Raw genomic sequence first — 56,065 nt, forward strand, 5'->3', positions numbered from 1 at the left:
GGCAGCCGTTGCCGAAGCTGAAGCCGCAACCGCTGCGCTCGGCGTAGGCGTCGGGCAGGGCCTCGCGGTGGCCGGTGGGGATGACGAAGCGGTCCTCGTAGTTGGCGATGGCCAGGTAGCGGTACATCTCTTCCACCTGGCGCTGGCTCAGGCCGACCTGCTGCAGCACTTCGCTGTTGAGGGTGCCGTCCACGTGCTTGGCGCGCATGTACACGCGCATGGCCATCAGCCGCTTGAGGGCCAGCACCACCGGCGCCTCTTCGCCGGCGGTGAGCATGTTGGCCAGGTAGCGCACCGGGATGCGCAGCGATTCGATCTTCGGCAGCACGCCGTCGAATTCCACGTGGCCGGCCTCGGCGGCGGACTGGATGGGCGACAGCGGTGGCACGTACCAGACCATCGGCAGCGTGCGGTACTCCGGGTGCAGCGGCAGCGCCAGCTGCCAGTCGATGGCCAGCTTGTACACGGGCGAGGCCTGGGCCGCGGCGATGACGCTGTCGGGCACGCCGTCCTTGCGCGCCTGCTCGATCACTTGCGGGTCGTGGGGGTCGAGGAAGATTTCGCACTGGCGGTGGTAGAGGTCGCGGTCATCGGCGGAGGCGGCCACTTCCTCGATGCGGTCGGCGTCGTAGAGCAGCACGCCGAGGTAACGGATGCGCCCCACGCAGGTCTCGGAGCAGACCGTCGGCTGGCCGGTCTCGATGCGCGGGTAGCAGAAGATGCATTTCTCGGATTTGCCGCTCTTCCAGTTGTAGTAGATCTTCTTGTACGGGCAGCCGCTGATGCACATGCGCCAGCCGCGGCACTTGTCCTGGTCGATCAGGACGATGCCGTCTTCCTCGCGCTTGTAGATGGCGCCGCTGGGGCACGAGGCCACGCACGCGGGGTTCAGGCAGTGCTCGCACAGGCGCGGCAGGTACATCATGAAGGTGTTTTCGAACTGCCCGTAGATGTCGGCCTGGACCTGCTCGAAGTTGATGTCCTTGCGCCGCTTGGCGAACTCGGTGCCCAGCAGTTCCTCCCAGTTCGGCCCCCACTCCACCTTGTCCATGCGCAGCCCGCTGATCAGCGAGCGCGGCCGCGCCACCGGCTGGTGCTCGCCCTGGGCGGCGCTGTGCAGGTGCTGGTAGTCGAAGGTGAAGGGTTCGTAGTAGTCGTCGATCTGCGGCAGGTCGGGGTTGGCGAAGATGTTCGCCAGCACCCGCCACTTGCCGCCGATGCGCGGGTTGATGGAGCCGTCGGCGTTGCGCACCCAGCCGCCGTTCCATTTCTTCTGGTTCTCCCATTCCTTGGGGTAGCCGATGCCGGGCTTGGTCTCGACGTTGTTGTACCAGGCGTATTCGATGCCTTCGCGGCTGGTCCAGACGTTCTTGCAGGTGACCGAGCAGGTGTGGCAGCCGATGCACTTGTCGAGGTTGAGGACCATGCCGACCTGGGAACGGATCTTCATTTCACCGCCTCCTGCTGGTAGTCGTTGCCTTCGCCGTCGAGCCAGTCGATGCGCTTCATCTTGCGCACGATGACGAACTCGTCGCGGTTGGAGCCGACGGTGCCGTAGTAGTTGAAGCCGTAGGACAGCTGCGCGTAGCCGCCGATCATGTGGGTCGGCTTGGGACAGACCCGCGTCACCGAGTTGTGGATGCCGCCGCGCGTACCCGTCACTTCGGAGCCGGGGATATTCAGGATGCGTTCCTGGGCGTGGTACATCATCGCCATGCCCGGGCGCACCCGCTGGCTGACCACCGCCCGCGCGGCGATGGCGCCGTTGGCGTTGTAGAGCTCGATCCAGTCGTTGTCGACCACGCCGATGGCGCGCGCGTCGTCCTCGCTGATCCAGACGATGGGCCCGCCGCGCGACAGCGTCTGCATCAGCAGGTTGTCGCTGTAGGTGGAGTGGATGCCCCACTTCTGGTGCGGCGTCAGCCAGTTCAGGGCGATTTCCGGGTTGCCGTTGCTGCGCGGCTCGGCGACGCTGGCCGCGGCCTTGGTGTCGATGGGCGGCCGGTAGACCATCAGGCTCTCGCCGAAGGCGCGCATCCAGGGGTGGTCCTGGTAGAACTGCTGGCGGCCGCTGAGGGTGCGCCAGGGGATCAGCTCGTGGACGTTGGTGTAGCAGGCGTTGTAGCTCACGTGCTCGTCCTCCAGGCCCGACCAGGTGGGGCTGGAGATGATCTTGCGCGGCTGCGCCACCAGGTCGCGGAAGCGGATTTTCTCTTCCTGCTTGGGCCGCGCCAGGTGGGTGTGGTCGCGCCCGGTGATCTTCGACAGCGCGGCCCAGGCCTTGACCGCCACCTGGCCGTTGGTTTCCGGGGCCAGGGTGAGGATCATCTCCGCCGCGTCCACCGCCGAGGCCAGCCGTGGCCGCCCTTCGGCGGAACCGTCGAGCTTGCGGTAGTTGAGCTTGCCGAGCAGGTCGACCTCTTCCTGGGTCTGCCAGGCGATGCCCTTGCCGCCGTTGCCCAGGGTGTCCAGCAACGGGCCCACGGAGCTGAAGCGCTCGTAGGTTTCCGGATAGTTGCGCTTGACCTCGATCAGCGAGGGCATGGTCTTGCCGGGTATGGGCTCGCACTCGCCCTTCTTCCAGTCGCGCACTTCGGGCTGGGCCAGTTCGCCGGGGCTGTCGTGCTGCAGCGGCAGGGTCACCAGGTCCGTCTCCTCGCCCAGGTGGCCGACGCACAGGCGCGAGAAGGCGCGGGCGATGCCGTCGTAGATCTGCCAGTCGCTGCGCGCTTCCCAAGCCGGGTCGGTGGCGGCGGTGAGTGGGTGGATGAAGGGGTGCATGTCCGAGGTGTTGAGGTCGTCCTTCTCGTACCAGGTGGCGGTCGGCAGCACCACGTCGGAGTACAGGCAGGTGGTGGACATGCGGAAGTCGAGGGTCACCAGCAGGTCGAGCTTGCCCTCGATGGGCTCGTCCTTCCACAGCACCTCTTCGGGCTTCTGCTTGCCGGCCTCGCCCAGGTCCTTGCCGAGCACGCCGTTCTTCGTGCCCAGCAGGTACTTGAGCATGTATTCGTGGCCCTTGCCCGAGCTGCCGAGCAGGTTGGAGCGCCAGACGAACAGGTTGCGCGGGTGGTTCTGCGGGTTGTCCGGGTCTTCGCTGGCGAAGCGCAGCTGGCCGCTCTTGAGCTGCTCCACCACGTAGTCGGCGGTGCTCTTGCCGGCGGCCTGGGCCGCGGCGGCCAGGCGCAGCGGGTTGGTGCCCAGCTGCGGCGCCGAGGGCAGCCAGCCCATGCGCTCGGCGCGCACATTGAAGTCCACCAGGCTGCCGCCGAAGTCCTGCGGCCGGGCCAGGGGCGAGAGCAGTTCCTTCACCTCCAGCTTCTCGTAGCGCCACTGGCTGGAGTGGTTGTAGAAGAACGAGGTGCCGTTCATGTGCCGCGGCGGGCGGTGCCAGTCCAAGGCGAAGGCCAGGGGCGTCCAGCCGGTCTGCGGGCGCAGCTTCTCCTGGCCGACGTAGTGCGACCAGCCGCCGCCGCTCTGGCCGATGCAGCCGCAGAGGATCAGCATGTTGATCAGCCCGCGGTAGTTCATGTCCATGTGGTACCAGTGGTTCATCCCGGCGCCGACGATGATCATGGAGCGGCCGTGGGTCTTGTCGGCGTTCTCGGCGAACTCGCGGGCGATGCGGATCATCTGCGCCGCCGGCACCCCGGTGATGGCCTGCTGCCAAGCCGGGGTGTAGGGCTTGAGCTGGCCGTAGTCGCTGGCGCCGTCGTCCTCGCCGGCGCCGCCCACGGTGGGCTGCAGGCCGCGGTCGATGCCGTAGTTGGCGGCCATCAGGTCGAACACGCTGGCCACCAGCGCCTCGCGGCCGTCGGCCAGTTGCAGGCGCTTGGCCGGCACGTGGTGGTAGAGCACGTCGCGCACCGGCACGTTGGGGAAGTGCTTGCGCTCGATGCCGCCGAAGTACGGGAAGACCACCCGCGCCACCTCGTCGTGGCGCCCCAGCAGCGACAGCGCCAGGCGCACCTCGCGGCCCTCGGCGTCCACCGGCTCCAGGTTCCAGTGGCCGGACTCGCCCCAGCGGAAGCCGATGGAGCCGCGCGGCACCACCAGGCGCTCGCCCTCCTCGTCCCAGGCCACGGTCTTCCACTCGGGGTTGTTGGCCTGCGCCAGCTGGCCGGCGAAGTCGGCGGCGCGCAGCTGCTTGCCGGGGACCAGGCCGCCTTCGGCGCGCGGCTCCAGTTCCACCAGGATCGGCAGGTCGGTGTAGCGGCGCGCGTAGTCGGTGAAATAGCTCCGCGGGTTCTCCAGGTGGAATTCCTTGAAGATCACCTGGCCCATGGCGATGGCCAGGGCCGAGTCGGTGCCCTGCTTGGCGCTCATCCACTCGTCGCAGAGCTTGGAGATTTCCGCGTAGTCCGGGGTGATGGCCACGGTCTTGGTGCCCTTGTAGCGCACCTCGGTGAAGAAGTGCGCGTCGGGGGTGCGCGTCTGCGGCACGTTGCTGCCCCAGGCGATGAGGTAGCCGGAGTTGTACCAGTCGGCGGACTCGGGCACGTCGGTCTGCTCGCCCCACACTTGCGGGGATGCGGGAGGAAGGTCGCAGTACCAGTCGTAGAAGCTCAGGCACACCCCGCCGATCAGCGACAGGTAGCGGGTGCCCGAGGCGTAGCTGACCATGGACATGGCCGGGATCGGCGAGAAGCCGGCGACGCGGTCCGGGCCGTAGGTCTTGATGGTGTAGACGTTGGCCGCGGCGACCAGCGTCTGCAGTTCGTCCCAGTCGCTGCGCACGAAGCCGCCGCGGCCGCGGATGGATTTGTACTGCTTCGCCTTCTGCGGGTCCTCGACGATGCTGGCCCAGGCCTGCACCGGGTCCTTGTGCACGGCCAGCGCTTCACGCCACAGCTGGATCAGCGCCTTGCGCACCAGCGGGTATTTCAGCCGGTTGGCGCTGTACAGGTACCAGGAGTAGCTGGCCCCGCGCGGGCAGCCGCGCGGCTCGTGGTTGGGCAGGTCCGGGCGGGTGCGCGGGTAGTCGGTCTGCTGGGTTTCCCAGGTCACCAGACCGTTCTTCACGTAGATCTTCCAGCTGCACGAGCCGGTGCAGTTCACCCCGTGGGTGGAGCGGGCGATCTTGTCGAACTGCCAGCGCTGGCGGTAGCCGTCCTCCCAGGCGCGGCTCTCGTCGCGGGTCTCGCCGTGGCCGCCGGCGAATTCCGGCGGGCGTTTGACCAGGTAGCGCAGGCGGTCGATGAAGTAACTCATTTCTCTCCTCCTCGGCGCGGGCCGGATGGCTAGCAGCTCACCTCGGCGTTACGGCGGGTGTAGTAGAACCAGGTCACGACGATGCACAGGGCGTAGAAGACGATGAAGCCGTAGAGCGCCCACTCCGGCCCGCCGGTCAGGTCGAACGAGCTGCCGAACGACTTCGGGATGAAGAAGCCGCCGTAGGCCGCCACCGCCGAGATGAAGCCCACCGCGGCGGCGGACTCCTTCTCGCTCTGCAGCGCCTGCTGCCCGGCGGGCAGGCCGGGGAACAGGCGCGGCGTCTGGATGCGGAAGATCGCCGGGATCATCTGCGTGGTGCTGGCGTTGCCGACCCCGGAGAAGAAGAACAGCAGCAGGAACATGGCCAGGAAGCCCCAGTAGGCCCCCGGCTGGTCCTTGATGCCGATGAAGAACAGCACGCCGCCGACGCACACGGCCATGGCGACGAACACCCAGAGGCTGATGCGGGCGCCGCCGAAACGGTCGGCCAGGCCGCCGGAGAAGGCGCGGCTCAAGGCGCCGATCAGCGGGCCGAGGAAGGCGAAGCGCAGCACGTCGACCTGCGGGAACAGGTGCCCGGCCAGCAGCGGGAAGCCGGCGGAGAAGCCGATGAAGCTGCCGAAGGTGCCGGTGTAGAGCACGCTCATCAGCCAGGTGTGCTTGCGCTTGAAGATCGCCATCTGGTCGCTGAACGAGGACTTGGCGCTGGCGATGTCGTTCATCCCGAACCAGGCGGCGAGGGTCGCGGCGATGATGAACGGCACCCAGATGAAGCCGGCGTTCTGCAGCCACAGCGGGGTGCCGGCGGCGGTCGTCTGCGGCTCGCCGCCCAGGCTGCCGAACACCGCCAGGGTGATCGCCAGCGGTACCAGGAACTGCATGACGCTCACGCCCAGGTTGCCCAGCCCGGCGTTCAGGCCCATGGCCGCGCCCTTGGCCTGTTTGGGGAAGAAGAACGAGATGTTGGCCATGCTCGAGGAGAAGTTGCCGCCGCCCAGGCCGCACAGCAGGGCGAGGATCAGCATGATCAGGTAGGGCGTATTGGGGTTCTGCACGGCGAAGCCGATCCACAGCGCCGGCAGCAGCAGCGAGGCGGTGGACAGCGCGGTCCAGCGCCGGCCGCCGAAGATCGGCACCATGAAGCTGTAGAAGATGCGCAGGGTGGCGCCCGACAGTCCGGGCAGCGCCGCCAGCCAGAACAGCTGGTTGGCGCTGTAGCTGAAGCCGGCCAGCGGCAGCTTGGCCACCACCACCGACCAGACCATCCAGATGGCGAAGGCCAGCAGCAGGTTGGGAATGGAGATCCACAGGTTGCGCGTGGCGATGCGCTTGCCCTTGCTCTCCCAGAACGCGGTGTCCTCCGGGTGCCAGTCCAGCAGCACGAAGCTGCTGGGGGTGGACAACTCCGGCAGGTCGCGGCCCTCGCGCTGCTCGGCCCATTCCACGCGCTCGGCCATGCGGATCGCGTAGTGCATCCAGGCCAGGGCGCCTGCGGCGATCAGGAACAGCAGCATGAAGCAGCTCTGCCAGACGCCGATGACGTCGTTGAGCATGCCGAAGGTCAGCGGCAGCAGGAAGCCGCCAAGCCCGCCGATCATGCCCACCAGGCCGCCGACCACGCCGACGTGCTGCGGGTAGTAGCTGGGGATGTGCTTGAACACCGCCGCCTTGCCCAGCGACATGAAGAAGCCCAGCACCACGATGACCGGGATGAAGCCGGCCAGGCCCAGGTGCAGGGAGAACTCCAGCTCACCGCGCACGCCGCTGACGATGTAGCGCGTCGGCGGGTAGCTGAGCAGGAAGGTGCACAGCACCGACACGCCGAGGGTCCAGTACATCACCCGGCGCGCGCCGTAGCGGTCGGACAGCCAGCCGCCGAGGATGCGGAACAGCGACGCCGGCACCGTGTACAGCGCGGCGATCACCCCAGCGCTGGCCAGGCTGACGCCGAACACCTGCATCAGGTAGTGCGGCAGCCACAGGGCCAGGGCGACGAAGGCGCCGAAGACGAAGAAGTAGTACAGCGAGAAGCGCCAGACGCGCAGCTCCGCCAGCGGCGCCAGTTGCTCCGCCAGGGGAATGGGCTGCTGCTTGCGCGCCTGGCTCTGCGGGTCGGACTTGGCCAGCAGCATGAAGGCCACGCCCATGACCGCCAGCACCGCGGCATACACCAGCGCGGCGCCGCGCCAGCCCAGGGCCAGCAGCAGGAAGGGCGCGGCGAAGTTGGTGATGCCGGCGCCGACGTTGCCGGCGCCGAAGATGCCCAGCGCGGTGCCCTGGCGCCCCGGCTCGAACCAGGCCGAGGTGTAGGCGGTGCCGACGATGAAGCCGCCGCCGGCCAGGCCCACGCCCAGGGCCGCCAGCAGCAGGCTGTAGAAGTCCGTGGCGAAGGTCAGCAGGTAGACGCACAGCGCCGAGGCCAGCATCACCAGGCCGAACACCCAGCGCCCGCCGTAGCGGTCGGTCCACAGGCCGAGGAAGATCCGCGAGATGGAGCCGGTCAGCACCGGCGTGGCCATCAGCAGGCCGAGCTGGGTGTCGGTCAGCCCGAACTCGTCCTTGATCTGCAAGCCGAGGATGGAGAACAGCGTCCACACGGCGAAGCAGAGGGTGAACGCCAATGTCGACAAGCCGAGGGCCCGGTATTGATCCCGGACAGGAGCGGTCGTAGCCATGCGCGCGCAGTCCCTGGCGAGCGCCTCGAACGGCGCTTGCTCTACAGGCCCGGGGGCGAGTCCCGATACCGGCGGCTACCGGTCCACAGCGAATAGCATCGCACTCAGGCCAATCACGGTTGATGTTGCTGCTTTCGTTATCGTGGCACCGCTTTGGTGCAAGAACTGAGCGTAGTCAGGTTCCGCGAGAATTCCAGAACGCTCGTCCAAAGGCGCCGCCGTTGAAGAGCGCGCCAGGTTCAACCTCGGAACGGCCGGCAAGGAAGGTGTGGCGGCGTATAACCGCGAACGGTTATACGCCCTACGTCCATGGTGGGCGTGGCGTAGGGCGGATAACGCTCCGCGTTATCCGCCGTTTGGCCTTGGCCACATCCCGCTCGCTGCCGGGCACGGAGCCGCCGTTGAAGAGCGCGCCGAGTTCAGCCGCGGAGTCGGTGTAACGGGCCAAGGAGGGTGGGCGTAATCGGGTGATGGGGTGAGGTGCTTGCCGGGGGCTTTGGTGGTGAGCCTTCAGAGCGCCCTCTCCCCAGCCCTCTCCCTGAAGGGAGAGGGGGCTTGTCCGTGCCGAGAATGGATTTGGCGTCAGCCGGAAACTTCGTGCTAGCCGGCTAACTCCGGAATACCCGCGCACACCGAACGGTCCCCTCTCCCTTCAGGGCGGGGCGCGCAGCCGAGGGTTAGGGAGAGGGAACAGAGGTGGGCTTGGCAGCGGAGTCATCGGGGAGCCTGTTCGCGAGCAAGCTCGCTCCTACCAACCCTGCAAACAAAAACGCCCGCGGATCACTCCGCGGGCGTTCTTTCATTCCAGCGCCACCCTCAATCCGGCAACGCGAAGGCCATCACGTAATCCCCCTGGCGGGTCCCCAGGGAACCATGCCCACCCGCCATGACCAGCACGTACTGCTTGCCGTCCTTGCCGGTGTAGGTCATCGGCGTGGTCTGGGCGCCGGCCGGCAGGCGGCCTTCCCAGAGGACCTTGCCGTCGCGCAGGTCGTAGGCGCGCAGGTACTGGTCCAGGGTGCCGCTGAGGAAGCCCAGACCGCTGGCGGTGGTGATCGGGCCGCCGAGGCTGGGCACGCCCATGGTCAGCGGCAGCGGGACCGGCGAGCTGTCGCGCACGGTGCCGTTCTTGTGCTTCCAGATCACTTTGTGGTTCGTCAGGTCCACCGCCGCCACGTAGCCCCAGGCCGGGGCCTGGCAGGGCAGGCCGACGGGCGACAGGAAGGGCTCCATGATCACGCCGTAGGGCGCACCGGCGTTGGGTTGCACGCCTTCGGTCTCGCTCTTGCGGGCCGGGCCGCCGGCGATTGCCTCGCTGGGCACCAGCTTGGACTTGAAGGCCATGTAGTCGGGGTTGACGAACATGATCTGGCGCACCGGGTCGACCGACACGCCGCCCCAGTCGAACACCCCGAAGTTGCCCGGGAACACCAGCGAGCCCTGCAGCGACGGCGGGGTGTAGATGCCCTCGTAGCGCAGCGACCTGAAGTCCAGGCGGCAGAGCATCTGGTCGAACGGCGTCACGCCCCACATGTCCTTCTCGCGCAGGGTGGTGGGCATGAAGTTCAGCTCGGACATCGGCTGCGTCGGCGAGGTGTGGTCGCCTTCCACCGCGCCCTGCGGCACCGGGGTTTCGTTGATCGGCACGATGGCCTCGCCGTTGCGCCGGTCGAGCACGTAGATGCTGCCCTGCTTGGTCGAGGCCAGCAGCGCCGGCTTGATGCCGTCGGCGGTCTTCAGGTCGACCAGGGTCGGCTGGCCGCCCACGTCCATGTCCCACAGGTCGTGGTGGGTGAACTGGTGGGTCCAGCGCACCTTGCCGGTGGCCAGGTCCAGCGCGGTGACGCCGGCGCTGAACTTCTCCGCCTCGGGGGTGCGGTTGCCACCCCACTGGTCGGGCATCTGGTTGCCCATGGGCAGGTAGACCAGGCCGAGCTTCTCGTCGACGCTGGCCACCGACCACATGTTCGGCGAGTTGCGGGTGTAGGTCTGGTCGGCGGCGATGGGCGCGGTGGCGTCCGGATTGCCGCTGTCCCAGTTCCACACCAGGTGGCCGTCGCGCACGTCGTAGGCGCGGATCACCCCGGAAGGCTCGTCGGTGGAGACGTTGTCGGTGACGTGGCCGCCGATGATCACCAGGTCGCGGGTCACGGCCGGCGGCGAGGTGGAGTAGTAGCCGCCGGCGGTGAAGCTGCCGATGTTGGCGCGCAGGTCGATCTCGCCCTTGTTGCCGAAGCCTTCGCAGACCTTGCCGGTGTCGGCGTCGAGGGCGATCAGGCGGGTGTCGGCGGTGGGCACGAACAGGCGTTTCGGGCAACTGCCGGCGGCCGGCGCCGGGCTGGCGACGGTAGTGCCGTCGGCGGCCTTGGCGGCGTAGGCGGCCTCGTCATGGTAGGCCACGCCGCGGCAGGTCATGTGCGCCCAGCCCTTGAAGTTGGCCGCGTTCTGCGTGCTCAGCTTGGGATCGAAGCGCCAGAGTTCCTTGCCGCTGTCCGGGTCCAGGGCGATCACCTGGCTGTGCGGGGTGCACACGTAGAGCTTGCCGTTGACCTTCAGCGGGGTGTTCTCCGCGGTGGTCTCGCCCGGGTCGTTCGGGCCGGGCAGGTCGCCGGTGCGGAAGGTCCAGGCCAGCTTCAGCTGGTGGACGTTGTCCGGGTTGATCTGCGTGAGCGGCGAGTAGCGGTCGCCGAAGGCGGTGCGCCCGTAGGCCTGCCAGTCACCTTCGGGCTGCGCCGGGGCGGCGTTGGGCACGCCGGCGCTGGCGCGGTCGATGCGCCCTTCGATGCGGCCCGGGTTGGTGAACTGCGAGGCGATGGCGGTGGCGCCGGCCAGCACCACGGCCAGGCCCAGCAGCGCGGTGGCCTTGGGCGCGGGGCCTGCGCTCAGCAGCGGGCGGCGCAGCCAGGGCAGCAGCAGGACGATGCCGAGCACGAACCACAGCGCCAGGCGCGGCACCAGCTGCCACCAGTCCAGACCCACTTCGTACCAGGCCCACAGGGTGCTGCCCAGCAGGAACAGCGCGTACAGGCCGATGGCGGCGACGCGGCCGAGCAGCAGCAGCACGCCGGTGACGGCCAGCACCACGCCGGCCACCAGGTAGTAGAGCGAGCCGCCCAGGCTCAGCAGCTTGACGCCGCCGGCCAGCAGGGCCAGGCCCATCAGCAGCAACAATAGTCCGAGCAGGCTCGGCAGCAGGCGTGACCTGCCAAACGCACCGTCAGTGCTCATGCGTGTTCTCCTTCGGTCTTTCAGTGAGCGGGTACTGCTTGGGTTCAGAACTGGTATTCGAGGCCGGCGCCGGCGTACCAGGAGCGCCCCGGGGCGGCCTCGTAGTAGCGGCCGTTGCTGTCGCCGACGATGACCGAGCCGACGTACTGGCGGTCCAGCAGGTTGTCCAGGCGCACCAGTTGGTGGAACGTCCAGGGGCCGTAGCGCTGTTCGAAGCGGGTGCGCCAGTTGAACACCGCATAGCTGGGCGCCGGCTTGTCCTCGTTGCTGTCTTCAACATAGACCTTGCTGCGGTACTGCCCTTCGAAGCCCATGCTGATGTCCTGGCGCGGCTTCCACACCAGCTCGCCGTAGAGGCTGCTGCCGGGCACGCCGGGCAGGTGGTTGCCCTTCTCGATGGTGCTGCCGCTCTCGACGAAGTCCTCGTCGTAGGTGGCCTCCAGGCGGGTGTAGGCGAGGGTCGCGTCCCACTGTTCGTTGAGCTGGCTCTGCACGCCCAGTTCGAAGCCCCGGCGCAGGGTCTTGCCGGCGTTCTGGTAGCTGGTGCGGCCGCCGGTGGAGCTGGCGACGACGATTTCGTCGTCGGTGCGGATCTCGAAGACCGCTGCGTTGACCCGCGTGTTGCCGCCGACCTTGGCCTTCAGGCCCAGCTCGTACTGGGTGCTGGTGGCCGGGTCGAGGCCGAAGTTGAAGCTTTCCACCAGGCCCGGGGCATAGGCCATCTCGGCCTGGGTCGGCGTCTCGAAGCCCTTGCCGGCGCTGACGTAGCCGTGCAGCTCGGGGGTGAAGGCGTACATCACCGACAGCGATGGGGTGTTCTTCTGGTACTTCTTCGAGCCGCTGGAGTCGCCGTTGGCCAGGTAGTGGTCGTCCACTTCCATCTTCATGGTGCTGTGGCGCAGGCCGGCGTCGAAGGTCCAGTCGCCCAGCTCCCAGCGCGCCTGCACGTAGGGGTCGAGGCTGGTGGCGATGTCGTCCTCGTCGCGGCGCAGCTCGCCCTTCACCCCCAGCAGGTCGCCGCTGTAGTTCTGGTAGCCGTGGCGGTCGTCGCGGCTGCGGTCGTAGTCCACCCCGGTGGTGACGGTCAGCTCGCCAGGCACGCCTTGCACCGGCTGAATCCAGCGCAGGGTGCCGCCGTGGAATTCGCGGTCGAAGTCCACCACGCCGCCGCCGCGCTGGGTGTTGGAGACCACGCCCTTGGGGATCGACAGGTACTGGATGACGCTGCGCTGCCCGGCGTAGAGGTTGAACTGCAGGGTGGCGTCACCGAAGTAGCGCTCGTAGTTCATGCCCACCTGCTGGTGGTCGATGCTCTTGCGCGTGTCGTAGGTCTCGGCCACCGAGGCCACCGAGCGCGGGTCGTGCTTGTAGGCGTCCCAGGTCTGGCCCAGCGGGTCCTGGGTGTTGTTCTGCTCCAGGCTGCTGTAGATCAGCGCCAGGCGGCTGTCGTCGTCGGGCCTGAAGTTGAGCTTGGCGAAGGTCTGGTCGCGGCGCGCGGCGCTGTGGTCGCGGTAGCCGTCGGTGTCCATGCGCGAGGCGTCGAGGAGGAAGCCGGCCTTGTCGTTGCCGCCCTCGGCGTAGAGGTGGTTCTTGTTGAAGCCGTCGCTGCCGAAGGTGGTTTCGGCGCCCACCTTCGGCGGGCCGGAGCCGTCGCGGCTGAACATCTGGATGACCCCGCCGGCGTTGCTGCCGTAAATGGTCGAGGCCGGGCCGCGCAGCACCTCGATGCGCTCGGCCACGTCGAGGTTCAGCGTCGCCGCCTGGCCCTGGCCATCCGGCGTGCTGGCCGGGATGCCGTCGCTGAGCAGCTTCAGCCCGCGGATGCCGAAGGCCGAGCGAGCGCCATAGCCGCGTGAGGAAATCTGCAGGTCCTGGGCGTAGTTCTGGCGGTTCTGCACCACCAGGCCGGGCACCCGCGGCAGCACCTCGGAGAGGTTGACGCCGAGCTGGCCGTCGCCGATCTGCGGCTGCTGCACGGTGTCGATGGAGAACGGCAGGTCGAAGCTGGACACCGGCGCGTAGGTGCCGGTGACGACCATCGGGGCGAACACGTCGTCGGCGGGCACGGCGCTGTCCGCGGCAAGGGCGAAGGTGCCGGTGCCCAGGCCCCAGAGCAGCAGCGGCGGCTGCAGGCTGATGGCGAGGCTGAGCGGGCGAAAACGCAAGGGCATGCTGGGGTTCCTGCTCCCTGCCCCGGCGCTGGCCGGGGCCTTGGTGATGACTGGGCGGCTCAGAAGCTGGACTGGACCTTCAGGCCGGCGACCAGGGCGTTGTCCACCTCGTAGACGCCGCCGGGATGCTTGATGTACTGCAGGTTCGGCCGCACCGTCAGCCAGTTGGTCACGTGCACGCCGTAGTACAGCTCGGCGTCGTATTCGCTGTGCTGCACCGGCTGGAACAGCGGGTTGTCGTAGTCGTCGAGGCCGGCGACTTCGTTGAGCTGCTTCTGGTGCTTGGTCACATCGTCGTTGATGTGGATGCGCGCCACCGCCAGGCCGATGTCGTCCTTCGGCCGGGCATCGAACAGGCCTTTGTAGACCGCGCCCACCTGCTGGTAGTTGTCGATGCTGTTGGTCGCCTGGTCATGCACGGTGAAGTTGGCGAACAGGCTCAGGCCGCGCGCGGCGTCGCCGTTGTGCGCGGTGACCTGCTGCTGCGCCACCACCCACCAGCCGTGCTTGCTGCCGTGGGACTTGAAGGCATTGCCGGTCAGCGCCTGGGGCTGGCCGTTGACGTCCTCGTAGACGTCGTCGGCCTTGGCAGTGCTGTAGTAGTAGCCCAGGCGGTACTCGCCCGGCAGCCCGCCGACCTTCGGCGACCACACCAGCTCCACCGGCAGGATCGCGCCCTTGGTGCCGCTGCCGCTGAGCTTGAAGCCGTTGCCGGTCTCCAGGTTCGAGGGGTTCTGCTCGTAGGCGCCGACCTGCACGAAGAATTCCGGGCTCAGGTTGTACTTCACCCGCAGCGCCCACTGCGCCACCGGCCAGTTGTACCAGATGCCGCCCACCCAGTTGCCCACCTGCGAGCCGCAGAAGGCCAGGTTCTGGAAGTCGCAGGGGAAGCTGTTGAAGTCCTCGCCCTCGCCGAACTGGCCGACCTTGATGTCCAGGGCGTCGTCGAGGAAGGTCTGCTTGTACCACATCTGCGTCAGCCGCCAGGTCTGGCCGCGGCCCCAGACTTCCTGCACCGAGCTGAGTTGGCCGGCACGCGGGTCGCTGAGGCGGTCGTTGGAGAGGTTGTTGCCATTGCGCTCGGTCACCGTCAGCTGGAACTCCGCGCCGTGCCAACCGAGGATCTTCTGCAGGTCCAGGTGGGTGCCCAGCGCCCACTGGTCGGTGTAGCGCGCGGTCTTGTCGTCGTTGTAGCCGCCGTGCAGGTTGCCCGCGGCCTCGCCGACGTAGTCCAGCTTGAAGTCGTAGCCCTTCTCCAGCAGCTCGCTGCGGGTGCCGCCCCAGTCCCCCAGGCCCCACTTCGAATCGGCGGAAAAAGCCTCGTCGCCATGGGCGCCGCCGGCCAGCAGGGCGAGCAGCCCCAGCCCCGGGGCGAGATTGCGGGCGGTGATCATGGGGGCTATTCCTCCTGGCAGCCTGAAGCGAAAAAGCGCCACCCGGCCCGCTCCCCAACGGGGCGCGAGCCGCATGGCCAAACGAAAACTGTAGAACAGGGGCCGACGCAGCGCTCTGGCGCGGCCATTCCCCCTGCCCCGGAAAACCTGCGCAGCCTTGAGACAGCGCTATCTTTTGCAGGTGAAAAAAATGCCCGGTCAAAGGCGACGCGCACGTTACTGCCCGCGCGGGCTAATGGCCAGACGCAGGGCTGGCAATATTATTTTTCATATCCCGTAATAATCCAGCCCGTTCGTGAAATATTTTCCTCAATAACCGCACAATACCCAGGGTAATGACGGCCCACAGGTTCGCGCCTGCGGGGCCCTGCGGCGACATGCAGCCTCCCGCGCGCAAAAGACAGCGCTGTCCAAGCACTTCCCCAAACCACCACCGGCACGGCGCTGGCAGCCCGCGCCCGGCTCCGCTACCTTGGCCGGGCCATCGACGAAGCGAGAATCCCCATGCCCCTTCCGCACGCCGCCCGAGGCCCCCATGGCCCGCGCTGACACGGCCAGCGCGCCCACGCCGCGCATCGACGAAGAGCTGACACTGAAGAAGCTGGAAGTCTTCCTGGCCTTCATGCGCACCGGCAACCTGGCCCGCGCCGCCGCCGAGCTGGGCACCAGCAACGTCAGCGTGCACCGCGCCATCCACTCCCTGGAAAGCGCCCTGCGCTGCCCGCTGTTCAAGCACGAGGGGCGCACGCTGACGCCGCTGGAAAGCGCCTTCGTGCTGGAGGAACGCGCGCAGAAGCTGGTGCAGGACGTGAACGAGACGGTGCGCCTCACCCGCGAGGCCGCCGGCTTCTCCGCCGAGCGCTTCAAGCTCGGCGCGCTCTATTCGCTGACGGTGAAGACCGTGCCGCAACTGATCATGGGCCTGAAGCTGCGGCGCAGCGAGCTGAACATCGACCTCATCCTCGGCTCCAACGTCGACCTGTTCTACCAGCTGAAGAACATGGAGCTGGACGCCATCCTGGTGTCGCTCAACGAGAGCGTGGCCGACCCCGACTGCGAGCAGCTGCCGCTGTTCTCCGACGACATCTTCCTCGCCGTGCCGGTGGATTCGCCCTACGCCGAGCAGGCCGAGATCGACCTGGCCAGCCTGAAGGACGCGCCCTTCGTCACCCTGGCCCAGGGCTTCGCCACCCACCAGGACGGCGTGCGGGTGTTCCGCCAGGCCGGCTTCGAGCCGCACATCGCCATGCAGGTGAACGACATCTTCACCCTGCTCAGCATGGTCAGTTCCGGGGTGGGCTACGCGCTGCTGCCCAAGCGCATCGAGGCGGTGTACGAGAACCGCGTGAAGCTGATTCCGCTGCAGGCGCGCTACCGCCTGCAGCAACGCATCGGCGTGGTGTTCCTGCGCGCCAAGGAGCGCGACCCGAACCTGCTGGCGCTGCTCGCCGAATGCCGCATGTACAGCATGCGCCACGAGCAGGAAGCGGCGCGGGCGGGAGCCTGAGGCGCCCCGCCCGCTTTTCTCAGCCGGCCACTAGCTCAACCGACCAGGCCGCGCACGCAGAAGTACAGCAGCGACGGGCCGAGCAGGCAGCCCAGGCCGGTGTGGAAGGTGGCGGTCAACGCGCCGTAGGGCACCAGGCGCCGGTCGGTGGCGGCGAGCCCGGCGGTGACGCCACTGACGGTGCCGGCCAGGCCGCCGAAGACCATCGCCGAGCGCGGGTTGTCCAGGCCCAGCAGGCGCGCCGAGACCGGGGTGAAGACCATCACCAGGATGGCCTTGATCAGCCCGGTGGCGATGGACAGCGCCATCACGTCGGAGCTGGCGCCCAGCGCCGCGCCGGTGACCGGGCCGACGATGTAGGTGACCGCGCCCGCGCCTATGGTGGTCATGCTCACCGCGTCGCGGTAGCCGAACGACCAGGCCACTATCACCCCGACGATGAACGGCAGGATGGTCCCCAGCAGCAGCGACACCGCGCCGATCAGCCCGGCCTTGCGCGCCTCGGTGGCCTGCACCTCGAAGGCCGTGGCGACAATGGCGAAGTCACGCAGCATGGCCCCGCCCATCAGGCCGATGCCGGAGAACAGCGAGAGGTCGGCCAGGCCCTTCTGCCCGCCGCTGAGGGTGCCGCCGACCCAGGCCAGCACCAGGCCGATGAGGATGGCGATGGCCGAGCCGTGGACGCGGCCGAAGGTCAGGTGGCGGGAAATCAGCACCGACACCCACATGATCACGCCCACCACCGCGAAGGCGGTGACCAGGCCGTTATGGATGAGCGCGTTCTCTACGATCTGCCACATCTCAGCGCCCTCCCACCGGGGCGGCGCCCAGGTCTTCGACGCGGTCCTCGCGCGGCAGCGGCTCGCCGCGGTGGGTACGGCTGATCAGCGCGATGGTCGCGCCGCACACCAGCACCGAGCCGATCGCCGCGAGCAGCGCCACCGGGCCGCCGTGCAGGGCGGTGACCACGTTCTGCTGGGCGGCCATGGCGACTACCACGGGAATGTACATGGCGCCCCAGAAGCCCACGCCGAACTCGCATTCCTTGCTCAGCCCGCCGCGCTTGTGCATCGCCAGGCGGGCGAAGATCAGCAGCAGCATGGCGATGCCGACGCCGCCGACGTTGGATTGCACGCCGAGCAGCACGCCCAGCAAATCGCCCAGGATCACGCCCGCGAGCGTGCAGGCAGACAGTAAAGCGACACCGTAGATGATCATTGTTGTTGTCCTCGGTTGGTCGTTGGGGTTGGGGGTAGTGGGACCGGCTCAGGGGTCGCGGCGTTCCTCCTCGCGCAGCAGCGCGTCCAGGGTGTCCGCGCGGGCACCGTCGAAGGCGATGGCGGCGGCGCCGAAGCAGGGCTTGGCCAGGCCGCTGAGTATGCGCCCGGGCGGCAGCTCCAGGTGCAGGCGGGCGCCGCGCTCGTAGGCGCTGCGCAGGGTGGCGCGCCACTCCACGCGGCGCGCCATGTTCCAGGCGAGGTCGGCGGCCAGCGCCGCCGGGTCCATGACCAGGCGCGCCGTGCTGCCGCTCAGGTAGCGCAGCCGCGGGCGCTTCAGTTGCACGCCGGCGAAGGCTTCGGCCAGGCGCGCGGCGGGTTCGGCCAGCAGTTCGCAGTGCGAGGGCACGCTGACCGCCAGGCGCTTCGCCGCGCTGGCGCCCTGGGCGCGGGCCAGTTCGGCGATGGCTTGCAGGGCCTCGTCGCTGCCGGCCACCACCAGTTGCCGTTCGGCGTTGATATTGGCCAGGTAGACCGGGCGTTCGGCGCTGTGCACCTGGGCCAGCAGCGGCTCCAGCTGCGCCTGCTCCAGGCCGAGGATGGCGCTCATGCCGTAGCCGCTGGGCCAGGCCCGCTGCATCAGCTCGCCGCGCAGGGCGACCAGGCGCAGCGCATCGGCATAGGCCAGGGCACCCGCGACCACGGCGGCCGGATAGGCGCCGATGGACAGCCCGGCCACCATCGCCGGCCGATGCCCGCGTGCGCCGAGCAGGCGTGCCGCGGCGACACCGGCGATCAGCAGGCACAGCTGCACGGCGCGGGTAGAGGCCAGGGCCTCGGCGTTTTCCAGGCTGGCCATGGGCTGGCCGAGCACGTCCGCCGCCTCTTCCAGGCAGGTGCGCACTTCCGGCTCGCCGGGCAACGCCGAGAGCATGCCGGGGTACTGCGCGCCCTGGCCGGGGAAGGCGAAGAAGTTGCTCATGCGGCCACCTCGGCACGCGCCCAGGGATCGGCCAGCAGCGCCGGCGCGTGGTCGCCCTTGACCATGACGCGGGCGCCCTCCCCGGCCCATTCGGCCAGGGCCAGGCCACCGGCGGGGGTCTGCAGTTGCAGGTCGATGCGGCAGGCGGCCTGGTTCAGTTCGGCGAGCAGCGCGCGGGCCGCGTCGCGGGAAAACGGCTGCGGGGTGCGCAGCAGCAGATCGAGGTCGCTGGCGTCGTGCAGCACCGGCACACCGGTGGCCAGTTCGAAGCCGGCGCCGCCGGTGATGCCCCAGGCCAGGCCGCTGGCATCCAGTACCTCGCTTACCTGACGCAGAGCCTGCCAGGTCGGCAGCTCGCGTTGCGGCGCGACCTGGCGCAGCGCTTCGGGCGTGGCGCAACGCTGCACCGCGGCTACCGGCAGCCAGCCGGCCCAGCGCTGGTCGCGGCTGTGGCCACGCAGGCCCACCGCCAGCCAGCCCGGGCGCGTCGGCGCACGGCGCACGACAGCAGGCCAACCGGCCGTCAGCACTTCGCTCGCCCAGGCCGGCGCATCTTCCGGCAGATGCTCGGCGCCCATGCCCCAGAGCAGGTCATGGGCGCGGAAAAGGTCAGGAGCGGGCCAGTCCCGGCGCGAGCCCCGCTGTGAGCTATCGACGATGGCCATGGCCCGCTCCTGAGTTCTTACCACTGCTCGCGCAGCAGTTCGCGCACGCGGCCGGACGCCGCGCGGTTGGCTGCGCCGAGGCGGCCGCGCAGGTCGCGCGGGGCACCGGCGATATCGTCCAGGGCGCGGCGCAGGCTGGCTTGCACCTGGGCCACGTCCGCTTCGCCGGGCGTGTCTATGGACGGCACTTCCAGGCTGTCCCACAGCAGGCCGAGCGAGGCGTAGCTGTCGATGTCGTAGGCCATCGGCGGCACCGTGGCGGCCAGCCGTTCCAGTTCCTCGACGCTGCGCAGGGTGATGCGCGCGGCAGCGGCCTTGCCCATGGCGTGGACCATCACCCCCGCATCGCGCAGGGCGATCAGCCGGTTGGCCTGGTAACCATGGGCGAGGAAGGCGCCGGACATGGCCTTGCCCACCAGCAGGCCGATCACCGGGTGGCCGGCGAGGCGCGCGCGGGCGTAGGCGTCCACCGCAGCGGCCAAGGCCTGGTGGATGCCCAGGGCTTCCTCGCGGCGTCCGTAGGCCTGGCTGGGCACGTCGACTATCGCCACCAGGGCTCGCTTGAGCGGCGCATCACGGTCGGCCTCGATGGCCTCGTCCACCGCCGCAGCCAGGCGCCAGCCTTCGAGCAGGCCGACCTCGCCGTTGCAGGCGCGGGGGAAGGGATTCTGTGCATCGGCAATCACCGCCAGGTAGCGCAGCGGCTGGCCGTCCAGCTCAACGTCGGCCACCCGCAGCGAGAAGCCGTCCTGTGCCCGCGCGGGCTGTTCGCCGGCCAGCGCCTGGAACCAGGCCAGGCCACGGGAAGAAGGTGCTTGGCTCATTGCGCGTCTCCTTGGTTCAGGCCGGCGTAGAGGCGGCGCACGCCGGCGGCGTCGATCTGCTCGCTCGTATCGAGGCTTTCCAGGCGCGCCAGGAAGTCCCGCGCGCGGCGGCTGCGCGGGTGCGCCGGCAGGCCCTTGGCGAAGTAGTCGCGCACCGCGCCGTGCAGGGTCGCCACGTCGTCCGCCAGGCAGGCGTCGGCCAGGCCGCTGGCGGCACGTTGCTCGCCGCCGGTGAGGCTCCAGATGAACGGACGGTCGCGGGAGTCGTATTCCTCGATGCCGGCTTCCTGCTCGATCACCTGCGGGCCGTTGAGCCCCAGGCGCGCCTCGCGGGTGACCAGCACGTAGCTGCACAGCCCGGCGGCGATGGACATGCCGCCGAAGCAGCCGACCGGGCCTGCGACCAGCGCCACCACCGGCTGGTACTGCTGCAGGTCGACGATGGCCGCCTGGATTTCGGCGATGGCCGCCAGCCCCAGGTTGGCCTCCTGCAAACGCACGCCGCCGGTTTCCAGCAACAGCAGCGCGCGGGTGGGGATGCCCTGGCGGTTGTCCTCGGCGGCCAGTTCCAGGGCGCCGGCGATCTTCGCACCGCTGACCTCGCCCATGCTGCCGCCCTGGAAGGCGCCTTCGATGGCGGCCACCACCGCCGGCTGGCCGTCCAGGGTGCCGCGGGCGATGACCACGCCGTCGTCGGCCTGGGGCACGATGCCCTGCCCTTCCAGCCAGGGCGACTGCACGCGGGCGAAGGGGTCGATGAGTTCGCGGAAACTGCCGGCGTCCAGCAGTTCGCGGGCGCGCTGGCGGGCGGAGAGTTCGGTGAAGCTGCGCAGGGCCAGCAGTTGGGCGACGTCACTCATGGCCGGCCTCCTCCAGTGCCTGTTCCAGGCGCAGGCGCACCACCCCGGGGGTGGCGCCGAAGTCGTGGATGCAGATTTGCGCGGCCGGCGCCGGCACGGCGGCGAACAGCCGCTCGAAGAGTTGCTGCCAGCGCGGCGCGCTGCCGTTCACCGAGGTCACCACCTCGATCTTCAGGGCGCCGGCCGCGGCCGGTTGCAGCAGCACCTCCAGGTCGCCGGAACCGACGCAGCCCACCAGGGCGCGGCCGCGCACCGACGAAGTGGCGGGGTATTCGAAGGACAGGGTTTCCATGGTCAGAGGCTCCCGGCCCACCCGCCGAGCGCGGCGGGCAGGCGATCCAGAAAGAGACAGGCGGCCAGCAGGTCGGCGGCGCCACCGGGGGATGCGTTGAGCGCCAACAGCGCGCGGTCCAGCTCGCGCAGCGCACGGCGCCCAGCCAGGCTGGCGCTACCGCCGGCATCGAGCACCGCCCGCGCGCCGCCCTGCATGGCTTGCAGGCCGGCAGTGCCGGCGCGGTGCAGCACGCAGGTGTCGTCGAGCACGGCCATGATCGCCAGCAGCGCGTCGAGCCGGGCGTTCTGCTCGCCGCTGCCAGCCGCGCGGCTCTGCCTTAGTTGCGGCAAGCCGTGCAGCACCACGCGGGGGAAGCCCAGTTGCGCTTCCTCGCGGGCGCCGCCGACGCCGTAGCGCTGGCGCACCTTGGCGCCATGGCTGGGCAGTTGCGGTTGCGCGCGGTCGGCGAGCACGGCGATGCGCCCGGCGCGGGCGGCCACCGCTTCGGCCGCCAGCCGCGAAGTGTCGAGCGCGGCTGCGGCGCTCAGCAGGCCCAGGGCCCAGATGGCGCCGCGATGGGTGTTCACCCCCGCCGTGGTGCGCAGCATGTCCGCCTCGCCTTCGCGGCCGAGGCGGCCGAGGGTTTCGCGCAGCGGCAGGCCGATTTCGCCATGGGCCCGGGCGGCCTCGGCCATGGCCTGGAAGCACGGCCACAGGCTCAGCGCCGAGGCCTGCATCAGGCCCAGGTGCAGGTCGCTGTGGGCGCCGCTGCCGCGACGGTCCACCAACGCCGGCTTGGGCGACAGCTCGGCTTCGTCGATCAGCGCGTCCACCGCCAGGTCGGCCAGGCGCTCGCCCAGGCCGACGCGGGGTTCGAGTTCGTAGGCTTGGGCCATCACCAGCTCCTGAAGCGTGCCGGCGGCTCGTACAGGCCCCCGGACCAGTCGACCAGTTCGGCGATGCTCTTGGCCGCGAGCAGTTCGCGGCTGGCGTCGGCGCGGCGGATGCCCAGGTCCTCGGGCAGCGCGATCAGCCCTTCGCGGCGCATGCGCTCGGTGTCCTGCGGGTCGTGGCGCAGGCCGATGGGGCTGATGCCGGCCACCGCGGCGATCATCGCCCGGCGTTCCTCCAGCGAGCGCGCCTTGTACAGGTAGGCGATGCCTTCCTCGGTGAGCACGTGGGTGACGTCGTCGCCGTAGATCATCACCGGCGCCAGCGGCATGTTCGCCTTGCGCGCCACGTCCACCGCGTCCAGTTGCTCGACGAAGGTGGGTTTGCCGCCGTCCTGGAAGGTCTCGACCATCTGCACCACCAGCTTCTTGCCGCGTTCCAGCAGGGCTTCGGGCTCGGGGCGCATGTCCAGCCAGGCCGGGGTGGAATGGCGCCGGCCGCGCGGGTCGTGGCCCATGTTCGGGGCGCCGCCGAAGCCGGCCAGGCGGCCATGGGTGACGGTGGAGGAATGGCCGTCGCCGTCCACCTGCAGGGTGGCGCCGATGAACAGGTCCACCGCGTACTGCCCGGCCAGCTGGCAGAACATGCGGTTGGAGCGCAGCGAGCCGTCGCGGCCGGTGAAGAACACGTCCGGGCGCTGGGCGATGTAGCGCTCCATGCCCAGCTCGGTGCCGAAGCAGTGCACGCTTTCCACCCAGCCGCTCTCGATGGCAGGGATCAGCGTCGGGTGCGGGTTGAGCGTCCAGTGCCGGCAGATCCTGCCCTTCAGCCCCAGGGACTCGCCGTAGGTCGGCAGGATCAGCTCGATGGCCGCGGTGTTGAAGCCGATGCCGTGGTTCAGCGACTGCACATTGTGCCGCTCGTAGATGCCGCGGATCGCCATCATCGCCATCAGCACGTGCACCGGCTTGATGTGGCGCGGGTCGCGGGTGAACAGCGGCTCGATGTAGAACGGCCGATCGGCCTCGACCACGAAGTCGATCCAGCTGGCCGGGATGTCCACCCGCGGCAGGTCGCGCGGATCGTCGACGATGCGGTTGACCTGGGCGATGACGATGCCGTCGCTGAAGGCGGTGGGCTCCACCAGCGCCGGGGTGTCCTCGGTGCTGGGGCCGGTGTAGAGGTTGCCGTCGCGGTCGGCGATGAAGCCGGCCACCAGGGCGACGTTGGGGATCAGGTCCACCACCAGGCGCGAGTACAGCTCGATGTAGGTGTGGATGGCGCCGATCTCCAGCAGCCCGTCCTCCAGCAACTGGCCGATGCGCAGGCTCTGCGGGCCGGAGAAGGAGAAGTCGAGCTTGCGCGCGATGCCCAGCTCGAACAGGTCCAGGTGCTCGGGGCGGCCGACGCTGGGCATGATCATGTGCAGGTCGTGGACCTTGCCCGGGTCCACCCGGGCCAGGCTGCGCGAGAGGAAGTCGGCCTGCTTCTGGTTGTTGCCCTCCAGCACCACACGGTCGCCCGGGGCGATCAGCGCCTCCAGGGCGCGCACCAGGTGCTCGCGCGGCAGCACCGCGCCGTCGGCCAGGTGGCGCACCCGTTCGAGGCGTCGCGCTTTCTCGGCGCGCCGCCGCGACCACTGGGGCGGGGGGGATGTCTGGATCATCGGAACCTCCACGAACGCTGCTGTCGTGGACGCACCTTAGGGACCTGCCGCCCGCTGCATCAATCAAGCGCGGCGCACGATCGTTAACCTGAGCGTAACGTTTGACTCAGCCTGCCAGCGGTTCCGCGCCATGGAACCGCTGTGCATTGCCGCGCCGGCCCCGTCCGGATTCTGCTGGAAAGGCGACGGCGGCCCCCGCTGCCGCCCCGGTACCTGCCTACAACAACCACAACCAGGAATCCGCGCCGTGCACACCCAAGCTCACCACCGCAAACCTTCCCCGTTCCTCCTCGCCGCCCTGCTGGCCGCCCCCTTCGCGGCCCAGGCCGAGGGCTTCCCCGGCATCGGCCGCATCGCTTCGGGCTTCGGCTACTACAACATCGACAAGGGTTTCGACGACAAGGCCAAGGTCTACGGGACCCTTGACGTCTTCAGCGACTACCACGACTCCGGCCACCACTCCGGCTGGCGCCTGGAAGGCGGCGGCGCCTGGACCAACAAGCTGGGCCTGTACCTGCGCAAGGCGCTGGACGAGGACACGGTGCTGGAGGCCGACGTCGAGGAAGGTTTCAACCTCAACGGCCAGGCCCTGGACCAGCACTGGAAGCAGGTCGGCGCGCTGCGCCTGGCGCTGGTGGCGCTGCGCACGCGCCACTACGGCAAGCTGGAGTTCGGCAAGACCTACAACATGAGCACGCCGACCTACGCCGACCCCTTCCTCGCCGTGTACGGCTCGCCCTACACCTTCCTCACCCTGCCGCCGCGCGGCAAGGGCGCCTACTACCTGGACGTGCGGCCCAAGCACACCCTCGCCTACACCACGCCGAGCTACCACGGCTTCAGCCTCGGCAGCGCCATGAGCTTCGGCTTCGACGACGCCGCCAGTTCCGGGCGCACCGTGCGCGGCAAGGGCGTGAGCCTGCAGTACCGCGACAGCCGGCTGATCCTGCTCGGCTCCTACAACGACTACCTGAGCGACCCGTGGGACGACGGCGGGCGCAGCCGGCAGACGCACAACGTGTTCAAGAGCGCCTCGGCCTTCTACGACTTCGGGCCCTTCTCCTCCAACCTCACCTGGCAGCGCCAGGACGTGGACTACCACGGCACCCCGAGCATGACCGCCTGGACCCTCGGCTTCATGCTGCCGGTGGGCGAGCGCGACCTGGCGCGGCTGGTGGCCACCCGGCGCAACGTCGACAGCGGCGAGCAGGACGCCACCGGGGTGATGCTCGGCTACGACCACTTCCTGCGCCCGAACCTGGCGCTGTATGGCCGCGTGGCGCTGATCGACAACCAGCGCCAGGCCGCCGTGAGCTATGCCGGCATCCCCGTGGAGCAGGCCGGCGACGACCCGTCCAGCGTGGCCATCGGCATCTACTACCACTTCTGAGCGCGCGCGGTTCCACAGGGTGGAACCAACGCGCATTGCCCCCTCACGGCGCCCGCGCTTTGCTGGTAGCCATCCGAGCCGGCGGCCCCGCCGCCGGTAACCGCCAACAGGACCGGACTCCAGTCCGGCTACCCCGGGAGAGCCCCACATGCCCCGCCACGCTCACATCCTCGCCTGGCTGAACGACAGCGCCGACGAACTCAAGGCCCTGCGCCAGGACATCCACGCCCACCCCGAACTGGGCTTCGAAGAACGCCGCACCGCTGACCTGGTGGCCGACCTGCTCGGCCAGTGGGGCTACGAGGTGCACCGCGGCGTCGGCCACACCGGCGTGGTCGGCGTGCTGCGCAACGGCGACTCGCCGCGGCGCCTGGGCCTGCGCGCCGACATGGACGCGCTGCCCATCGAGGAAGCCACCGGCCTGCCCTACAGCAGCTGCCATCACGGGCGCATGCACGCCTGCGGCCACGACGGCCACACCACGATGCTGCTCGGCGCGGCGCGCTACCTGGCCGCCACCCGCAACTTCCAGGGCAGCCTGACGCTGATCTTCCAGCCCGCCGAGGAAGGCCAGGGCGGCGCCCTGGCCATGCTGGAGGACGACCTGCTGCAGCGCTTCCCCTGCGACGCGCTGTTCGGCATGCACAACATGCCGGGGCTGGAAGCCGGCCACCTGTGCTTCCGCAACGGGCCGATGATGGCCTCCCAGGACCTGCTGGAAGTGCGCATCGAAGGCGTCGGCGGCCACGGCTCGATGCCGCACCTGAGCGTCGACCCGCTGGTGGCGGCGGCGAGCGTGGTGATGGCATTGCAGACCGTGGTGGGGCGCAACGTCGATCCGCAGCAGGCCGCGGTGGTCACCGTGGGCGCGCTGCAGGCCGGCGAGGCGGCCAACGTCATCCCGCAGCAGGCATTGCTGCGCCTGAGCCTGCGCGCGCTCGACGCCAAGGTGCGCGAACAGGTGCTGGAGCGGGTGCAGGCGATCATCCACAGCCAGGCGCAGAGCTACGGCTGCACGGCGCAGGTCGAGCACCGCCCGGCCTACCCGGTGCTGGTCAACACGGCGGCGGAAACCGCCTTCGCCCGCGAGGTCGGCATCGAACTGGTGGGCGCCGCCGAAGTGCGCGAGGCGCCCACGGTGATGGGCAGCGAGGACTTCGGCTGGATGCTCCAGCGCTGCCCCGGCAGCTACCTGTTCATCGGCAACGGCGCCGGGGCGATGGTGCACAACCCGGCCTATGACTTCAACGACGCCATCCTGGTGCGCGGCGCCGCCTACTGGGCGGCGCTGGCCGAGCGCTGGCTGCGCTCCTGAGCGCCTTATCGAGCTGCCCTCCCCCTTTCCTGGAGCACCCCGTGATGCAGACCTCCTCCCGCGCCGTGTCGCGCAACCACCAGGTGGCGGCCGCCGTGATCGGCAACGCCCTCGAGTGGTACGACTTCATCGTCTATGGCTTCCTCTCCAGCCTGATCGCCCGGCTGTTCTTCCCCGCCGAAAGCGCCTACGCCTCGCTGCTGATGGCCCTGGCCACCTTCGGCGTGGGCTTCTTCATGCGTCCGGTGGGCGGCGTGCTGCTGGGCATGTACGCCGACCGCAAGGGCCGCAAGGCGGCCATGCAGCTGATCATCGCGCTGATGACCCTGGCCATCGCGCTGATCGCCTTCGCCCCGGACTACGCCGCCATCGGCGTCGGGGCGCCGGCGCTGATCGTCATCGCGCGCATGCTCCAGGGCTTCGCCACCGGCGGCGAATACGCCAGCGCCACGGCTTTCCTGGTGGAATCGGCGCCGGCCAACCGCCGCGGCCTGTACGGCGCCTGGCAGCTGTTCGGCCAGTGCCTGGCGGTGTTCGCCGGCGCCGGCATGGGCGCGCTGGTCACCCACAACCTGTCGCCCGAGGCGCTGGACGCCTGGGGCTGGCGCGTGCCCTTCCTGCTCGGCCTGCTGATCGGCCCGGTGGGCCTGTGGATGCGCCGGCACATGGAAGAGACCGAGGACTTCGTCCGCGCCAGCAGCCAGGAAAAACCCGTGGGCCTGCGCCAGGTGCTGCGCGAGCACCGCCGCGCGGTGCTGGTGACCATGGGCTCGACCATCAACGGCACCGTGGCCTTCTACGTGGTGCTGGTGAACATGCCGACCTTCGCCCACACCCAGCTCGGCCTGCCGCTGGACCAGGTGTTCATGGTGCAGATGCTGGCGGTGGCGCTGATGACCGTGATCATCCCCGTCGCCGGCGCCCTCTCCGACCGCTACGGCCGGCGCCCGGTGCTGTTCGCCGGCATGCTCGGCTTCACCCTGCTGGTCTACCCGCTGTTCGCCTGGGTGGCCGGCGCGCCGAGCATCGGCAACCTGCTGGTGATGCAGCTGGTGCTGTGCAGCCTGATCGGCATCAGCTACGGCCCGGCGCCCACCGCCGTGGCCGAGCAGTTCCCCACCCGCGTGCGCTCCACCGGCCTGGCCCTGGCCTACAACGTCGCGGTGATGCTGTTCGGCGGCTTCGCCCCGTTCATCGTCGCCTGGCTGACAAAGGTCGGCGGCACCCCGGTGGCGCCGGCCTGGTACGTGCTGGCGGCCTCGCTGATCGGCCTGTTCGCCCTGGCCTTCCTCCGCGAAGGCGCGCCCGAGGCCCTGGCCCGGCGCCGCGCCCGCGCTACCCTTTCCGCCACTGCCCGGAGCCTGTGAATGACCGCCATGACCGCGCCCTACGCCACCCCGCTGCAGCAGGACATCGTCGCCCTCGACGCGCTGCCGCTGTCGGAGGCGATCCGCAACCGCCAGCTCAGTTGCCGTGAGGTGATGCAGGCCTACCTGGAACAGATCGAACGCTACAACCCGCGGGTCAATGCGCTGGTCTCGCTGCGCCCTGAAGACGAACTGCTGCGCGAGGCCGACGAGCACGACCGCCTGCTCGCCCAGGGCCGCTGGCTCGGCTGGCTGCACGGCATGCCCCAGGCGCCGAAGGACCTGGCGGCCTGCGCCGGGCTGGTCACCAGCATGGGCTCGCCGCTGTTCGCCAGGCAGGTGACCGGGCACGACGCCTACGTGGTGGAGCGCGCGCGCAAGGCCGGGGCGATCTTCGTCGGGCGCAGCAACGTGCCCGAGTTCGGCCTGGGCTCGCACACCTACAACGCCGTGTTCGGCATCACCGGCAACGCCTACGAGCCGCGCCTGACGGCCGGCGGCAGCAGCGGCGGCGCCGCGGTGGCCCTGGCCCTGCGCATGCTGCCGGTGGCCGACGGCAGCGACATGATGGGCTCGCTGCGCAACCCGGCGGCGTTCAACAACGTCTACGGCCTGCGCCCGTCCCAGGGCCGCGTGCCCTTCGGCCCGTCCAATGAACTGTTCGTCCAGCAACTGGCCAGCGAGGGGCCCATGGGCCGCAGCGTGGCCGACGTCGCCGCGCTGCTGCGCACCCAGGCCGGCCATGCGCCCGGCGCGCCGCTTTCGCTGCGTGGCAGCGACGACCTCGCCGGACCGCTGGAGCGCGACTTCCGCGGCGCGCGCATTGGCTGGCTGGGCGACTTCGACGGCTACCTGCCCACCGAGCCGGGCCTGCTCGCGCTGTGCGAGGCGGGCCTGGCGGACTTCCGCGCCCTGGGCGCCGAGGTCGAGCCGTGCCGCCCGGACTACGACATGGCGCGCCTGTGGCGCTGCTGGCTGGTGCACCGCCAGTGGCTGGTGGCCGGCAGCCTGGCCCAGGCCTATGCCGAGCCGACGTTGCGCCGGCAACTCAAGCCGGAGGCGATCTGGGAAGTGGAGTCGGGCCTGGGCCTGGGAGCCGCCGACGTCTACCAGGCCTCGCTGGACCGCAGCGACTGGTACCGCGCCCTGCAGAAGCTGTTCGAGCGTTACGACTACCTGCTCCTGCCCAGTGCCCAGGTGTTCCCTTTCGATGCACAACTGGCATGGCCGGATGCCATCGCCGGCCGCCCGATGGACACCTACCACCGCTGGATGGAAGTGGTGATCGGCGCCACCCTCGCCGGGCTGCCGGCGATGAACGTGCCGGTGGGCTTCAACCCCGCCGGGCTGCCCATGGGCGTGCAGATCCTCGGCCCGGCGCAGGCGGACCTGGCCGTGCTGCAACTGGCCCACGCCCATGAACAACGGACGCGCTGGGTCGCCCGGCGGCCGCCGGCGCTGCTCGATGAACGCTGAGGCGCGGGGCCCGCTCGGGCATGGCACGCATCCTGCCTCCCCATTGCCGACGGCATTGGGCACATGGGGAACGGCGATGCAGGGGAAAGAGGAAGGCAGCACGGTGCGCTCGGTGGAGCGCGCCCTGGCGATCGTCGAACTGCTCGGCGAGCACGGCTCCCTGGGGCTGGAGGAACTGCACTACCTCACCGCCCTGCCCAAGGCCACCGTCTCGCGCCTGCTGCACACCCTGCAGGAGCAGGGCTGGCTGTACCGCGGCCTGTGCGACCGGCGCTACCGCCTGAGCTCGCGGCGGCTGTTCGGCGACGCCAGCGAGCGCCAGAGCCGGCGCCTGGTGGAGGAAGCCGCGCCGCTGCTCAAGGCGCTGAGCGAGCGCACCGGGCTGGTGGCCGACCTGTCGTTCTTCGACGGCGCCGACCTGCGGGTGATGGAAAGCTCGGTGCCCGAGCGCCTGCGCAAGCGCTACCCGAGCAACCGCATGATCGTCGGGCTCAAGGCCAGCCTGTTCCACTCGGCCATGGGCCAGGCCTGCCTGGCGGCGCTGGACGAGCAGCACGTGCGCAGCCTGGCCGAACGCCACGCGCTGCAAGGCGAGGAACTACTGCAGTTGCACGAGCGCGCGCACCACCGCGGCTTCGGCGAACGCACCGAAGGCCACTGGGAATACTCGGTGCGCCTGCCCTTCCTGATCCGCGCCATCGCCCTGCCGGTGCGCGCCGGCGAACGCCTGCTGGGCAGCGTCGCGCTGCACTGGCCGCAGGACCAGGGCAGCGTCGAGCAGGTGCGCCGCCAGTACCTGGGCAGCCTCGGCGACACCATCGAGCAGCTGCAGCGCAGCCTCGCCTGAGGCGCGCTCAGGGCGTGCCGAACATCGCCGTCCAGTAGATGCCGGCGTCGCTCTTCGGGTCCACCGCGTAGGCCGCGCCCAGCTCGCGGTACTGCGGGCTCATCAGGTTGGCGCAGTGCCCGGGGCTAGCCAGCCAGGCCTGCACCACGGCATTCGCGGTGCCCTGCCCGGCGGCGATGTTCTCGCCCACGGCACCGGCGCTGTAGCCGCCCAGCTCGGCGCGGTCGCCGGGGGTGCGGCCGTCGCGGTCCAGGTGGGAGAAATAGTTGCCGTTGGCCATGGAGCGGCTGTGCTCCTCGGCCACGCCGCCCAGCACCGCGTTCCAACCCAGCGGCGCGGCCTTGGAGAAGGCCTGCCCGCCGCACTGGCGCGCCTGCCCCCGCGCGGCATTGACCGCCTGCAACAGCTTCTGCCCCTCGGCCTGCCAGTCGCCCAGCTTGCCCTGCAGCAGCGGCCTCGCCAGCACCACGCGCCAGTCGTTGCCCTGGCGGCTGACGCCGACCTCGATGAACTGCGGGTCGAGCAGCACCTGGCAGAAACTCTCCTGCAACGCCGCCATGGCCGCCTGCTCGTCCTTCGGCCCGCTGAGGCTGAGCATGCGCGCACTGCTCATGGGGTAGCCGGTGGCCTTGAGCGCCGACTGCCAGTCGGAAACCCCCGGCGCCAGCACCAGCCGCGCATCCTGCCCCAACGGCGGCAGCGCCTCGCTGGCCCGACCGGCGCAGGCCTGCGGCTGGCTGCGGTAGAGGTTGATGGCTTCGAGCAGCGGCTCGGCCGCCACGGCATGGCCGGCGCCGGCCAGCAGCGCCAGGGACGGTAGGAGGCATCGCAGAACGGACGGCAAGACGCGCATGAAAGGCTCCCTTGGTGGACTGCCGGACATGATGCGCGATCCGGCGGGATTTCGCTGCCCCCTGCACACGCTCGGTCGCCCAGCAAAAGATGGCACTTTCACATCACGAAACAATGATGGCAAAATGACGCCAATGAATCGCCATGTGCAGGGAAGCCAGGTTGCAGCAGTCGGTCAAAGCCTTCGTCTCGCGTTATGCCCGCCCGATCGTCTTCGGCCTGGCCGTCGCCTTCATCGCCCTGTGCGATCCCTTCGGCCTGGCCAGCTCCTCCAACGCCGCCTCGGCGCGCTGGCTGAACCGCCTGTTCGCCGAGCGCTACCCGGACAGCGGGCAGCACCAGGTGGTGGTGGTGCTGGTCGACGACGCCTACCTGCAACGCCACCAGGCCTACTGGCCGCTGCCCTACAACGAACAGAGCAAGCTGTTCAAGCGCCTGCTCGCCTACCAGCCCGGCGCGGTGTTCGTCGACCTGCTGTACAGCCATGACCACTCCCGGGCGGTGCCAGGCCAGCAACCGCTGATGGAAAGCCAGTTGCTGGCCAACGTGTTCGAGCGCTACCAGCGCCAGGGCATCCCCCTGCTGCTGGCCAATACGGGGTTGCCGCGCGGCGTGGACGGCGCGGTCAACGCACTGCCGCGCTTCGCCTCGGTCAGCCGCCCGGCCCTGGTGGCCTGGAGCGGCTTCGGCGACCAGTATCCGCTGGCCGCGCCGACTCCGCTGGGCACTCTGGAGACTCCTGCCCTGGGCCTGTACCGCGAATACTGCCGACGCCACGACTGCCCGACGCTGCCGGCCGACGCCGAGGCCGCCGCGCAACTGCCGGCCATGGCCCTGCAGTGGGGCCTGAAGCTCTCGCCGCAGCAGGAGCATATCTCGACCATCGGGCATTGCAGCGCCCCGGGAGTGTTCCGGCAGATGCTCCAGGCGATGTTCTGGAAGCTCGGCAACTCGGCCCAGGCCACCTGCCCGTACAGCCTGACGCTGACCGCCAGCGACCTGGAAGCCACCGCCGACCAAGACCGCGCCCTGCTGCGCGAGTTGCTGCGCGGCAAGCTGGTGCTGGTCGGCGCCAGCATCGCCGGCACCGGCGACCTCACCCTGTCGCCGCTGCACGGCAAGATCCCCGGCGTGTACCTGCACGCCATGGCCCTGGACAACCTGATCGCCTGGGGCCCGCATTACTACCGCGACCCACCGGCACTGGCCGACTTCAGCCTGGGCTCGGTGAACCTGCTGGACCTGGCGCAGCTGGCCCTGCTCGGCCTGATCGCGCTGCTCAAGTTCCTCCAGGCGCGGCCCGCCGGACGCTGGCCGCACAGCCCCTGGCTGCGCTCGCCGATGACCGGCCTTGCGCTGATGACCTTGCTGCTGGCGGCGCTGAGCTATGCGCTGTACCGGCTGAACATGACCCCGGTGAACGTGCTCGGCATCCTCCTGCTGTCGCTTTCTCTGTTCACCGAGAAGATCCAGGAACGCCTTCAGCGCAACGCCTGAAGAGGCTTCGGAAACCGCCCTACTCAAGGAGTCCAGAGATGAGCAAAACCTCCCTATTCCTGCTTTGCGCCCTGTTCAGCCAGAGCCTGTTCGCCGCCAGCCAGGTGGTGGGCTACCTCGACGACACGGTGGAACTGCTCGACGACCAGGGCAAGGTGCAGCGCGCGGTGCCCAGCGCCAGCCTGCCGCGCCAGGCCCTGCCGGTGCTGCAGTACGACAAGGAGCTGGACCTGGTGGAGGTCGAGGTGAGCGGACAGAAGGTCTGGCTGGACAGCATGGCAGTGCGCGTCGACCCGCCGCTGCACGTGGTCGACCTGCCCTGCGAGAAACTCACCCGCAGCCAGGCCGAGGACCAGCAGAACAACTCCACCATCGGCTTCGGCGCGGGGTGCAAGAAGTGAGGACGGCCCGCATGACGCCCGCCCTGCTGGCCCTGCCGCTGCTCGCCCTGCTGGCCGGCTGCCAGACCCTCGACGGTGCCCACAAGGCGGCGCTGAACCTGGTCGGCCCCTCCACCCAGTCGCGGGTGCAGGGCCACTACCTGGACCAGGCCGAGGTTCGCGAGTACTACCGGCTCGACCCGCAACGCGCCGGCCAGCAGCGCCTGAGCTTCGACGGCCGCACCCTGCCTGCCGGCGAGATCCGCCAGCAGAACCTGGTGCAGATCCCCGAGCTGCAGGCCTACCTGCAAGGCATCGTCGAGCGCCTGGCCAAGGGCTGGCCGGGCGAAGCGCCGAAACTGCAGGTGCGCATCACCGACAGCTACGCCTTCGGCCCCTCGGCCGACCCCTTCGGCACCATCTTCGTGCCGCTGGGCATGCTCGACAACGTCGAGAGCGAGGACGAGATCGCCGCCATGCTCGGCCACGAGATGAGCCACGTGCTGCTGCGCCATCACGACCGCCTGGCCGCGTTCCAGCAGCAGAAGGAACTGATGCTCAACGTCGCCACCACCGTGGTGGTCGCCGCGGTGGCTGCGGACACCGGCGTGGACCGCAGCAGCGGCAAGCTCAGGCTGATCAGCAAGGACCCGCTGGGCACCCAGAAGACCATCGGCAATACGCTGCTCTACACCGCACTGGCCAACAGCTTCTCGGACAACGTCTGGAGCACCGCCTGGGGCCGCACCCAGGAAGACCAGGCCGACCTGCTGGGCAGCGACCTGATGATCCGCGCCGGCTACGCGCCGCGCGCCGCCAGCGTCAGCCTGCAGCGCCTGGGCGATTTCCAGGGCAAGCAGGAACCGCTGCTCGGCGGCTTCCTCAAGGCGCGCCAGGGCGCTATGCAGGAGTCGCTGCAACAGTTCGACCTGAACCGCTTCAGCCGCGAGCTCAACACCCTGCTCGACCAGGGCCTGGGCACGGCCATCGCGGCTACCGGGCAATACTTCACCCGCTCGCACATGTCGCCCACCGACCGCGACGAGGAATTGCGCAAGTACCTGCAGCGCGAGTACCACCAACAGACCCGCGCGCGGGTCGACCGGCGCAGTTGGCCGAAGGTGCGTGACTCGGAGAAGGTGCGTGCCTCGCTGCAGGGCTACAAGGACGCCTACGCCGCCACCGCGGCGCTGGAACAGAAGCAACCGGCCCAGGCCCAGGCCTTCATCGCCCGCGCCCTGGCCTCGCCGGTGGGCAACCAACCCGGGGTGCGCCGCGCCGCCTTCAACGTCCACCTGGACCGCGGTGACGGCCGCGCGGCGCTGGCCGACCTGGAGTCGATCCAGGACTGGTCGCTGGCCGGGCCGTCGATCTACGACCTGATGATCAGCTACCACCTCAAGCGCAACGATCCACAGGCGGCATTGACGATGATCGACAAGGCCGAGCGCAACCTGGGTTCGGAAGAGCTGTTCATCACCGAGAAACTGCTGGCCAACCGTCAGCTCAAGGCCGACGACCAGGTGCAGTCCGTATTGCGCAAGTGCGAGCAATACCCCAGCCGCAAGGAAAGCTGCCGCAAGCTGGTGCCCAGCTCCGTCTGACGCACCAGGCGCCGCCGGTGGCCGGAGCCGCCGGCGGCGTCATCGCCCGCAGCCCGCGCATTGCCCCGGGCTACCTGCCGATTGCATAACCTGGAGCAATTCCCGGCGCCGATTCGTGAGTTAGAAACACAAATCAATTGCCGCGGGGCTGGTTTTTCGGCTTCCGCGGCCTGGCTATCCTGCCGGCCACTCACAGCTTTCGGAGCCTTTCCATGAAAAACATCCTCCTGCTCAATGGCGGCAAGCAGTTCGCCCACTCCAACGGCCAGTACAACGCCACCCTGCACGAAGCAGCGCTGGCCCACCTCGACCACGCCGGCTTCGACGTGAAGGAAACCTTCATCGACGGCGGCTACGACATCCAGGAAGAGGTGCAGAAATTCCTCTGGGCCGACGTGGTGATCTACCAGATGCCCGGCTGGTGGATGGGCGCGCCCTGGACCGTGAAGAAGTACGTCGACGAGGTCTTCACCGCCGGCCACGGCAGCCTCTACGCCAACGACGGCCGCACCCGCTCCGACGCCTCGCAGAAGTACGGCAGCGGTGGCCTGATCCATGGCAAGCGCTACATGCTCTCGCTGACCTGGAACGCCCCGCAGCAGGCCTTCGACGACCCCAGCGACTTCTTCGAGGGCAAGGGCGTGGATGCGGTCTACTTCCCCTTCCACAAGGCCAACCAGTTCCTCGGCATGCAGGCGCTGCCGACCTTCCTCTGCGTGGATGTGATGAAGCGGCCGAACATCGAGGCGGATGTGGAGCGTTATCGCAAGCATCTGGATGAGGTGTTCGGCAGGCAGTGAGGTTCGGCGTCACCCCCGTAGGAGCGGACTCCGTCCGCGATAGCCGGAACCACCGGCACGATTCGCGGATGAGATCCGCTCCTACGCCACCCCATCCGCGCCATTCCCCTGTAGGAGCGCGCCCTGCGCGCGAAATCGCGGGCAGGGCCCGCTCCTACATGAAGGGGCCCCCGCTTTTCGTAGAAGCGAGCTTGCTCGCGAACCTTTGTCATTCCCGCGAACGCGGGAACCCAGCTGCCTTGGCTTGGGCGTTTCTGCGCCGCTCCGAGTTTGCCCGACCTTCTTGTTTCGCCCCCTCGGGCGAGTCCCTTTTGTCAAACGCCACAAAAGGAACCAAAAAGGCTTTCCCCAACATACGGGCCCGACAGAGTCGGGCTACCCTCACGAACTCCCCCGCCACGGAGGCCCGCCCCGAGGGTACGTCCCTGTAGCCCGCGGGGCTCTCGCGACATCCATGTCGCATGACCTCCTGAGCGCGGGCTTCGCTCGGCCTTCTGAAGGGGCGTTTCGGAGTGCGCGGATGTTTCTCTGGAAGTCCAAGAGCAAACGCGCTTTTGCTTTTGCTTTTCGTAGGAGCGAGCTTGCTCGCGAACCGCCCGTCACTAGGTTCCCGCGTTCGCGGGAATGACGGGGTGGAGTTAGGCGTTCCAGGATGACTCAGGATTCTCCCTTCGCTCAGGACAGCCCCCTCTCCCTTCAGGGAGAGGGTTGGGGAGAGGGCGCTCTTACCCCCAACACCGCAGCCCCCGGCAAACCCCCTTCGCGAGCAACCTCACTCCTACAAGAAGCCGCGCCTCCCTGGATGAACGCAGCATTCTTCCGTGCCTGCGCCGCCCCGACAGAAACCCTCCGCACCGTACCGGCAAATGCGCTAGTCTCTGCCTCCCTCCCCTCTGCCTTTCAGGAGCATCACCATGGCCCGCGCTTCCGCCCGTCACATCCTGGTTTCCAGCGAAGCCAAGTGCAATGAACTCAAGGCCGCCATCGAAGGTGGCGCCGACTTCGCCGCCCTGGCCCGCGAGCATTCCACCTGCCCGTCCGGCCGCAGCGGCGGCGACCTGGGTTCCTTCCGCCCGGGCCAGATGGTCCGCGAATTCGACCAGGTGGTGTTCAGCGCGCCGCTGAACCAGGTCCAGGGCCCGGTGAAGACCCAGTTCGGCTACCACCTGGTGGAAGTCACCAGCCGCGAAGACTGATCCCTCCCAGCCGGGCGCGCCTCAGGGCAACAGCGCCCGGCTGCCTTGCTGGGCCACGCCCGGCTTCCGCACTCCGCGGCGCGCGGCGATGGCGCGCAGCAGCAGATAGCAGCCAGCCGCCAGCAGCAGCGAATCCAGCGCCGGCACCCAGGTCAGGGTGAACGGCCAGAACACCTGCAATGTTGCCGCCCCTACCCCACAACCCCAGGCGCCGAAGGCTTCCGGCCGCCAGCGGCGAGGGCTGCGCACGGCGCCCCGCAGGTTCAGGTAGTAGTTGCACAGGTAGACCCCGCCCACCGGCGGCAGGGCCACGGCCAGCAGCGCCAGGTAATGCTGCAGGGAGTCGCCCAGGCCGGCCAGCCCCATTGTCGCGCCGACCAGCCCGGTGAACAGCGCCAGGCGCCGGCGCTGCACCTGCGGCGCCACGCTGGCGCACACCAGGGTCGCCGCGTAGAGGTTGTAGGCGTTGGTCGACCAGGCCGAGAGCAGGATGATCAGCATCGCCGGCAGGCCCAGGCCGAGGGCGAGCATGATCGCCACCAGTTGCCGCTCCCCGGTGACCAGGCTGGGCAGCCCGGCCAGCGTCAGCACCAGCGGGAAGCCCAGGCCGAAGGCACAGAACACCGCCGCCAGCGCGCGGCCGGGCGACAGGGCGTGGCGGCAGATGTCCGGCAGCAGGATGCAGCCGATGACCACGCCGCCTACCACCAGCGACATGCCCTGCAGCACCGAGTAATCCCCGGCGCCACCGCCCGCGGGCGGCATGCCGTGGCCTTTCAGCGCCACCCAGCAGGCCCACAGCACCAGGCCCAGCTTCAGCGGCGTGGCCAGTTGCGACAGCCGGTCCAGGGCGCGGAAGCCGACCAGGTTGGTGAGCAGCATCAGCAGGCAGCCGACCAGGCTCCAGCCCAGCGCCGGCACCCCTGCCAGGAAGGCCGGCGCGGCCGCCGCCATGGCCTGGCCGAACAGGCCGGCGACCACGCCGAACCAGCCCAGCAGCGCCAGCGACAGCACCAGGTTGACGCAGCGCCCGCCCACGGCACCGAAGGCGTCGAGGATCAGCATGTAGGTGCTCAGCCGCGAGCGCGCCCCGGCGTAGGCGGCGGGCAGCGCCAGCAGCAGGAGCACCGCGCCGCCGCCCAGGCAGGCCAGCAGCGCTTGCTGCCGGCCCAGGGCGTGGGCCAGTTCGGCACCGGTGACGAAGCACGGCAGGGCGATCAGCGCGCCCATCAGGATCAGGCCGAGGCGCCAGGCGCCCAGGCCTTCGCCGTGTGGCAGGGCGCAGGTGGCAGGGTCGCCGTCGGGCTGCGCGTCAGGTAGCTCGTTCATGCCGGCGCCCTCCCCTGGTCATCGGCCAGGAAGGAGCGCCACGGCGAGTCCAGGCCGAAGCGCGCCGGGCCCACCACCGCCAGCGCCGCCTCGCTGAGCAGGCACGGCGGCGCGGCGTAGGCCAGCAGGCGCACGCGCATGCCGTAGCGCAGGTTCTCGGCGGTCAGCGGTTCGGCGCTCTCGCTGTCCAGCAGGCACAGCAGGTCGGGCACCACCGCCAGCACGCGCTCGCCCTGGCGGGCGCGGAGGAACTCGTTCTGGATGTCGATGAGCACCGCTTCGCCGCTGCCGCTGGCCGGCTCCAGCAGCACCTGGCCCCAGTGGAAGCCGTCGCGGGTCTCGTGGCGCACATCGGCGACCTTGCCGTCGAACAGCTCGCGGGCGCGGCGCCCCGGCTCCAGGCCGTCGAGGAAGCGCACTAGCCCGGCCACCGGGTCGGCGCTGCCGGCGCGCGCCTCGCGGATATGACGGCCGATGCGCAGGGCCTGGGTGATGCTGCCCGCTACCGCGAAGCGCTTCACCTGGGCCCCGCTCAGCGGATAGAGCACGCCGTACAGGCTGCCGCCCAGGCTCGCGGCCAGGGCCCGGACCATGTGTTCCAGGCTCGGGTTGTCGACCGCGTTCAGGCGCGCCAGGTTGCCCAGGTCGTCGCTGAACAGGGCCGGCGAAGCGCTGCAGCCGTGGATGCCGAAGGTGGTCATGTCGATGTGCGGGAAGGCCCGGCCGATGCCGTCGGCATCCACCAGCGGCAGGCCGCTCAGGGCCGCGGCGGCCAGCGGCAGCATGGCATTGGCGCCGCCGACCTCGGCGCAGATCAGCGCGTCTATCGGCCGCGCGTAGAACGCCTCGGCCTGCTGCAGCAGGTGCCGCAGGGCGGCCTCGCTGAGCAGGTGTTCGACCAGCACGGTGGGCGCGCCTATCCCGGCGACGCTGACCACGAAGGCCTCGTCGGCGAGCTCGGCCAGCGGCAGCAGGCGCGGCTGCAGGCCACGCTGCAGTTGGCGACGCAGGAACAGCTCGCCGACATGGGGGTCGCCCCCGCCGCCGGTGCCCAGCAGCACGGCGCCGCGCGCCAGGTCCTGGCTGGAGATGGTATCGAAGCAAGGCATGCTCGGGTCCTCTTCGGGAGTTCAGTGGGCGGCGGCCAGGGCCAGGTCGCCGACGGCGCGGACCTGCACGCGGGTGGCGCCGGCGCGCAGGTGCGTCATGGGCAGTTCGTTCAGTTCCACGACGCCGACGCTGGCGGGCTCGGCGCCAGCCTCCACGGCGGCGTCGATGGCCTCCTGGCGGGCCTGGCGCAGCACGCTTTCACGGTTGCCCGGGTGCATCTCGAACAAGCGGTCGACACGCCCGCTGACCTGGGCGATGGCCGCGCCGATGGCATTGGCCACCTCCGCGCGGGCCGGGCGCAGCACCTGCGCGGCGCCCTGCAGGTGCATGGGCAGGAGGATGCTGCCGCCACCCACCAGCACCACCGGCAAGGGCGCGCTGCTGGTGCGCATGCGTTCCAGGGCGTGCTCCAGTGTCCCGCGGATGGCGACCATGGCCTGTTCCACCTGGGCCGGTTCGAGATCGACGAGGCGCCGCGGGTCGCCGATGCCCTGCAGGCCGTGGGCAGCCACGGCGATGTCGGTCGCGCACAGCGCGTCGCCGCCGAACACCCGGGCCCGCTGGCGCAAGTGCAGGCCCAGGGACTCGGGGCCGAGCACCGGCCCATCCTCCGCCAGACGCACCAGGGTGCCGCCGCCGAGGGCGACGGACAGGGTGTCGGGCATGCGCAGGTTGCAACGCACCCCGCCCAGCTCCAGGGGGCCGGCGGTCTGCCGCGGGAAGCCCTGGACCAGCGCGCCGATGTCGCTGGTGGTGCCGCCGATGTCCAGCACCAGGGCGTCCTCGACGCCGGTGAGAAAGGCCGCGCCGCGCAGGCTGTTGGTCGGCCCCGCGGCGCAGGTGAGGATCGGGAAGCGCGTGGCCATCGACGGGGTGATCAGGGTGCCGTCGTTCTGGCTGATGAACAGCGGCGCGTTCAGCTGCAGGCGGCGGAAGGCCCGCATCAGGTCGCCGACCACCCGCTGCGCCAGCGGCTGCAGGCTGGCGTTGACGATAGCCGCGTTCTCCCGCTCCAGCAGGCCGATGCCGCCGACATCCGAAGACAGCGTAAGGTGCACCGCGTCACCCAAGACCTTCCGCAGCACCGCCGCCGCTTCCTGCTCGATGTCCGGGCGCAGCGGGGCGAAGGTGGTGGACAGCACCAGCGCCTCGGCGCTGCGCTGGCGGATCGATGCGCCGATCCGTTCGAGCTGGCGCACATCCAGCGCGCTGTAGGTGCGGCCGTTGAACAGCGCGCCGCTGTCGGCCAGGAAGACCTGCCCATCGATCGCCTCGCACAGCTCCGCCGGCCAGCCCAGCAGCGGCGGCACGCCGTCGCAGCGCGGCAGCGCCAGGCGCACCACCGCGACCCGCGCCAGGTGCCGGCGTTCGAGGAAGGCGTTGAGCAGTTGGGTGGTACCCAGCATCACCGCGGCTACCGCCGCCGGCTCCACCGCCGCCTCGCGCAGCAGTTCGTCGACCGCCGCCGCCACGCCGTCGCCGACCGCCGCGGTGGTGGGGCGCTTCAGGGCGCAGAGCACTTCGCGGCCACGCATCAGCACGGCGTCGGTATTGGTGCCGCCGACATCGATGCCGATGCGCAGCGCAGGGGTGTCCTTGCGGACCATGGGCTCTCTCCTCAAAGCGAACGTGACCAGACGACGTAGGCGGTATTGGCCGCCAGCGAATTGCGCGTGCTCAGCGGCGCCAGCGCCTTGAACTTCAGCGAGCCGGCAGCGCGCGGCAGGTCGTAGGCCAGCACCGGCCCCAGCGCGGTGGCGCGGTAGCGCCGGCCGTCCGGCTCGACGCGCGCGCCGTGCTGGCGGTCATCATCGAGCTGGCGCGCGTGGTAGCCGGCCAGGCCCAGCTGCCAACGGCCGATGCGCTGGCCGACGGCGAAGTTGAGGTTGGCCACGGTGCCGCTTTCGTAGTCGGTGGCGCGGTTCCGGGAAGCGACGTTGACGAAGGCGTGCAGGCTCAGCTCCAGGCCCTCGCCCAGGGCGTTCGGCCCGCCGAGGTAGGTGAGCGCGGCGTTGGGCACGAAGAAGTAGACGTTGCGCCCGGAGGTGTAGAGGTCCGAGGTGTTGTAGCGGCCGCTGGGGAACACCATCGAGTACGCCAGCTTGAGCGTCGCCCCGGTGGGCCGCTGGCCGGGGGCGGCGTCGCCCAGGTAGCGGCTCCACATTAGCAGGTCCGCGTAGAGGTCGCCGAAGCCCTGGTAGTGCTGGGCCTCGCCGCTCAGCTCCATGCGCCCGCCGTTGACGCTGCCCTGCAGGCTGGAGGCCAGGGTGCCGCCGAAGACCTGCCCGGGGTAGACGTAGAGCAGGCCCAGGGCGGCCACCTGGGACGCCATGCGGCCTTCGAGCGCCGGGTCGCGCCCGCCGTCGTTGCCATGGAAGCGATCGCCGCTGGCGTAGCCGAGCACCAGCCCGCCGTACAGACCGGAGGTGGCCGGCAGCAGCGCCGCCCCCAGGTCGGTGCCGCCCACCGGCCCGCCGTAGCTGGCCCCCTCGGCGGCGAATGCGCAGGCCAGGGGCAGCGCCGCCTGGCCGAGGAGTACCGCGGTCGTTCTTCGAAGGTTCATTGCACGCCTCCTGCGCCCTGCCGGCGGAGCCATCGCGGCTCACGGCCTGGCGAAGCCTGCGGCCTCGCGGGCCGCGGATTGTCGTTGTCATGGGCTTAGCGCGCGGCGCAGTGCCGCCGCTGCCTGCCGGGCGCAGTATGCGAAGGCCCGGACGGCGCGAGCCGTCCCGGGATGAGGGAAGGTGGCGGGTAAATCGGGGGAGCGCTGCCCCCCGTCGCTACGGCGCTGGCGGGAGTGGCCTGGACGGCGTCCTGGCGTTCGGCCGCGCGGGATATGCGGACGCAGCCCACGGAGGAAGCTGGGGGAAGCAGCCGATCCCCCGGCGAAGGATCGAGGCCGCGCCCCGGTTTCCGTTCCGGCAGGCCGGAACGGCGCCCTGGCTCAGGGCAGGATGGCCCGGCGCCGCGCCATGGCCAGCGCCTCCCGGCGCCGGTGCACGCCCAGCTTGGCGTAGACCGACTTCAGGTGCTGCTTGACCGTCTCCGGGGAAATCCCCAGTTCGCGGGCGATGACCTTGGTGGTGCGGCCGCCGGCCAGGCCCATCAGCGCGTCCAGCTCGCGCCGGGTGAACAGGGCCTGGGCATCCAGGCGTGCGCGGAAGTGCCTTTCCCACAGTTCGATGCAGCGCGCGATCAGCGGCGCCTGGGCGTGGCCCTGGCGCCGTGACATCTCGCGCAGGTGGGTGATCACCTCGGCGCCCGCTTCGATGAAGCTCTGTACCGCGCCACCTTGGCCTAGCAATTCCAGCGCCTCGTCGAGCACCGCCGTTGGCTCGCCGGGCAGTTCACCGGCCAGCAGCGCATGGGCCTTGAGCGCCAGGGCGCGGCCGACGCCGGAGCGGTTGCGCCTATCACGGGCCAGGCGCTCGAAGGCCTCCGCCGTCAGCAGCGCCTCCGCCATCTGCCCCTGGGCCGCCTGCAGCCAGTAGTGGGCCTGGGCGATGGCGACCAGCTCGGCCCAGAACAGCGGGCGCCCGTCCAGGATCTCCTGCCAGAGCCTCGCCAGGTTGACCTCCAGCGCCAGTTCCAGGCCGGCCTCCACCTCGCCCTGGCGCAGGCGCAACTCCACCAGGCTCGCGGCCACCGCGCGGCGCAGCGGGTACTCCAGGGCCCGCCCGGCCCAGGCCGCCTCCAGGCTGGCCATGGCCTGGGCGCTGTCGCCGAGGAAGTAGGCCGCCCGCGCCGCGCCGATCAGGCCGCGCTCCCAGGCCTCGGCCATGGCGTTGCCCAGGCGCGAGGCGCAGTGCGCGAACGCCTGCCGCGCCTGCTCCAGTTCGCCACGCACGTAGTGGACATGGCCGAGCAGCGCATGCACCAGGTAGAAGAGCACCCGCGCCTGCGGGGAAGCTAGCGGCCCGTCCTTGGCCAGCAGGAGGGTCACCGCCTGCAGCACCTCGTCGAAGCGCGCCTGGGCGCTGTCGCTCAGGGCCCGGTAGACCAGCGACCAGGGCTGGTTCTCGCGGAAGCCCTCGCCGCGGTTGACCTCGATGAACTCCTCCAGGCGCAGGCGCGCTTCGTCTATGTTGCCGTAGCGCAGCAGCAGCATGATTTCGCTCGGCAGCACCAGGCACAGGTAGCGCGGGTCCTCGAAGAAGCGCGCGCGGGCATCGGCCATGGCCCGCGCCACCACCTCGCGGGAGGCGCCGTCGCCGGCCCGCTGCACGCAGCCGATGAGCATCATCGCCCGCACGTAGAGCAGGTCGGTGCGCGTCTCCGCGTCTTCCGGCGATGAGGTCACGCCACCGTAGGCGGCCTCCAGCCGCGACAGGTCGAGGCTGTCCTGCAGCGTCTCGCCGCTGAGCATGTGCAGGCAGATGAGCATCAGGCGCAGGCGCGGCTCGCGGCGCACCAGGGTCAGCGGCAGCAGTTCGAGCAGCGCCCGCGTGCGCGCCGTCCCCTCGCTGACCAGCAGGCGCACCGCGCCGGCCTCCAGGATAATCGACACGGCCTGGTAGTAGAGCCCCCCTTGCGAGGCGTGCTCGACGGCGCGGAACACCTGCTGGCGCTGGGCATGGAAGTCGGCCGCGCGCCCCTGCAGCAGGGCGAAGCGGTCCGGCTCGCGGCTTTCCAGGCGGCCGAGGAGGAATTCGCGCAGCAGCGGATGCAGGCGCACCCGCAGCGGCTGCTCGGGCACCACGATGGGCGCCAGGCGCGCGGCCTCGCGCAGCCAGTGCTCGGCGTCGTCGCGCCCGCGCAGGGCATTGGCGCTGGGCACGTCCACGCTGTCCAGGATGCTGCAGTCGAGCAGGAACCCGCTCAGTTCCACAGGCAGGCTGGCGAACACCTCCTCGGCGAGGTAATCGAAGATGCCGCCCAGCGAGGCGTACGGGTCGGTCTCCGGCGGCGCCTGGCCGTCGAGGTTGCCGTTGCAGCGCAGGCGCAGCAGTTGCAGGGCGAAGGGCCAGCCCTCGGTGTAGTTCGCCCAGTAGCGGGCGCGCGTCTCGCCCAGCTGCGCGCCGAGCAGTTGCTGCGTCTCCTCTTCGGTGAACCGCAGGTTGTCGGCCTCGACGACGCGCAGCAGCCCGGCCAATTGCAGTTGCGTGAGCGGCAGCGCCGGTTGCCGCCGGCTGCCCAGCAGCAGGCGGCAACCCGAAGGCAGGCGCCGGGCCAGGTCCTCCAGCAACCGCTCGACTTCGAGGTCCAGGGCCAGGTCCAACTGGTCGACGAACAGGTTGCAATTGCGCGGGCAGGCTTCGAGCAGGCCGAGCAGCGCGCCGAGGCCGGCATCCTCCGCCGGGCCCAGCCCACCCTGGTGCAGGCACTGCAGCAGGCTTTCGAGGAACAGTTCCGGCCGGCAGTCGCTCTCGCCGCAGTTCACCCAGAAGGTGTACTCGCCCCGCTCGGCCAGCAGCCGCTCGACCTGCGCCAGCAGGGTCGTCTTGCCGAAGCCCGCCGGGGCGCAGACCAGCACCAGGCGGGCGTCCCTCGGGGCGGCGCCGAGCAGCGCGTCGAACAGGCGCTGGCGGAGGAGTGAATCACTGATGTCGACGATCGGGGCGAAACGGCCATCGGCCAACGTACTCATGCTTGCAGTTCCCATACGTTCTCCAGGTGGCGCCGGCGCCCCGGGCATGGCGCGGATCACCGGCGGTGGTGCGGGCGGCCGGAAAGGGTTGTCTCCGTTGGTCGAGTGGGTATTGCGTATCTTTCGCATCCAGACACTAGCCAGGATGCGCTACGCACAGGTGGACCCGGCCGGCCGCCAGGGGATCGAGTCCTGTCGCGTGTCTGCACGGACCTGGCGGCCTTCCTGCCGCCTTCCGGCACGGCAGTATGGGAAGCTGCCGGCTACGGACAGCGGTAAAAACGGGGGAGTGCCTAACCGCAAATGGGGGATGGCGACGGTCATTGGCAGCACCAAGACGAAGCATTGAGAAATACCCGCGCAAGTCAGCCATCCACGTCCGCAAGCAACGAAGGATTTGGCTTTGTATTGCGTAGGTAATCGGCCAATCTGGCGCAGCCCCATCGACATCGCCGGGACGACCCAGGTCAAGAGATCGGCGCCGCCGGCACGCTAGGCTGCGCGCCACCCAACAGGCCACCGTCCGCCAGGCCGGCTAGGCTGAGAACATGCGCCCGCCCCACCCGGGCGCCCGCCCTTGCGAGGATTCCCCATGAGCGATGCCAGCGACAGCGCCCTGCCCGACGTCTTCAGCCAGCTGCACCAGCTGGCGCAGCACGCCGGTTCCGACATGTTCTTCAGCGTCGGCGCGGCGCCGCACATCAAGGTCGAGGGCGTCAGCCGCCCGGCCGGCGAGCGCCGCCTGCGCAGCGGCGAGGTCAAGCAGCTGGCCTACCAGTTGATGTCGCAGCAGCAGATCGCCGACTTCGAGCGCGACCTGGAGATGAACCTGGCGGTGGCGGTGCCCGGCAGCGGGCGCTTCCGCGTCAACGTCTACCTGCAGCGCGGCGAGGTGGCCATGGTGGTGCGGCTGATCAGGCAGGTCATCCCCGACGCCGCCAGCCTCGGCCTGCCGTCGATCCTGGAGAAGCTGGCGGTGCAGGACCGCGGCCTGATCCTGGTGGTGGGCGCGGCCGGCGCCGGCAAGTCCACCACCCTGGCGGCGATGCTCGACTTCCGCAACCACCACCGCTCGGGGCACATCGTCTGCATCGAGGACCCCATCGAGTTCCTCCACAGCCACCAGCGCTCGATCATCGACCAGCGCGAAGTCGGCCTGGACACCCACAGCTTCGAGGACGCCCTGCGCAACGTGCTGCGCGAGGCGCCGGACGTGATCATGCTCGGCGAAATCCGCGACGCCGCGACCATGCAGCACGCCCTGCACTACGCCGAGACCGGCCACCTGTGCATGGCCACCCTGCACGGCACCAGCGCCCGCCACGCCATCGAGCGCATCGCCCGCTTCTTCCCCGACGAGGCCCGCCCGCAGGTGCTGGCCGACCTGTCGCAGAACCTCCTGGCGCTGGTCGGCCAGCGCCTGGTGCCGGGCACCACCCAGCGCCGCGTGGCGGCGGTGGAACTGGTGCTGGGCACGCCGCACATCCGCGGGCTGATCCAGCGCGACGAACTGCCGGAACTGCGCGGCGCCATCGAACGCGCCCTGGAACAAGGCATGCAGAGCTTCGACCAGAGCCTGTACCAACTGCTGGAAGCCGGCCGCATCAGCGTCGCCGACGCCCTGAAATTCGCCGACTCACGCACCGACCTGAGCCTGAAGATCAAGCTGGAGCGCGGTTTCGACGGCGACGAGGGCGGGAGTGCCTTCGGCATCTGAGCCCTGCCCTCCGCCAGCCATCGCCGGCCCTGCCGGCGCAATCGCGGATAGGATCCGCTCCTACGGTATTCCGTGCCTCACTGGGCGTAGGCGCAGCGCCTTTCGTAGGAGCGAGCTTGCTCGCGAACAGAGTCCGCAGCGGGGCTCATTCGCGAGCAAGCTCGCTCCTACGAAGAGCAGCTCGGCGCAGCGGGCAAGGTAGTTGTGCCTGTGGGGATCGAGCCGAACGCCGCGTGCTCCCTGCCCCGCTCAAGAAACATCCTCACGTATATCCGCCGCGGCGGGGAACCCCGCGGTTGCTAGGCTTCCCGGCTCACCTACGCCCCAGGAGGTAGCCGATGAACTTCACCCAAGGCCTTCAGAGCGCCCGCTTGCAGTTACGCCCCCTGTGCCTGGACGACGCCGACGCCTTGTTCTCGATGATGTCCGACCCGCAGGTGATGCGCTATTGGAACACCCCGCCCTGGACCGAGCCGGAACAAGCCGTGCATGGCATCCGTCGGGACATGGAGGCATTCGCCAGGGGGGAATATCTGACCTTGGCCATCACCCGCCGCCATGAGACCGAACTCATCGGCACCTGCATGCTGTTCAACATCGCCGAGGAGTCGAGAAGAGCCGAGCTGGGCTACTGCCTGGCCAGCGCCGCGCAAGGCCAGGGATTCATGAACGAGGCCCTGCGCAGCCTGCTCGACTACGCCTTTGGCGACCTGCGCCTGAACCGCCTGGAGGCGGACATCGACCCGCGTAACCTGGCCTCCGCCGCCACCCTGGAACGCCTGGGCTTCCGCCACGAGGGCCTGCTGCGGCAGCGCTGGATGGTCGCCGGCGAAGTGTCCGACTCGGCACTGTATGGGCTGCTCGCCGAGGACTGGGCCCAAACCCGAGCGCAATATCCATAGCGGACTCCATCCACGAACCGTGCGCAGGCCCGGCCTATTCGCGTGTACGCGTGCTCCCGGGCCCGGGATGCCCAACCAGGGGTGGCAATTTCAGGACTTTCGGCATACCTTGTATTTACAAGTGTAAATACGGGACATCCCATGCAGTTTGAATGGGACGAGGCCAAGAACCAGGCCAACATCCGCAAGCACGGCATCGATTTCCGCGATGTACCGGAAATCTTCCAGCACCCGCTGCTGGCCTTGCGCGATGACCGAATCGATTACGAGGAAGAGCGCTGGATCGCCATCGGCTGGCTCCGGCGGCTCGTCGGCGTGGTGGTCTATACCGAACGACGGGGCGAGGTGATCCGCATCATCTCGGCGCGCAAGGCCACATGCCAGGAGGTGAGGCGCTATGTCGAAAGCATCGAAGACTGATTGGAAGCGGCTGCTGGTCGAACAGGGCGACGACGCCATCGACACCTCCGATATCCCCGAACTGGGCGACGACTTCTTCCGCCGCGCGCAATTGCGCGTCCCGGCCAAGCAGACCGTCACCATCCGCCTGGATGCGGATGTACTGGAGTGGTTCAAAGCCCAGGGCAGCGGCTATCAGACGCGCATCAACCAGTTGCTGCGGCTCTATATGGAAGCTCACCGGCAGTCCTAGGGATACACGGGCTCACTCCTACGAAGAGCGCCTCGGCACGGTGGGCAAGACAGTTGCTCCTGCAACCGCGCTTACCTGGAACCGTAGGGCGCATAACCGTTCGCGGTTATCCGCCGTTGCCCCGAACACCGCGGCCCAGCCATGTAGGATAGGTTGAGCTTTGCGATACCCATCACCCATGGCCCGATGGGTATCGCTTCGCTCAACCCATCCTACGAAGAGCAGCTCGGCATGGGAGCGCGCGCCCGGTTCCTGAACGGCACGCCGGCCGTCTATGCTTGCCCACGCGGAGACGGCAAAATCGTCGGCTCCGCGCCCGTTCGCCATCGAGGGACCTTCATGGGCATGCGCCACCCGTTCTCCCGCCTCGCCGTCATCGGCCTGCCGCTGTGCCTGGCCGGCTGCGCCAGCCATGACGCCGAGCAGCAGCACCAGCTGTACCGCAACGACATGCTCGAGGCGAAGCTGCTGATCGCCTCCGCCGATCCGGGCAACTACGCCCGCGCCAACGACCTGCTCGAACGCGCCCGCGAGGCCGACCAGCGCGGCGAGGTGGCCTTCTACGAGGCGCTGCTGAAGATCCGCCAGCAGGCCCCGGCGGACCAGGCCCTGCCCCTGCTGGAGCGCGCCGCCAAGGCCGGCCAGCCCTACGCCATCGCCCTGCTCTACCGGGTCTACAGCCAGCCCCTGCTCGGCCAGGAGGCCGACGCGCTGAAGGCCGAGGAATACCGCAAGGCCTATGCCGAGCTGGACGTGGCCAAGAGCGGCTACCCGAACTTCGAGCGCGCCGGGCAGATCGTCGACCAGTTGCTCAGCCTGCAGCCGGCACAGTGAGCCTCAGCCCTCCTCGGGGCTGCGCGTCTCGGCCTGTTCGAAGGTGCGCTCGCCGGGGTTCTTGCCGTGGGGCAGGTGGTGTTCGATCACCGCGTTGAGTTCGGCGCCCAGCAGCAGCACCGCGGCGGAGATGTAGAAGTACAGCAGCAGCACGATGATGGCGCCGACGCTGCCGTACATGGCGTTGTAGTCGGCGAAGTTCTTCACGTAGAAGCCGAAGGCCAAGGACGCCGCCACCCAGGCCACCACCGCCAGCACCGAGCCGGGGGTGATGAAGCGGAACTTCTGCTTGACGTTGGGGGTGGCGTAGTAGATCACCGCCACCGCCATCATCATCAGCAGGACCATCACCGGCCAGCGCAGCAGCGACCAGAGCACCACCACGTAATCCTGCAGGCCGATGCGCTCGGCGATCCAGCCCATCACCTGCGGCCCGAGGATCATCAGCGCGGTCACCAGCATCAGCATCACCGCCAGGCCCAGGGTGTAGAGCAGCGACAGCGGCACGCGCTTCCACACCGGGCGCGCCTCGCGCACGTCGTAGGCGGCGTTGAGCGCGTTCATCAACGAGCGCACCGCCGCCGAGGACGACCAGAGCGCGACCACGATCCCCACCGAGAGCAGCCCGCCCTGGCGCTGCTGCAGCTGGTCGATGATCGGGTTGACCTGCTCCAGGGCCTGGCCCGGCAGCACGTAGGCGGCCTGCTCGCGCAGCCAGTCGAAGAATTCCGGCAGGTGCAGGAAGCCCAGCAGGGCGATGAGGAACAGCAGGAACGGGAACAGCGAGAACAGCCCCTGGTAGGCCAGCGCCGCCGCGTAGGTGGGCATCTCGTCGTCGAGGAATTCCTTGACGGTCAGTTTCAGCAGTTGCCAGGGGCCCAGGCGCAGGCCCCGAAAATCCATGAATCGCATGCCTGGTTTCCTTCCTCCGCAGTCCGGCCGCGGCGCGGCTCCGTGTCGACGGTTGACCCGCCGGCACGGCTCAAGTTCGGTCCTTGCGGCCAAGCCTAGCCACTCGCCGCGGCCAGGGGAAGTTGCGCAGGCGACGGGCAGGTGTCGGAAATGGCCTATACACTTCAGCGCAACCACAGCCGGAGGAACCCCGCATGCCCATCCCGATGCTCCGCCCCGCCCGCCGCCTCGGCGCCACCCTGCTGCTCGCCGGCGCTGCCTTCGCCAGCCTGCAACCCCAGGCATGGGCGGAGGACGAAGCCACCTTCCTCAAGGAGTCGGCCGCCTTCTTCGAGCAGCAGAGCAAGCAGCTGCCGGTGCAGGTGGACCAGGTGACGCGCCTGGAGAACGTGCGCCTGGACACCGACAGCAAGGTGCTGCACTACCGCTACGGCATTTCCAGCATGAAGGCCGAGGGCATGCAGGCCGATGCCCTGGACAAGTTCAAGGGCGAGCAGCGCGCCCGCCTGGAGCGCGCCACCTGCCAGCAGCCGGCGCTGTTGCAGCGCATCCGCGAGCACGGCATCCGCGTCGCCCATGACTACGACGGCAGCGACGGCAAGCCGCTGACGAGCATCGAGATCGACCCGCAGAAACTCCAGTGTCAGGGATGAGTCGCGCCGACTATCACCGCGAACACGCCGCCCGGGCCGAAGCCGAGGCCCGCCGTCTGCTGGCCGAGCGCCAGGCCCTGGGCGGGCGCTGGCTGGCCTGGGTGGCCGGCGAACTCTACCGCCTGGGCCCGCCGCAGTACGCGGCCATGGTCCGCCGCGAACTGGAGCGCATGAGCGGCGACGCCTGAGGCACCCGGCCGGTCTATGCTGTAGGAGCACCGGCCCACACGTGGGCCGGCGGAGCGACGAACGCAGGGATGCCAGCCCTTCCCAGTCCACGAGGTAACGGTCATGAGCAAAGGTCTGAACGCCCACAAGGAAGGCAAGAAGAAGCCCCTGAAGACGGCCCACGAGAAACGCATGGCGAAAAAGCAGAAGAAATCCGGCAATGCGCTGCTCGGCAGTCACGGGCAGACGTCCTGAGTCCAACGGCTGCGGACGGCCGCTTGGGGGCGGTTGTCCGCGAATTACTCAGGGGGTCGGTTCTTCGTAGGATGGTGTTGAGCTTGCGAAACCCATGCGGTTGCGCCGATGGGTATCGCTTCGCTCAACGCCATCCTACGAAAAGCAGTGCTCGCTCATGCGGTAGGAGCGGACCTTGTCCGTGATAACCGGACGTCCCGGCGCGATTCGCGGATGAGATCCGCTACGCGACCCCACCCGCGCCATTCCCCTGTAGGAGCGCGCTCTGCGCGCGAATCGCGGGCAGGGCCCGCTCCTACAACTCCAGGGAGGCACGGGCGTAGGAGCGGACTTTGTCCGCGATTGGATTCACCGGCCACGCCAAATGCCCAGGAGGCGGCCCCTCAATCATCCGCCTTCGGATCCAACCCCGGGAACAGCACTTCAGTAAAACCAAACTTACCGAAATCCGTGATCCGCGACGGATACAGCCGACCAATCAGATGGTCGCACTCATGCTGCACCACCCTGGCATGAAACCCCTCCACCGTGCGATCGACAGGTTGCCCCTGCGGATCCACCCCCTGATAGCGAATACGCTTGTAGCGATTCACCGCCCCACGCAAGCCGGGCACAGAGAGGCAACCCTCCCAGCCCTCCTCCATATCCTCGCCCAACGGCGTGATCAGCGGATTGAGCAGAATGGTCGGCGGCACCGCCGGAGCATCCGGATAACGCTCACTGCGTTCGAAACCGAAGATCACCAGCTGCAGGTCCACGCCTATCTGCGGCGCGGCCAGGCCGACGCCGCCGGCGTGGTGCATGGTGTCGAACATGTCGTCGATCAGTCGTTGCAGTTCGGCGCTGCCGATCATCTGCGCCGGCACCGGCGGGGCGACGCGCAGCAAGCGCTCGTCGCCCATCTTGAGAATCTCGCGGATCATGCCCCTGGGCCCCTGGCTGGCGGTTGTGCGTGAGTTGGCATCCTCGCCCCTTGCCCGGCGCCTGGCAAGGCCTGCTACGCCCGTCGCCCCGGGGGGCCGGGAGCGTTCAGGGGCGTAAAATTCAAAGAGTGACACGCGGCCATCGGGCTGCGATCCGCGTGGAACTGCCGCGAACGCCGGAGCGTTCGCCGAGGGGGAGCCGGGGGACTGACCTGGAGGTGCTCCATGAACAGGCACTACTACATCAGCAACGACCTGGACGAGTTGGAGAACGTCGAGAGCGAGCTGAAGGCCAACGGCATCGCCGAGGAGCAGATGCACGTGCTCAGCGAGCAGGACGCGCAACTCGACCAGCGCCACCTGCACGAAGTGCCGGACGTGATGCGCAAGGACCTGGTGCGCGGCGGCAAGTACGGGCTGGGCATCGGCGTCGCCCTGGCGGTCCTGGTGCTGGCGCTGGGTTACTTCGGCGGCTGGAGCGAAAGCGCCGCCGGCTGGATTCCGGTGCTGTTCCTGGCGGCCGTGCTGCTGGGCTTCAGCCTGTGGGAAGGCAGCTTCTTCGGCCTGCAACGGCCCAGCGGCGACGTGCGGCGCTTCGCGCCTTCGCTGCAGGCCGGCCGGCACGTGTTCTTCGTCGACGTGCGGGCCGACCAGGAGCCGCTGCTGGACATGGTCGTCGGCCACCACCCGCGCCTGGAAGTGGCCGGTTTCGGCGCGCCCATGCCGCGCTGGGTGCTGGCCTGGGAACAGGCCTGGCACCGCTTCAAACGCATGATGTAGCGACTGCGGCGGCCGGACCTGCCGCTGGATGATCGCGCTGCGGGCGGCCGCGGGGCTGCCGGGGGCAGCTGCGGCCCGGTGGAGTCAGCGCAGCTCGATGCGGTCGTCGAGGATGGTGATCAGGCCCTGCTTGAACAGCCCGCCGATGGCCTTCTTGAAATTGCCCTTGCTCACGCCGAATTCGCGGCTGATCGCCTCCGGCGGGCTCTTGTCGGACAGCGCCAGGCTGCCGCCGGCCTCGCGCAGGGCGGCGAGGATGCGCTCGCTGAGGTCGTCGCGGGCGGCCTGGCCGACCGGCTGCAGGCTCAGGCTGATCTTGCCGTCGGCGCGCACTTCCTTGATGTAGCCCTTCTCGCGCATGCCGCCGCGGACGAACTTGAACAGCTCGTTCTTGTGGATGAGCCCCCAGTGCCTGCCGTCGATGATGGCCTTGAAGCCGAGGTCGGTGCGCTCCACCACCAGCAGGTCCACTTCCTGGCCCGCCTGGTAGTGCGCCGGGGTGCTGTCCAGGTAGCGGTCCAGGCGCGCAGTGGCGGTGATGCGGCGGGTGCGCTCGTCGATGTAGCAGTACACCACGCAGTAGTCGCCGACCTGCAGCGGGCGCTTCTCTTCCGAGTGCGGCAGCAGCAGGTCCTTGGGCAGGCCCCAGTCGAGGAACAGGCCGACGCGGCTGACCTCCACCACCTTCAGGCTGGCGAAGCCGCCGACCTGCACCTTGGGCTTCAGGGTGGTGGCGATGATGCGGTCTTCGCTGTCGAGGTAGATGAAGACGTTCAGCCACTCGCCCGGCTCGGTGGGCTCGTCCTTGGGGATGTAGCGCTTGGGCAGGAGGATTTCGCCGTGGGGGCCGCCGTCGAGGAACAGGCCGATCTCGGTGTGCTTGACCACCTGCAGGGAATTGAAACGGCCGATGGCTGCCATGTGCGGGACTCCGGGGAAAAGGCGCGCATTCTACACGCTCTGCACCTGGCCGAACTGCAATTCCGCCAGGCGTGCGTACAGCGGGTTGCCGGCCACCAGCTCGGCATGGGTGCCCAGGGCCAGCAGGCGGCCCTGGTCGATCACGGCGATGCGGTCGGCGTTCAGTACCGTGGCCAGGCGGTGGGCGATGACCAGGGTGGTGCGCCCGCTCATCAGTTGCGGCAGGGCCTGCTGGATCAGGTGCTCGCTCTCGGCGTCCAGCGCGCTGGTGGCTTCGTCGAGCAGCAGGATGGGCGCGTCCACCAGCAGCGCGCGGGCGATCGCCAGGCGCTGGCGCTGGCCGCCGGACAGGCCCACGCCGCCCTCGCCCAGGTGGGTGCGGTAGCCCTCGGGCAGGCGCTGGATGAAGTCGTCGGCATGGGCCGCGCGGGCCGCGGCGCGCAGCGCTTCGTCGCTGGCGTCGGGGCGGCCGTAGCGCAGGTTGTCGTCCACCGTGCCGTAGAACAGCGCCGGGTTCTGCGACACCAGGGCGAAGCAGCGGCGCAGGTCGGCGGGGTCGAGGCGGGTGATGGGCGTGCCGTCGATGCGGATCTCGCCCTGCTGCGGGTCGAAGAAGCGCAGCAGCAGGTCGAACAGGGTGGACTTGCCGGCGCCGGAGGGGCCGACCAGGGCCAATGTCTCGCCGGGGCGCACGTCCAGGTCGATGCCGTCGATGGCCCAGTGCTCCGGGCGCGACGGGTAGGCGAAGCGCAGGCCGCGCAGCTCGATGCGCCCCTCGACGCGTTCGGGCAGGCGCAGCAGCCCTTCCTGCGGCGCGACTATCTGGTTGCGCGCGCGCAGCAGCTCGGCGATGCGCTCGGCCGCCCCGGCGGCGCGTTGCAGCTCGCCCAGCACCTCGCTGAGGGTGCCGAAGGCCATGCCGACGATCAGGCTGTAGAACACGAAGGCCGCCAGTTCGCCGGGGCTGATGCGCCCGGCGATCACGTCCATGCCGCCGACCCACAGCATCACCCCCACCGCGCCCAGCACCAGCAGGATGACCACGCTGACCAGCCAGGAACGCTGCAGGATGCGCTTGCGCGCGGTGCCGAAGGCGGCCTCCACCGTGCGGCCGAAGCGCGCGCGGTCCTGGGCCTGGTGGTTGTAGGCCTGCACCGTCTTGATCTGCCCGAGGGTCTCGCCGACGTAACTGCCGACGTCGGCCACGCGGTCCTGGCTCTGCCGCGACAGCTCGCGCACGCGGCGGCCGAACAGGAGGATGGGCGCGATCACCAGGGGCAGCGAGGCCACCACTATGCTGGTCAGCTTGGCGTTGGTGACGAACATCAGGATCACCCCGCCGGCCAGGGTCAGGGCATTGCGCAGGGCCATGGACAGCGACGAGCCGATCACCGTCTGCAGCAGCGTGGTGTCGGCGGTCAGCCGCGACTGGATTTCCAGCGCGCGGTTGCTCTCGTAGAAGCCCGGGTGCAGCTCGATCAGGTGGTCGAAGACGCGCTGGCGGATGTCGGCGACGAAGCGCTCGCCGATCCACGACACCAGGTAGAAGCGCACGAAGGTGCCCAGCGCCAGGCCCAGCACCAGCAGGAAGAAGATGCCGATGGAGCGGTTGAGCAGGTGCTCGGACTGGGTGACGAAGCCCTGGTCCACCAGCAGGCGGATGCCCTGCCCCAGGGACAGGGTGATGGCCGCGGTGAACAGCAGCGCCAGCAGGGCGCCGAGGGCGCGCCAGCGGTAGGGGCCGAGGAAGGCCCGGGCCAGGCGCAGGGCATTGCGCTGGCGGGACGACAGCAGGGGCATGGAGGGCTCGCGGCGACCGGGAATCGACCGAGGTTAACACCCCGCCGCGGGCCCGGCGATGGCGCTGCAATGGCCCTTCGGTCGATTTTCACCCCGAAGGACGGTCATTTCCTGTACAATGGGCGGCCATTTCGCGAATGAACAGGTAATGGCAAGCATGTCCAGCAAAACCATCTCCCGCCAGAAGTCCGCCCCGAAACCCGCTGCGGCCGTGACCAGCCGCGAGGCCCTGGAAGCCCAGGTGGCCGCCTTCCTCAAGTCCGGCGGCGAGATCCAGCAAGTCGCCAAGGGCGTGACCGGCCAGCCCAACGGCGCCGCCAGCCGCCACATCAGCCTCGGCAAGAAGTAATCCCCCCGCTCCTCCCGTAGGCGCGAGCTTGCTCGCGGACCCCGCCGTTTCCGGCCCGGGCGTTCGCGAGCAAGAGCCCTGCGTACCCTCCCCCGCTACTCCTACTTTCGCTCGACATCCTGCGATTTCTCCCGCCCGACTTGCATTCCGCCGCGCACCGCCAATGCTCTGAGGAACCCCACGAGGCTTTCCAAGGAGAGATGTCATGCTGCCATCGGCGGACCGGATACTGTCGCGCAACCTGCTGGACGTGTTGATACGCGCCGGTCTCATCCTGTTCCTGGCGGTGTTCTGCTTCCGCATTTTCCACCCCTTTCTCGACCTGATGCTCTGGGCGCTGATCCTCGCCGTCACCCTCTACCCGTTGCAGGGCATGCTGCAGCGCACCCTGGGCCAGCGGCCGGCCCTGGCGGCGACGCTGCTGGCGGTGGTCGGCCTGGCCCTGCTGCTGGTGCCGGTGGTGCTGATCGGCTTCTCCATCGCCGACTCGGTGGCGGACCTTGCGCACCGCTTCCAGGCCGGCGGCCTGCGCATCCCGACGCCGCCCGAGGCGGTGGCGGGCTGGCCGCTGGTGGGGCCCTACATCTACAACGCCTGGCAGCGGCTGGCCGAGGACTTCCTCGGCGCCGCCCAGCAGGCCGCGCCGCACCTGCAGGGCGTGGCCCGCACGGTGCTGGCCAAGGCCGCCGGCGTGGGCATGGAGCTGCTGCAGTTCCTCGGCGCCTTCCTGGTGGCCTGCGTGATCATGGCCTACGGCCCGCTGGGCGCGCGCACCGCCGAAGACATCGCGGTGCGCGTCTCCGGCCCCGAGCGCGGCCCGGAACTGTCCCGGCTGAGCACCGCGACCATCCGCGCGGTGGCCCAGGGCGTGGTCGGCGTGG

47 protein-coding genes (2 of these 47 cut by a window edge) are annotated in these 56,065 nt (G+C 69.5%); 22 read left to right on the plus strand and 25 right to left on the minus strand.

The genetic code is table 11. From position 1 onward, the window contains the following. From narH to ACTWJ5_RS22155, 6 genes are all read right to left on the minus strand, one after another. A protein-coding gene (gene narH, locus ACTWJ5_RS22130) for a nitrate reductase subunit beta (RefSeq protein ID WP_074976947.1) crosses the window boundary here: on the minus strand, window positions 1–1,450 show its 5' portion. It extends 107 nt beyond the left edge of the window; the window shows 1,450 of its 1,557 coding nt (coding positions 1–1,450); it begins with the start codon at window positions 1,448–1,450; its stop codon lies beyond the left edge, outside the window. Next, on the minus strand, window positions 1,447–5,211 hold the full coding sequence (locus ACTWJ5_RS22135; RefSeq protein ID WP_444436559.1) for a nitrate reductase subunit alpha: 3,765 nt from the start codon (window positions 5,209–5,211) through the stop codon (window positions 1,447–1,449). Before ACTWJ5_RS22135 ends, narH begins: the two co-directional genes overlap by 4 nt. Before the next feature lie 29 nt (window positions 5,212–5,240). Then, entirely contained in the window at window positions 5,241–7,889 is a 2,649-nt protein-coding gene (locus ACTWJ5_RS22140) for a nitrate/nitrite transporter (RefSeq protein ID WP_444436560.1), read from the minus strand. 816 nt (window positions 7,890–8,705) lie between these two features. Next, window positions 8,706–11,117, minus strand: a complete 2,412-nt coding sequence (locus tag ACTWJ5_RS22145) for a glucose/quinate/shikimate family membrane-bound PQQ-dependent dehydrogenase (protein WP_074976954.1) — start codon at window positions 11,115–11,117, stop codon at window positions 8,706–8,708. Window positions 11,118–11,161: 44 nt separating this feature from the next. Next, window positions 11,162–13,156, minus strand: a complete 1,995-nt coding sequence (locus tag ACTWJ5_RS22150; RefSeq protein WP_444439640.1) for a TonB-dependent receptor family protein — start codon at window positions 13,154–13,156, stop codon at window positions 11,162–11,164. A gap of 191 nt (window positions 13,157–13,347) precedes the next feature. Then, window positions 13,348–14,682: a carbohydrate porin gene (locus ACTWJ5_RS22155; protein ID WP_253390921.1), complete on the minus strand. Its 1,335-nt coding sequence runs from the start codon at window positions 14,680–14,682 to the stop codon at window positions 13,348–13,350. A 535-nt stretch (window positions 14,683–15,217) separates the two neighbouring features. Here ACTWJ5_RS22155 and ACTWJ5_RS22160 point away from each other — a divergent pair. Beyond that, window positions 15,218–16,189 carry a LysR family transcriptional regulator gene (locus ACTWJ5_RS22160; protein ID WP_052267717.1) on the plus strand — a complete coding sequence of 324 codons (972 nt, stop codon included), beginning with the start codon at window positions 15,218–15,220 and terminating at the stop codon, window positions 16,187–16,189. Window positions 16,190–16,224: 35 nt separating this feature from the next. On the opposite strand, the gene madM is transcribed toward ACTWJ5_RS22160, so the two are convergent. Genes madM through mdcA form a run of 9 tightly spaced genes read right to left on the minus strand, consistent with a single transcriptional unit; the run spans window position 16,225 to window position 23,568 of the window. After that, window positions 16,225–16,989, minus strand: a complete 765-nt coding sequence (madM, locus tag ACTWJ5_RS22165; protein ID WP_043314735.1) for a malonate transporter subunit MadM — start codon at window positions 16,987–16,989, stop codon at window positions 16,225–16,227. Between the two features lies 1 nt (window position 16,990). Then, complete coding sequence (gene madL, locus ACTWJ5_RS22170; RefSeq protein ID WP_444436561.1) at window positions 16,991–17,407, minus strand: malonate transporter subunit MadL; 417 nt, start codon at window positions 17,405–17,407, stop codon at window positions 16,991–16,993. Window positions 17,408–17,455: 48 nt separating this feature from the next. Further along, window positions 17,456–18,388 carry a malonate decarboxylase subunit epsilon gene (gene mdcH / locus ACTWJ5_RS22175; RefSeq protein ID WP_444436562.1) on the minus strand — a complete coding sequence of 311 codons (933 nt, stop codon included), beginning with the start codon at window positions 18,386–18,388 and terminating at the stop codon, window positions 17,456–17,458. Continuing rightward, a complete protein-coding gene (locus tag ACTWJ5_RS22180) occupies window positions 18,385–19,053 on the minus strand; it encodes a malonate decarboxylase holo-ACP synthase (protein ID WP_253390919.1) in 669 nt (222 codons plus the stop codon). Before ACTWJ5_RS22180 ends, mdcH begins: the two co-directional genes overlap by 4 nt. Window positions 19,054–19,070: 17 nt before the next feature. Beyond that, window positions 19,071–19,877 (minus strand): biotin-independent malonate decarboxylase subunit gamma, encoded by an 807-nt coding sequence (mdcE, locus tag ACTWJ5_RS22185; protein ID WP_444436563.1) that lies wholly within the window; start codon window positions 19,875–19,877, stop codon window positions 19,071–19,073. Further along, window positions 19,874–20,737 carry a biotin-independent malonate decarboxylase subunit beta gene (locus tag ACTWJ5_RS22190; protein WP_444436564.1) on the minus strand — a complete coding sequence of 288 codons (864 nt, stop codon included), beginning with the start codon at window positions 20,735–20,737 and terminating at the stop codon, window positions 19,874–19,876. The genes mdcE and ACTWJ5_RS22190 overlap by 4 nt, the downstream gene beginning before the upstream one ends. Continuing rightward, a complete protein-coding gene (locus tag ACTWJ5_RS22195; RefSeq protein WP_043314741.1) occupies window positions 20,730–21,029 on the minus strand; it encodes a malonate decarboxylase subunit delta in 300 nt (99 codons plus the stop codon). The genes ACTWJ5_RS22190 and ACTWJ5_RS22195 overlap by 8 nt, the downstream gene beginning before the upstream one ends. Window positions 21,030–21,031: 2 nt before the next feature. Further along, window positions 21,032–21,907 carry a triphosphoribosyl-dephospho-CoA synthase gene (locus tag ACTWJ5_RS22200; protein WP_444436565.1) on the minus strand — a complete coding sequence of 292 codons (876 nt, stop codon included), beginning with the start codon at window positions 21,905–21,907 and terminating at the stop codon, window positions 21,032–21,034. Continuing rightward, entirely contained in the window at window positions 21,907–23,568 is a 1,662-nt protein-coding gene (gene mdcA, locus ACTWJ5_RS22205) for a malonate decarboxylase subunit alpha (RefSeq protein WP_444436566.1), read from the minus strand. The genes ACTWJ5_RS22200 and mdcA overlap by 1 nt, the downstream gene beginning before the upstream one ends. 247 nt (window positions 23,569–23,815) lie before the next feature. Between mdcA and ACTWJ5_RS22210 the strand changes: the two genes are divergently transcribed. The 5 genes from ACTWJ5_RS22210 (at window position 23,816) to ACTWJ5_RS22230 (ending at window position 29,963) form a co-directional block, all read left to right on the plus strand. Continuing rightward, window positions 23,816–24,958: a porin gene (locus ACTWJ5_RS22210; RefSeq protein WP_370686622.1), complete on the plus strand. Its 1,143-nt coding sequence runs from the start codon at window positions 23,816–23,818 to the stop codon at window positions 24,956–24,958. Window positions 24,959–25,106: 148 nt separating this feature from the next. Continuing rightward, window positions 25,107–26,273 (plus strand): M20 aminoacylase family protein, encoded by a 1,167-nt coding sequence (locus tag ACTWJ5_RS22215; protein WP_444436567.1) that lies wholly within the window; start codon window positions 25,107–25,109, stop codon window positions 26,271–26,273. 44 nt (window positions 26,274–26,317) lie between these two features. Continuing rightward, window positions 26,318–27,640 (plus strand): citrate-proton symporter, encoded by a 1,323-nt coding sequence (locus tag ACTWJ5_RS22220; protein WP_444436568.1) that lies wholly within the window; start codon window positions 26,318–26,320, stop codon window positions 27,638–27,640. 9 nt (window positions 27,641–27,649) lie between these two features. Continuing rightward, entirely contained in the window at window positions 27,650–29,116 is a 1,467-nt protein-coding gene (locus ACTWJ5_RS22225; protein WP_253409732.1) for an amidase, read from the plus strand. 76 nt (window positions 29,117–29,192) lie between these two features. Further along, on the plus strand, window positions 29,193–29,963 hold the full coding sequence (locus ACTWJ5_RS22230) for an IclR family transcriptional regulator (RefSeq protein WP_074976979.1): 771 nt from the start codon (window positions 29,193–29,195) through the stop codon (window positions 29,961–29,963). Window positions 29,964–29,970: 7 nt separating this feature from the next. Here the strand turns inward: ACTWJ5_RS22230 and ACTWJ5_RS22235 are convergent, their stop codons facing one another. Further along, the gene (locus ACTWJ5_RS22235; protein WP_256512108.1) at window positions 29,971–30,816 is read right to left on the minus strand and encodes a CAP domain-containing protein; all 846 of its coding nucleotides are present in this window, start codon (window positions 30,814–30,816) and stop codon (window positions 29,971–29,973) included. Between the two features lie 143 nt (window positions 30,817–30,959). Between ACTWJ5_RS22235 and ACTWJ5_RS22240 the strand changes: the two genes are divergently transcribed. The 5 genes from ACTWJ5_RS22240 (at window position 30,960) to ACTWJ5_RS22260 (ending at window position 36,292) form a co-directional block, all read left to right on the plus strand. After that, window positions 30,960–32,312, plus strand: a complete 1,353-nt coding sequence (locus ACTWJ5_RS22240) for a CHASE2 domain-containing protein (RefSeq protein WP_444436569.1) — start codon at window positions 30,960–30,962, stop codon at window positions 32,310–32,312. Between the two features lie 38 nt (window positions 32,313–32,350). Continuing rightward, window positions 32,351–32,713 carry a hypothetical protein gene (locus ACTWJ5_RS22245; RefSeq protein ID WP_116423637.1) on the plus strand — a complete coding sequence of 121 codons (363 nt, stop codon included), beginning with the start codon at window positions 32,351–32,353 and terminating at the stop codon, window positions 32,711–32,713. Window positions 32,714–32,724: 11 nt separating this feature from the next. Continuing rightward, window positions 32,725–34,296 (plus strand): M48 family metallopeptidase, encoded by a 1,572-nt coding sequence (locus tag ACTWJ5_RS22250; RefSeq protein WP_249917279.1) that lies wholly within the window; start codon window positions 32,725–32,727, stop codon window positions 34,294–34,296. A 212-nt stretch (window positions 34,297–34,508) separates the two neighbouring features. Continuing rightward, window positions 34,509–35,096: an NAD(P)H-dependent oxidoreductase gene (locus tag ACTWJ5_RS22255; protein WP_249917280.1), complete on the plus strand. Its 588-nt coding sequence runs from the start codon at window positions 34,509–34,511 to the stop codon at window positions 35,094–35,096. Between the two features lie 914 nt (window positions 35,097–36,010). Continuing rightward, window positions 36,011–36,292: a peptidylprolyl isomerase gene (locus ACTWJ5_RS22260; RefSeq protein WP_009621739.1), complete on the plus strand. Its 282-nt coding sequence runs from the start codon at window positions 36,011–36,013 to the stop codon at window positions 36,290–36,292. Window positions 36,293–36,313: 21 nt separating this feature from the next. Here ACTWJ5_RS22260 and ACTWJ5_RS22265 read toward each other — a convergent pair whose 3' ends face one another. The 5 genes from ACTWJ5_RS22265 to ACTWJ5_RS22285 all read right to left on the minus strand — a co-directional run bounded on the left by ACTWJ5_RS22265 (window position 36,314) and on the right by ACTWJ5_RS22285 (window position 44,318). Continuing rightward, entirely contained in the window at window positions 36,314–37,621 is a 1,308-nt protein-coding gene (locus tag ACTWJ5_RS22265; RefSeq protein ID WP_444436570.1) for a hypothetical protein, read from the minus strand. Beyond that, complete coding sequence (locus ACTWJ5_RS22270; RefSeq protein ID WP_116423633.1) at window positions 37,618–38,730, minus strand: DUF917 domain-containing protein; 1,113 nt, start codon at window positions 38,728–38,730, stop codon at window positions 37,618–37,620. The genes ACTWJ5_RS22265 and ACTWJ5_RS22270 overlap by 4 nt, the downstream gene beginning before the upstream one ends. A gap of 21 nt (window positions 38,731–38,751) precedes the next feature. After that, entirely contained in the window at window positions 38,752–40,338 is a 1,587-nt protein-coding gene (locus ACTWJ5_RS22275; RefSeq protein ID WP_444436571.1) for a hydantoinase/oxoprolinase N-terminal domain-containing protein, read from the minus strand. 11 nt (window positions 40,339–40,349) lie between these two features. Beyond that, on the minus strand, window positions 40,350–41,294 hold the full coding sequence (locus tag ACTWJ5_RS22280) for a SphA family protein (protein WP_181925980.1): 945 nt from the start codon (window positions 41,292–41,294) through the stop codon (window positions 40,350–40,352). Between the two features lie 381 nt (window positions 41,295–41,675). Beyond that, the gene (locus tag ACTWJ5_RS22285) at window positions 41,676–44,318 is read right to left on the minus strand and encodes a LuxR C-terminal-related transcriptional regulator (RefSeq protein WP_249917284.1); all 2,643 of its coding nucleotides are present in this window, start codon (window positions 44,316–44,318) and stop codon (window positions 41,676–41,678) included. A gap of 592 nt (window positions 44,319–44,910) precedes the next feature. Here ACTWJ5_RS22285 and ACTWJ5_RS22290 point away from each other — a divergent pair. The 5 genes from ACTWJ5_RS22290 to ACTWJ5_RS22310 all read left to right on the plus strand — a co-directional run bounded on the left by ACTWJ5_RS22290 (window position 44,911) and on the right by ACTWJ5_RS22310 (window position 48,423). Next, the gene (locus ACTWJ5_RS22290; RefSeq protein ID WP_444436572.1) at window positions 44,911–46,035 is read left to right on the plus strand and encodes a PilT/PilU family type 4a pilus ATPase; all 1,125 of its coding nucleotides are present in this window, start codon (window positions 44,911–44,913) and stop codon (window positions 46,033–46,035) included. A gap of 338 nt (window positions 46,036–46,373) precedes the next feature. Continuing rightward, window positions 46,374–46,937: a GNAT family N-acetyltransferase gene (locus ACTWJ5_RS22295; RefSeq protein WP_444436573.1), complete on the plus strand. Its 564-nt coding sequence runs from the start codon at window positions 46,374–46,376 to the stop codon at window positions 46,935–46,937. A gap of 141 nt (window positions 46,938–47,078) precedes the next feature. Beyond that, window positions 47,079–47,357, plus strand: a complete 279-nt coding sequence (locus ACTWJ5_RS22300) for a BrnT family toxin (protein WP_444436574.1) — start codon at window positions 47,079–47,081, stop codon at window positions 47,355–47,357. Then, entirely contained in the window at window positions 47,335–47,589 is a 255-nt protein-coding gene (locus ACTWJ5_RS22305) for a BrnA antitoxin family protein (protein WP_256512125.1), read from the plus strand. Before ACTWJ5_RS22300 ends, ACTWJ5_RS22305 begins: the two co-directional genes overlap by 23 nt. Before the next feature lie 339 nt (window positions 47,590–47,928). Then, window positions 47,929–48,423: a hypothetical protein gene (locus tag ACTWJ5_RS22310; RefSeq protein ID WP_444436575.1), complete on the plus strand. Its 495-nt coding sequence runs from the start codon at window positions 47,929–47,931 to the stop codon at window positions 48,421–48,423. A 3-nt stretch (window positions 48,424–48,426) separates the two neighbouring features. Here the strand turns inward: ACTWJ5_RS22310 and ACTWJ5_RS22315 are convergent, their stop codons facing one another. Then, window positions 48,427–49,335 carry a YihY/virulence factor BrkB family protein gene (locus tag ACTWJ5_RS22315; protein ID WP_009621718.1) on the minus strand — a complete coding sequence of 303 codons (909 nt, stop codon included), beginning with the start codon at window positions 49,333–49,335 and terminating at the stop codon, window positions 48,427–48,429. A gap of 194 nt (window positions 49,336–49,529) precedes the next feature. On the opposite strand from ACTWJ5_RS22315, the gene ACTWJ5_RS22320 reads away from it, so the two are divergent. The 3 genes from ACTWJ5_RS22320 to ACTWJ5_RS22330 all read left to right on the plus strand — a co-directional run bounded on the left by ACTWJ5_RS22320 (window position 49,530) and on the right by ACTWJ5_RS22330 (window position 50,411). Beyond that, the gene (locus ACTWJ5_RS22320) at window positions 49,530–49,988 is read left to right on the plus strand and encodes a hypothetical protein (RefSeq protein ID WP_444436576.1); all 459 of its coding nucleotides are present in this window, start codon (window positions 49,530–49,532) and stop codon (window positions 49,986–49,988) included. Beyond that, entirely contained in the window at window positions 49,985–50,176 is a 192-nt protein-coding gene (locus ACTWJ5_RS22325) for a hypothetical protein (protein ID WP_256512129.1), read from the plus strand. Before ACTWJ5_RS22320 ends, ACTWJ5_RS22325 begins: the two co-directional genes overlap by 4 nt. 103 nt (window positions 50,177–50,279) lie before the next feature. Continuing rightward, the gene (locus ACTWJ5_RS22330) at window positions 50,280–50,411 is read left to right on the plus strand and encodes a hypothetical protein (protein WP_009621712.1); all 132 of its coding nucleotides are present in this window, start codon (window positions 50,280–50,282) and stop codon (window positions 50,409–50,411) included. 383 nt (window positions 50,412–50,794) lie between these two features. Here the strand turns inward: ACTWJ5_RS22330 and def are convergent, their stop codons facing one another. Further along, on the minus strand, window positions 50,795–51,334 hold the full coding sequence (gene def, locus ACTWJ5_RS22335) for a peptide deformylase (RefSeq protein ID WP_444436577.1): 540 nt from the start codon (window positions 51,332–51,334) through the stop codon (window positions 50,795–50,797). A 225-nt stretch (window positions 51,335–51,559) separates the two neighbouring features. Here def and ACTWJ5_RS22340 point away from each other — a divergent pair, with 225 nt between their 5' ends. After that, window positions 51,560–52,114, plus strand: a complete 555-nt coding sequence (locus tag ACTWJ5_RS22340) for a magnesium transporter (protein WP_116423625.1) — start codon at window positions 51,560–51,562, stop codon at window positions 52,112–52,114. 84 nt (window positions 52,115–52,198) lie between these two features. On the opposite strand, the gene ACTWJ5_RS22345 is transcribed toward ACTWJ5_RS22340, so the two are convergent. Next, window positions 52,199–53,035 carry a CvfB family protein gene (locus ACTWJ5_RS22345; RefSeq protein ID WP_444436578.1) on the minus strand — a complete coding sequence of 279 codons (837 nt, stop codon included), beginning with the start codon at window positions 53,033–53,035 and terminating at the stop codon, window positions 52,199–52,201. 30 nt (window positions 53,036–53,065) lie between these two features. Continuing rightward, the gene (locus ACTWJ5_RS22350) at window positions 53,066–54,835 is read right to left on the minus strand and encodes an ABC transporter transmembrane domain-containing protein (RefSeq protein WP_116423623.1); all 1,770 of its coding nucleotides are present in this window, start codon (window positions 54,833–54,835) and stop codon (window positions 53,066–53,068) included. Window positions 54,836–54,992: 157 nt separating this feature from the next. Here ACTWJ5_RS22350 and ACTWJ5_RS22355 point away from each other — a divergent pair, with 157 nt between their 5' ends. Further along, a complete protein-coding gene (locus ACTWJ5_RS22355; RefSeq protein WP_009621696.1) occupies window positions 54,993–55,184 on the plus strand; it encodes a hypothetical protein in 192 nt (63 codons plus the stop codon). Window positions 55,185–55,389: 205 nt separating this feature from the next. After that, window positions 55,390–56,065, plus strand: partial view of an AI-2E family transporter gene (locus tag ACTWJ5_RS22360; protein ID WP_444436579.1) — the 5' portion only. 422 nt of this gene lie beyond the right edge of the window; the window shows 676 of its 1,098 coding nt (coding positions 1–676); the start codon lies at window positions 55,390–55,392; its stop codon lies off the right edge, out of view.

It is taken from the genome of Pseudomonas sp. A6 (genome assembly GCF_052367875.1).
Classification (GTDB): domain Bacteria; phylum Pseudomonadota; class Gammaproteobacteria; order Pseudomonadales; family Pseudomonadaceae; genus Pseudomonas; species Pseudomonas citronellolis.

Bases quoted from the DNA above. Each gene is read 5' to 3' on its own strand.
- ACTWJ5_RS22330 (WP_009621712.1), top strand. From the start codon at position 50,280: ATGAGCAAAGGTCTGAACGCCCACAAGGAAGGCAAGAAGAAGCCCCTG.
- ACTWJ5_RS22255 (WP_249917280.1), top strand. From the start codon at position 34,509: ATGAAAAACATCCTCCTGCTCAATGGCGGCAAGCAGTTCGCCCACTCC.
- ACTWJ5_RS22325 (WP_256512129.1), top strand. From the start codon at position 49,985: ATGAGTCGCGCCGACTATCACCGCGAACACGCCGCCCGGGCCGAAGCC.
- ACTWJ5_RS22135 (WP_444436559.1), bottom strand. From the start codon at position 5,211: ATGAGTTACTTCATCGACCGCCTGCGCTACCTGGTCAAACGCCCGCCG.
- ACTWJ5_RS22275 (WP_444436571.1), bottom strand. From the start codon at position 40,338: ATGGTCCGCAAGGACACCCCTGCGCTGCGCATCGGCATCGATGTCGGC.
- ACTWJ5_RS22270 (WP_116423633.1), bottom strand. From the start codon at position 38,730: ATGCCTTGCTTCGATACCATCTCCAGCCAGGACCTGGCGCGCGGCGCC.
- ACTWJ5_RS22140 (WP_444436560.1), bottom strand. From the start codon at position 7,889: ATGGCTACGACCGCTCCTGTCCGGGATCAATACCGGGCCCTCGGCTTG.
- ACTWJ5_RS22290 (WP_444436572.1), top strand. From the start codon at position 44,911: ATGAGCGATGCCAGCGACAGCGCCCTGCCCGACGTCTTCAGCCAGCTG.
- ACTWJ5_RS22355 (WP_009621696.1), top strand. From the start codon at position 54,993: ATGTCCAGCAAAACCATCTCCCGCCAGAAGTCCGCCCCGAAACCCGCT.
- ACTWJ5_RS22250 (WP_249917279.1), top strand. From the start codon at position 32,725: ATGACGCCCGCCCTGCTGGCCCTGCCGCTGCTCGCCCTGCTGGCCGGC.
- ACTWJ5_RS22265 (WP_444436570.1), bottom strand. From the start codon at position 37,621: ATGAACGAGCTACCTGACGCGCAGCCCGACGGCGACCCTGCCACCTGC.
- ACTWJ5_RS22190 (WP_444436564.1), bottom strand. From the start codon at position 20,737: ATGAGTGACGTCGCCCAACTGCTGGCCCTGCGCAGCTTCACCGAACTC.
- ACTWJ5_RS22340 (WP_116423625.1), top strand. From the start codon at position 51,560: ATGAACAGGCACTACTACATCAGCAACGACCTGGACGAGTTGGAGAAC.
- ACTWJ5_RS22260 (WP_009621739.1), top strand. From the start codon at position 36,011: ATGGCCCGCGCTTCCGCCCGTCACATCCTGGTTTCCAGCGAAGCCAAG.
- ACTWJ5_RS22280 (WP_181925980.1), bottom strand. From the start codon at position 41,294: ATGAACCTTCGAAGAACGACCGCGGTACTCCTCGGCCAGGCGGCGCTG.
- ACTWJ5_RS22295 (WP_444436573.1), top strand. From the start codon at position 46,374: ATGAACTTCACCCAAGGCCTTCAGAGCGCCCGCTTGCAGTTACGCCCC.
- def (WP_444436577.1), bottom strand. From the start codon at position 51,334: ATGATCCGCGAGATTCTCAAGATGGGCGACGAGCGCTTGCTGCGCGTC.
- madM (WP_043314735.1), bottom strand. From the start codon at position 16,989: ATGTGGCAGATCGTAGAGAACGCGCTCATCCATAACGGCCTGGTCACC.
- ACTWJ5_RS22235 (WP_256512108.1), bottom strand. From the start codon at position 30,816: ATGCGCGTCTTGCCGTCCGTTCTGCGATGCCTCCTACCGTCCCTGGCG.
- ACTWJ5_RS22160 (WP_052267717.1), top strand. From the start codon at position 15,218: ATGGCCCGCGCTGACACGGCCAGCGCGCCCACGCCGCGCATCGACGAA.
- ACTWJ5_RS22150 (WP_444439640.1), bottom strand. From the start codon at position 13,156: ATGGTCGTCACCGGCACCTACGCGCCGGTGTCCAGCTTCGACCTGCCG.
- mdcH (WP_444436562.1), bottom strand. From the start codon at position 18,388: ATGAGCAACTTCTTCGCCTTCCCCGGCCAGGGCGCGCAGTACCCCGGC.
- ACTWJ5_RS22345 (WP_444436578.1), bottom strand. From the start codon at position 53,035: ATGGCAGCCATCGGCCGTTTCAATTCCCTGCAGGTGGTCAAGCACACC.
- ACTWJ5_RS22180 (WP_253390919.1), bottom strand. From the start codon at position 19,053: ATGGCCATCGTCGATAGCTCACAGCGGGGCTCGCGCCGGGACTGGCCC.
- ACTWJ5_RS22155 (WP_253390921.1), bottom strand. From the start codon at position 14,682: ATGATCACCGCCCGCAATCTCGCCCCGGGGCTGGGGCTGCTCGCCCTG.
- ACTWJ5_RS22350 (WP_116423623.1), bottom strand. From the start codon at position 54,835: ATGCCCCTGCTGTCGTCCCGCCAGCGCAATGCCCTGCGCCTGGCCCGG.
- ACTWJ5_RS22285 (WP_249917284.1), bottom strand. From the start codon at position 44,318: ATGAGTACGTTGGCCGATGGCCGTTTCGCCCCGATCGTCGACATCAGT.
- ACTWJ5_RS22225 (WP_253409732.1), top strand. From the start codon at position 27,650: ATGACCGCGCCCTACGCCACCCCGCTGCAGCAGGACATCGTCGCCCTC.
- ACTWJ5_RS22305 (WP_256512125.1), top strand. From the start codon at position 47,335: ATGTCGAAAGCATCGAAGACTGATTGGAAGCGGCTGCTGGTCGAACAG.
- ACTWJ5_RS22230 (WP_074976979.1), top strand. From the start codon at position 29,193: ATGCAGGGGAAAGAGGAAGGCAGCACGGTGCGCTCGGTGGAGCGCGCC.
- ACTWJ5_RS22145 (WP_074976954.1), bottom strand. From the start codon at position 11,117: ATGAGCACTGACGGTGCGTTTGGCAGGTCACGCCTGCTGCCGAGCCTG.
- ACTWJ5_RS22215 (WP_444436567.1), top strand. From the start codon at position 25,107: ATGCCCCGCCACGCTCACATCCTCGCCTGGCTGAACGACAGCGCCGAC.
- ACTWJ5_RS22200 (WP_444436565.1), bottom strand. From the start codon at position 21,907: ATGGCCCAAGCCTACGAACTCGAACCCCGCGTCGGCCTGGGCGAGCGC.
- ACTWJ5_RS22245 (WP_116423637.1), top strand. From the start codon at position 32,351: ATGAGCAAAACCTCCCTATTCCTGCTTTGCGCCCTGTTCAGCCAGAGC.
- ACTWJ5_RS22240 (WP_444436569.1), top strand. From the start codon at position 30,960: ATGTGCAGGGAAGCCAGGTTGCAGCAGTCGGTCAAAGCCTTCGTCTCG.
- ACTWJ5_RS22320 (WP_444436576.1), top strand. From the start codon at position 49,530: ATGCCCATCCCGATGCTCCGCCCCGCCCGCCGCCTCGGCGCCACCCTG.
- ACTWJ5_RS22195 (WP_043314741.1), bottom strand. From the start codon at position 21,029: ATGGAAACCCTGTCCTTCGAATACCCCGCCACTTCGTCGGTGCGCGGC.
- mdcE (WP_444436563.1), bottom strand. From the start codon at position 19,877: ATGAGCCAAGCACCTTCTTCCCGTGGCCTGGCCTGGTTCCAGGCGCTG.
- ACTWJ5_RS22300 (WP_444436574.1), top strand. From the start codon at position 47,079: ATGCAGTTTGAATGGGACGAGGCCAAGAACCAGGCCAACATCCGCAAG.
- mdcA (WP_444436566.1), bottom strand. From the start codon at position 23,568: ATGATCCAGACATCCCCCCCGCCCCAGTGGTCGCGGCGGCGCGCCGAG.
- madL (WP_444436561.1), bottom strand. From the start codon at position 17,407: ATGATCATCTACGGTGTCGCTTTACTGTCTGCCTGCACGCTCGCGGGC.
- ACTWJ5_RS22310 (WP_444436575.1), top strand. From the start codon at position 47,929: ATGGGCATGCGCCACCCGTTCTCCCGCCTCGCCGTCATCGGCCTGCCG.
- ACTWJ5_RS22220 (WP_444436568.1), top strand. From the start codon at position 26,318: ATGCAGACCTCCTCCCGCGCCGTGTCGCGCAACCACCAGGTGGCGGCC.
- ACTWJ5_RS22315 (WP_009621718.1), bottom strand. From the start codon at position 49,335: ATGCGATTCATGGATTTTCGGGGCCTGCGCCTGGGCCCCTGGCAACTG.